General features: G+C 69.9%; 53 protein-coding genes (2 of these 53 cut by a window edge). 27 read left to right on the top strand and 26 right to left on the bottom strand.

Annotated elements, in window-relative coordinates; genetic code table 11:
* Positions 1-488, bottom strand: the 5' portion of a protein-coding gene (locus AB5J53_RS22970) for a CU044_5270 family protein (protein ID WP_369247550.1). Its footprint begins 616 nt before the window's first position; the window shows 488 of its 1,104 coding nt (coding positions 1-488); its start codon is at positions 486-488; its stop codon lies beyond the left edge, outside the window.
* Positions 485-1,141, bottom strand: a complete 657-nt coding sequence (locus AB5J53_RS22975; RefSeq protein WP_369247551.1) for an RNA polymerase sigma factor — start codon at positions 1,139-1,141, stop codon at positions 485-487. Before AB5J53_RS22975 ends, AB5J53_RS22970 begins: the two co-directional genes overlap by 4 nt.
* Positions 1,142-1,307: 166 nt before the next feature.
* Here AB5J53_RS22975 and AB5J53_RS22980 point away from each other — a divergent pair, with 166 nt between their 5' ends.
* Both AB5J53_RS22980 and AB5J53_RS22985 read left to right on the top strand, forming a co-directional pair.
* Positions 1,308-3,362, top strand: coding sequence for a pectinesterase family protein (locus AB5J53_RS22980; RefSeq protein WP_369247552.1), 2,055 nt, complete (start codon positions 1,308-1,310; stop codon positions 3,360-3,362).
* Between the two features lie 135 nt (positions 3,363-3,497).
* On the top strand, positions 3,498-4,208 hold the full coding sequence (locus AB5J53_RS22985; RefSeq protein ID WP_369247553.1) for a response regulator transcription factor: 711 nt from the start codon (positions 3,498-3,500) through the stop codon (positions 4,206-4,208).
* Between the two features lie 4 nt (positions 4,209-4,212).
* Here AB5J53_RS22985 and AB5J53_RS22990 read toward each other — a convergent pair whose 3' ends face one another.
* The 9 genes from AB5J53_RS22990 to AB5J53_RS23030 form a co-directional block, all read right to left on the bottom strand.
* Complete coding sequence (locus tag AB5J53_RS22990) at positions 4,213-5,304, bottom strand: hypothetical protein (protein ID WP_369247554.1); 1,092 nt, start codon at positions 5,302-5,304, stop codon at positions 4,213-4,215.
* An 8-nt stretch (positions 5,305-5,312) separates the two neighbouring features.
* On the bottom strand, positions 5,313-6,530 hold the full coding sequence (locus AB5J53_RS22995) for an ABC transporter permease (protein WP_369247555.1): 1,218 nt from the start codon (positions 6,528-6,530) through the stop codon (positions 5,313-5,315).
* Entirely contained in the window at positions 6,527-7,270 is a 744-nt protein-coding gene (locus AB5J53_RS23000; RefSeq protein ID WP_369252403.1) for an ABC transporter ATP-binding protein, read from the bottom strand. Before AB5J53_RS23000 ends, AB5J53_RS22995 begins: the two co-directional genes overlap by 4 nt.
* A gap of 11 nt (positions 7,271-7,281) precedes the next feature.
* Positions 7,282-8,886: a hypothetical protein gene (locus AB5J53_RS23005; protein ID WP_369247556.1), complete on the bottom strand. Its 1,605-nt coding sequence runs from the start codon at positions 8,884-8,886 to the stop codon at positions 7,282-7,284.
* Between the two features lie 216 nt (positions 8,887-9,102).
* The gene (locus AB5J53_RS23010; RefSeq protein ID WP_369247557.1) at positions 9,103-9,600 is read right to left on the bottom strand and encodes a hypothetical protein; all 498 of its coding nucleotides are present in this window, start codon (positions 9,598-9,600) and stop codon (positions 9,103-9,105) included.
* 234 nt (positions 9,601-9,834) lie between these two features.
* The gene (locus AB5J53_RS23015; protein WP_369247558.1) at positions 9,835-11,634 is read right to left on the bottom strand and encodes an ABC transporter ATP-binding protein; all 1,800 of its coding nucleotides are present in this window, start codon (positions 11,632-11,634) and stop codon (positions 9,835-9,837) included.
* 81 nt (positions 11,635-11,715) lie between these two features.
* A complete protein-coding gene (locus AB5J53_RS23020) occupies positions 11,716-11,838 on the bottom strand; it encodes a hypothetical protein (protein WP_369247559.1) in 123 nt (40 codons plus the stop codon).
* Positions 11,839-12,087: 249 nt separating this feature from the next.
* A complete protein-coding gene (locus AB5J53_RS23025) occupies positions 12,088-13,287 on the bottom strand; it encodes a DUF2993 domain-containing protein (RefSeq protein WP_369247560.1) in 1,200 nt (399 codons plus the stop codon).
* A 104-nt stretch (positions 13,288-13,391) separates the two neighbouring features.
* On the bottom strand, positions 13,392-15,191 hold the full coding sequence (locus AB5J53_RS23030) for a bifunctional UDP-sugar hydrolase/5'-nucleotidase (protein ID WP_369247561.1): 1,800 nt from the start codon (positions 15,189-15,191) through the stop codon (positions 13,392-13,394).
* 248 nt (positions 15,192-15,439) lie between these two features.
* Between AB5J53_RS23030 and mshD the strand changes: the two genes are divergently transcribed.
* Positions 15,440-16,366 carry a mycothiol synthase gene (gene mshD / locus AB5J53_RS23035; RefSeq protein ID WP_369247562.1) on the top strand — a complete coding sequence of 309 codons (927 nt, stop codon included), beginning with the start codon at positions 15,440-15,442 and terminating at the stop codon, positions 16,364-16,366.
* Positions 16,367-16,403: 37 nt separating this feature from the next.
* Here the strand turns inward: mshD and AB5J53_RS23040 are convergent, their stop codons facing one another.
* From AB5J53_RS23040 to AB5J53_RS23060, 5 genes are all read right to left on the bottom strand, one after another.
* Entirely contained in the window at positions 16,404-17,051 is a 648-nt protein-coding gene (locus AB5J53_RS23040) for an ABC transporter (RefSeq protein WP_369247563.1), read from the bottom strand.
* Positions 17,048-18,613 (bottom strand): ABC transporter permease, encoded by a 1,566-nt coding sequence (locus AB5J53_RS23045; protein ID WP_369247564.1) that lies wholly within the window; start codon positions 18,611-18,613, stop codon positions 17,048-17,050. Before AB5J53_RS23045 ends, AB5J53_RS23040 begins: the two co-directional genes overlap by 4 nt.
* Positions 18,610-19,470, bottom strand: a complete 861-nt coding sequence (locus tag AB5J53_RS23050) for an ABC transporter ATP-binding protein (RefSeq protein WP_369247565.1) — start codon at positions 19,468-19,470, stop codon at positions 18,610-18,612. The genes AB5J53_RS23045 and AB5J53_RS23050 overlap by 4 nt, the downstream gene beginning before the upstream one ends.
* Before the next feature lie 142 nt (positions 19,471-19,612).
* Positions 19,613-20,458, bottom strand: a complete 846-nt coding sequence (locus AB5J53_RS23055; protein WP_369247566.1) for a zf-HC2 domain-containing protein — start codon at positions 20,456-20,458, stop codon at positions 19,613-19,615.
* A 131-nt stretch (positions 20,459-20,589) separates the two neighbouring features.
* On the bottom strand, positions 20,590-21,132 hold the full coding sequence (locus tag AB5J53_RS23060; RefSeq protein WP_369247567.1) for an RNA polymerase sigma factor: 543 nt from the start codon (positions 21,130-21,132) through the stop codon (positions 20,590-20,592).
* 125 nt (positions 21,133-21,257) lie between these two features.
* Between AB5J53_RS23060 and AB5J53_RS23065 the strand changes: the two genes are divergently transcribed.
* The 11 genes from AB5J53_RS23065 (at position 21,258) to pstB (ending at position 33,093) form a co-directional block, all read left to right on the top strand.
* Positions 21,258-21,647: a GntR family transcriptional regulator gene (locus tag AB5J53_RS23065; RefSeq protein ID WP_369252405.1), complete on the top strand. Its 390-nt coding sequence runs from the start codon at positions 21,258-21,260 to the stop codon at positions 21,645-21,647.
* Entirely contained in the window at positions 21,644-22,540 is an 897-nt protein-coding gene (locus AB5J53_RS23070; RefSeq protein ID WP_369247568.1) for an ABC transporter ATP-binding protein, read from the top strand. Before AB5J53_RS23065 ends, AB5J53_RS23070 begins: the two co-directional genes overlap by 4 nt.
* On the top strand, positions 22,537-23,541 hold the full coding sequence (locus tag AB5J53_RS23075) for an ABC transporter permease (protein WP_369247569.1): 1,005 nt from the start codon (positions 22,537-22,539) through the stop codon (positions 23,539-23,541). Before AB5J53_RS23070 ends, AB5J53_RS23075 begins: the two co-directional genes overlap by 4 nt.
* Positions 23,538-24,545: a hypothetical protein gene (locus tag AB5J53_RS23080; RefSeq protein WP_369247570.1), complete on the top strand. Its 1,008-nt coding sequence runs from the start codon at positions 23,538-23,540 to the stop codon at positions 24,543-24,545. The genes AB5J53_RS23075 and AB5J53_RS23080 overlap by 4 nt, the downstream gene beginning before the upstream one ends.
* A 319-nt stretch (positions 24,546-24,864) precedes the next feature.
* Positions 24,865-27,096, top strand: coding sequence for an RNA degradosome polyphosphate kinase (locus tag AB5J53_RS23085; protein ID WP_369247571.1), 2,232 nt, complete (start codon positions 24,865-24,867; stop codon positions 27,094-27,096).
* A complete protein-coding gene (locus AB5J53_RS23090; protein WP_369247572.1) occupies positions 27,077-28,150 on the top strand; it encodes a CHAD domain-containing protein in 1,074 nt (357 codons plus the stop codon). Before AB5J53_RS23085 ends, AB5J53_RS23090 begins: the two co-directional genes overlap by 20 nt.
* Positions 28,151-28,184: 34 nt before the next feature.
* Positions 28,185-28,598, top strand: a complete 414-nt coding sequence (locus AB5J53_RS23095; RefSeq protein ID WP_369247573.1) for an NUDIX hydrolase — start codon at positions 28,185-28,187, stop codon at positions 28,596-28,598.
* 367 nt (positions 28,599-28,965) lie between these two features.
* A complete protein-coding gene (pstS, locus tag AB5J53_RS23100; protein ID WP_369252407.1) occupies positions 28,966-30,099 on the top strand; it encodes a phosphate ABC transporter substrate-binding protein PstS in 1,134 nt (377 codons plus the stop codon).
* Between the two features lie 100 nt (positions 30,100-30,199).
* A complete protein-coding gene (gene pstC / locus AB5J53_RS23105) occupies positions 30,200-31,207 on the top strand; it encodes a phosphate ABC transporter permease subunit PstC (RefSeq protein WP_369247574.1) in 1,008 nt (335 codons plus the stop codon).
* Positions 31,204-32,268 (top strand): phosphate ABC transporter permease PstA, encoded by a 1,065-nt coding sequence (pstA, locus tag AB5J53_RS23110; protein ID WP_369247575.1) that lies wholly within the window; start codon positions 31,204-31,206, stop codon positions 32,266-32,268. Before pstC ends, pstA begins: the two co-directional genes overlap by 4 nt.
* Before the next feature lie 48 nt (positions 32,269-32,316).
* Positions 32,317-33,093, top strand: a complete 777-nt coding sequence (gene pstB / locus AB5J53_RS23115) for a phosphate ABC transporter ATP-binding protein PstB (protein ID WP_369247576.1) — start codon at positions 32,317-32,319, stop codon at positions 33,091-33,093.
* Positions 33,094-33,341: 248 nt separating this feature from the next.
* Here the strand turns inward: pstB and AB5J53_RS23120 are convergent, their stop codons facing one another.
* On the bottom strand, positions 33,342-34,340 hold the full coding sequence (locus AB5J53_RS23120; RefSeq protein ID WP_369247577.1) for an anion permease: 999 nt from the start codon (positions 34,338-34,340) through the stop codon (positions 33,342-33,344).
* Between the two features lie 7 nt (positions 34,341-34,347).
* On the bottom strand, positions 34,348-34,968 hold the full coding sequence (locus AB5J53_RS23125; RefSeq protein ID WP_189186047.1) for a DUF47 domain-containing protein: 621 nt from the start codon (positions 34,966-34,968) through the stop codon (positions 34,348-34,350).
* Between the two features lie 254 nt (positions 34,969-35,222).
* Between AB5J53_RS23125 and AB5J53_RS23130 the strand changes: the two genes are divergently transcribed.
* Positions 35,223-35,597, top strand: coding sequence for a metal-sensitive transcriptional regulator (locus AB5J53_RS23130; RefSeq protein ID WP_369247578.1), 375 nt, complete (start codon positions 35,223-35,225; stop codon positions 35,595-35,597).
* 235 nt (positions 35,598-35,832) lie between these two features.
* Here the strand turns inward: AB5J53_RS23130 and AB5J53_RS23135 are convergent, their stop codons facing one another.
* The 5 genes from AB5J53_RS23135 to AB5J53_RS23155 form a co-directional block, all read right to left on the bottom strand.
* Complete coding sequence (locus AB5J53_RS23135) at positions 35,833-36,027, bottom strand: hypothetical protein (protein ID WP_369247579.1); 195 nt, start codon at positions 36,025-36,027, stop codon at positions 35,833-35,835.
* A gap of 116 nt (positions 36,028-36,143) precedes the next feature.
* The gene (locus AB5J53_RS23140; protein WP_369247580.1) at positions 36,144-36,983 is read right to left on the bottom strand and encodes a hypothetical protein; all 840 of its coding nucleotides are present in this window, start codon (positions 36,981-36,983) and stop codon (positions 36,144-36,146) included.
* 435 nt (positions 36,984-37,418) lie between these two features.
* On the bottom strand, positions 37,419-38,981 hold the full coding sequence (locus AB5J53_RS23145) for an FAD-binding oxidoreductase (RefSeq protein WP_369247581.1): 1,563 nt from the start codon (positions 38,979-38,981) through the stop codon (positions 37,419-37,421).
* Between the two features lie 344 nt (positions 38,982-39,325).
* Complete coding sequence (locus tag AB5J53_RS23150) at positions 39,326-40,027, bottom strand: phosphatase PAP2 family protein (protein WP_369247582.1); 702 nt, start codon at positions 40,025-40,027, stop codon at positions 39,326-39,328.
* A 224-nt stretch (positions 40,028-40,251) separates the two neighbouring features.
* A complete protein-coding gene (locus AB5J53_RS23155; protein WP_369247583.1) occupies positions 40,252-41,259 on the bottom strand; it encodes an NlpC/P60 family protein in 1,008 nt (335 codons plus the stop codon).
* A gap of 89 nt (positions 41,260-41,348) precedes the next feature.
* Here AB5J53_RS23155 and AB5J53_RS23160 point away from each other — a divergent pair, with 89 nt between their 5' ends.
* Entirely contained in the window at positions 41,349-41,990 is a 642-nt protein-coding gene (locus AB5J53_RS23160) for a hypothetical protein (protein ID WP_369247584.1), read from the top strand.
* Here the strand turns inward: AB5J53_RS23160 and AB5J53_RS23165 are convergent.
* Positions 41,974-42,732 (bottom strand): serine protease, encoded by a 759-nt coding sequence (locus AB5J53_RS23165; RefSeq protein ID WP_369247585.1) that lies wholly within the window; start codon positions 42,730-42,732, stop codon positions 41,974-41,976. The two genes, AB5J53_RS23160 and AB5J53_RS23165, sit on opposite strands and share 17 nt — an antisense overlap.
* Before the next feature lie 224 nt (positions 42,733-42,956).
* Positions 42,957-43,397, bottom strand: a complete 441-nt coding sequence (locus tag AB5J53_RS23170; protein ID WP_369247586.1) for an ATP-binding protein — start codon at positions 43,395-43,397, stop codon at positions 42,957-42,959.
* A 221-nt stretch (positions 43,398-43,618) separates the two neighbouring features.
* Between AB5J53_RS23170 and AB5J53_RS23175 the strand changes: the two genes are divergently transcribed.
* The 11 genes from AB5J53_RS23175 (at position 43,619) to AB5J53_RS23225 (ending at position 56,656) form a co-directional block, all read left to right on the top strand.
* Positions 43,619-44,464, top strand: coding sequence for a helix-turn-helix domain-containing protein (locus AB5J53_RS23175; RefSeq protein WP_369247587.1), 846 nt, complete (start codon positions 43,619-43,621; stop codon positions 44,462-44,464).
* A gap of 11 nt (positions 44,465-44,475) precedes the next feature.
* Positions 44,476-44,670, top strand: a complete 195-nt coding sequence (locus tag AB5J53_RS23180) for a DUF397 domain-containing protein (protein WP_369247588.1) — start codon at positions 44,476-44,478, stop codon at positions 44,668-44,670.
* Positions 44,663-44,914: a DUF397 domain-containing protein gene (locus AB5J53_RS23185; RefSeq protein WP_369247589.1), complete on the top strand. Its 252-nt coding sequence runs from the start codon at positions 44,663-44,665 to the stop codon at positions 44,912-44,914. Before AB5J53_RS23180 ends, AB5J53_RS23185 begins: the two co-directional genes overlap by 8 nt.
* A 745-nt stretch (positions 44,915-45,659) precedes the next feature.
* Positions 45,660-47,000 (top strand): peptidase S8, encoded by a 1,341-nt coding sequence (locus AB5J53_RS23190; protein ID WP_369247590.1) that lies wholly within the window; start codon positions 45,660-45,662, stop codon positions 46,998-47,000.
* Positions 47,001-47,399: 399 nt separating this feature from the next.
* Positions 47,400-48,719, top strand: coding sequence for a peptidase S8 (locus AB5J53_RS23195; RefSeq protein WP_369247591.1), 1,320 nt, complete (start codon positions 47,400-47,402; stop codon positions 48,717-48,719).
* Positions 48,720-49,247: 528 nt separating this feature from the next.
* Complete coding sequence (locus AB5J53_RS23200) at positions 49,248-49,556, top strand: hypothetical protein (protein ID WP_028804304.1); 309 nt, start codon at positions 49,248-49,250, stop codon at positions 49,554-49,556.
* Positions 49,557-49,756: 200 nt separating this feature from the next.
* Positions 49,757-50,605: a hypothetical protein gene (locus AB5J53_RS23205; RefSeq protein ID WP_369247592.1), complete on the top strand. Its 849-nt coding sequence runs from the start codon at positions 49,757-49,759 to the stop codon at positions 50,603-50,605.
* Positions 50,595-51,923 carry a hypothetical protein gene (locus AB5J53_RS23210; protein WP_369247593.1) on the top strand — a complete coding sequence of 443 codons (1,329 nt, stop codon included), beginning with the start codon at positions 50,595-50,597 and terminating at the stop codon, positions 51,921-51,923. The genes AB5J53_RS23205 and AB5J53_RS23210 overlap by 11 nt, the downstream gene beginning before the upstream one ends.
* Positions 51,920-53,479, top strand: coding sequence for an SCO6880 family protein (locus tag AB5J53_RS23215; protein ID WP_369247594.1), 1,560 nt, complete (start codon positions 51,920-51,922; stop codon positions 53,477-53,479). The genes AB5J53_RS23210 and AB5J53_RS23215 overlap by 4 nt, the downstream gene beginning before the upstream one ends.
* Positions 53,480-53,493: 14 nt before the next feature.
* Complete coding sequence (locus AB5J53_RS23220; RefSeq protein ID WP_369247595.1) at positions 53,494-54,918, top strand: ATP-binding protein; 1,425 nt, start codon at positions 53,494-53,496, stop codon at positions 54,916-54,918.
* A 13-nt stretch (positions 54,919-54,931) separates the two neighbouring features.
* A complete protein-coding gene (locus AB5J53_RS23225) occupies positions 54,932-56,656 on the top strand; it encodes a TraM recognition domain-containing protein (RefSeq protein ID WP_369247596.1) in 1,725 nt (574 codons plus the stop codon).
* A gap of 77 nt (positions 56,657-56,733) precedes the next feature.
* Here AB5J53_RS23225 and AB5J53_RS23230 read toward each other — a convergent pair whose 3' ends face one another.
* Positions 56,734-57,255, bottom strand: the 3' portion of a protein-coding gene (locus AB5J53_RS23230; protein ID WP_369247597.1) for a GNAT family N-acetyltransferase. Its footprint extends 30 nt past the window's final position; only the last 522 of its 552 coding nucleotides appear in the window; its start codon lies beyond the right edge, outside the window; its stop codon occupies positions 56,734-56,736.

The following is a 57,255-nucleotide window of genomic DNA, read 5'->3' on the forward strand; positions in this document are numbered from 1 at the left end:
GGGCTGGTCCTGCCGTCGACTGTCCTCAGGAAAGTGTCGGCCGTCTTGGACTCGATGTAGATGTACTGACCGGGCTTGACAGCCGGGTGGGACCCGTCGGCCGCCGCCAGCGAGATCTGGTCGAGGAGCTGCGGTACACCCTTGGTGGTCGCGACACCTACCTGGGTGGTCAGGGCGGGTCCGGTGGCGAGACCGCCGTCCCTGACTCCGCCACCACCGGACATCGCGCTCCCGGCGACAACCGCCCCCGCCACGGCCGCCGCCATGGCGGGCAGCACGATCGCCGGACGCGGCAGCCTGAGCCGTCGTGCCTTCGCGGGGGCGGCCGTCGTGGTGCGCTCATCCTGCTGCAGCTCGTGAATCTGGGCCATCATGCGCTCCTTGTGGAACTGGTGACGGCCCGTCGGCAGGTCACGCGTCGTCCGGTCGAAGAGCTGTGCGCCTTCTTCCCACTCGGCAGGGCTCTGCCGGGACGTGTTCGCGTTCATCGGTTTCCTTCCTGTGCGGGCCGGATCGCGTGTGCGTGATCGCCTCTTATCTGTCGGCCGGGGTGGCCGCCTTCCCGATTTCCGCGAACTTTTCTGAGCGCCACCTCCCCTGTGGGTCGCGCCAGTTCGGCTTCCGCGAGCGCCCGCAGCTTCTTGCGGGCGCGGGAGAGCCGGGAGGCGACCGTGCCCACCGGAATCCCGAGCGCCTCCGCCGCAGCCTCGTAGTCCAGGCCCTCCCCCAGGCAGAGCGCGATGACCTCGCGCTCCGGTCTGCGCAGCGCGGCGAGCGCGGTGAGCGCCGTCGCGAGGCGCCGCCGGTCGTCGACCCGGTCGGCCACCTCCTCGGCATGGTCGGGCACCGACAGCTCGGCCGCCGCGGCGACGCCGGCCGCCGCCCGGTACCGCCGGTTGCTCCGGTACTGGTTGCGCGCGGTGTTGGTGGCGATGCCCAGCAGCCAGGGCCGCAGCGAGCCGCCCTCCGGGTCGACCTTGTCGCGCAGCCGCCACGCCTCCATGAACGTCGTGGCCATCACGTCCTCGGCCGTCGACCAGTCAGCGGTCAGCCGGAAGGCATGGTTGTAGACCGCGCGGGCGTAGCTGTCGTAGAGCTCCGCGAACGCGCTCGATTCCCCGGCCCGTACCCGGGTTCGCATATGAGTGCTCACCTTCATGAGCTGTCCGGCACCCCACACGGCCTTCCCGTGACCTGTGTCACACGTCATCCCCGCCGCGTCCACACGCCCCATGGCAACCAATCAGCCACCGGCGGCGACCACGCAGCGACCCTCCCCTCCACAGACCTTGAACGGACCCGCCAAGATGAGTGACATCCGCAAGGCGCGCCACCGCAGACGGAAGACCGCACTGTACGTCGGCGTCCCCCTGGCCCTGACCGCCGCCGGAGCCATGGCGTACGGCGCCGTCTTCGGCATCTTCGGCGAGGACGCACAGCCCAAGGCGTCGGCGGCGACCTCCGCCCCCACGTGGGCCACCGCCACCGCCGACGGGTTCGCGTCGGTCGACGCGCTGGGCCAGAACGGCACCTACGGCGGCCGGGACGGCAAGACCGTCACCGTGAAGACGCTCGCCGACCTGGAGAAGTATGCGACGGCGTCCGACCCGTACGTCATCGTCGTGGCCGCCACCATCGACATGGACCCGGTGGGCAAGGAGATCAAGGTCGCCGACAACAAGACGATCATCGGCTCCGGAACATCCGGGCAGATCGTCGGCGGCGGCTTCTTCCTCGGCCAGGGCGTGCACAACGTCATCATCCGCAACCTGACGATCCGGGACGCCTACCAGGGCGTCTGGAACGACAAGGAGCACGACTACGACGGCATCCAGATGGACGGCGCGCACCACGTCTGGATCGACCACAACGACATCCGGCACATGGCCGACGGGCTCATCGACAGCCGCAAGGACACCACGTACCTGACGGTGTCGTACAACAAGCTGAGCAACGAGAACAAGGCGCTCGGCATCGGCTGGACCGACAACACCACCGCCGACATCACGATCCACCACAACTGGATACGCGAGACCGAGCAGCGCAACCCGTCCACCGACAACGTCGCCCACGCGCACCTCTACAACAACTACCTTCAGGACGAGCCGGGCACCGCCATCACGTCCTCGTACGGCAACTACGCGCGCGGCAACACCAGGATGGTCCTGCAGAACAGCTACTTCTCGGGCATGAACAACCCCGTCATCCGCGACAGCACGGCCACCCTCGTCCAGAGCGGCAACGTCTTCTCCGGCACCAGCGGCCGCAACGAGAGCGGCGGCGGTACGGCGTTCGACCCGAAGACGTACTACGGCTACACGCTCGACAAGGCGGCCGACCTGCCCGCGCTGCTCAAGATCGCCGCCGGGCCGCAGAGTTCACTCGGTACGGCCACCACCACCGCGGCCACCACCCTCACCGTGGCCAAGGACGGCACCGGCCAGTACAAGACCGTCCAGGCCGCCGTCGACGCCGTACCGGCGAACAACACCGCGCGCGTCGTGATCTCCGTCAAGCCGGGCACGTACCGCGAGACGGTCAAGGTCCCCTCGAACAAGCCGCACGTCACCCTCCAGGGCACGGGCAGCAGCCGTAAGGACACGGTGATCGTCTACGACAACGCGGCGGGGACGACCAAGCCCGACGGCTCGGGCACCTACGGCACGCCGGGCAGCGCCACCCTCTCCGTCCAGTCCGACGACTCCCAGGTCCGCAACCTCACCGTCAGCAACGACTTCGACGAGGCCAAGCACCAGGACATCGCCAACCAGGCGGTGGCGCTGTTGACCTCCGCCGACAAGATCGTCCTCGACGGGGTCATCGTCAACGGCGACCAGGACACCCTGGAGCTGGAGACCGCCGCCAAGGACAAGCTCGGCCGCGTCTACATCGCGAACTCCTACATCACGGGCAACGTCGACTTCGTCTTCGGCCGGGCGACGGTCGTGGTCGACAAGTCGGTCATCACGCTGAAGAAGCGCTGGAACGGCACCTCGGCCGGGTACGTCACCGCACCCAGCACGCCCGCGAACCGCAAGGGCATCCTCATCAACCGGTCGGCGATCAGCGGAGACGTGACGGCGGCCTCCTTCTACCTCGGCCGCAACTGGCACCCCAGCGGTGACACGACCGTCGACCCGCAGAGCACCGTCCGCAACACCACCCTGAGCGCCGCGATCAAGTCCACGCCGTGGTCGGACATGGGCGGCTTCTCCTGGAAGGACGACCGGTTCGCCGAGTACAGGAACACCGGCGCGGGCGCTGGCGGCGCGAGCGGCGACCGCCCGCAGCTCACCGACGCCCAGGCCGCGGACCAGGAGGTCGCGGACTGGCTGGGCAACTGGACGCCCACCGCCTCCTGACGCCCCGGGAGGCTGGGGGGCCTCCCGGGGAAGCCGGGGTTCTCCCCGGCCGGGGAGGCTGGGCGCCGGACACCGCCCAGCCTCCCCACACCCCGCTCCGAGCCCCGCCACAGCCCCCCGTTACACGTTGGAGCGATGGCGCGGAAGATCCTGCTGGCCGACGACGACGTGGCCGTACGTGAGGGGCTCGGCCGGCTGCTCAGGTTCGAGGGGTACGAGACCGTCCTCGCCGGAGATGGGCGCGAGGCCCTCGACCTGGTGGCCGGGGCCGACGGGCGCCCCGACCTGGTGCTGATGGACGTCACCATGCCCGGACTCGACGGGCTGGCCGCCACCCGGCGGATACGGGCGTCCGGGTTCACCGTCCCCATCCTGATGATCACCGGCCGGGACGCCGTCGGCGACCGTATCGTCGCGCTCGACAACGGCGCCGACGACTACCTGATGAAACCGTTCGCGAGCGAGGAACTCCTCGCGCGGGTCAGGGCGCTGCTGCGCCGCAGCCCGCAGCAAAGGCCCACGGAGCCGGGTCCGGCCCCCGACGCCCTGCTCTCCTTCGAGGACGTCGCCATGGACCCGCGCACCCGCACGGTCACCCGCGCCGGCCATTCCCTCGACCTCACCAGGACCGAGTACGCCCTGCTGGAGTACCTGCTGCGGCACCCGGCCAGGGTCCTCGGCCGGCCCCGGATCCTCAAGGAGGTCTGGGGCTTCGACTTCGAGCCGGCGTCCAACACGCTGGACGTGTACGTGATGTATCTGCGCCGGAAGCTGGAGAGCCACGGCGGACCGCGGCTCATCCACACCACCGTGCGGGGGCTCGGTTACACGCTGCGGGCGAAATAGCCGGTCAGGAGTCCAGCAGGGTCCCCGGCAGGTCGAACCGCTTGGCCTTGCCCGTCGTGAGGTCCACGCGGGTCACCGTGTTCTCGGCGTAGACGAGCCAGCCGGCCGAGGTGTGGGTGAGGTCCAAGGAGCCGGTGAGGCCCTTGACGCGGGCGCGGTGCAGTTCCTTGCCGGTGGTGGCGTCGACCTCCACCAGTTCGGTGTCGCCGCCCGCGGCCACCGCGACCACGATCGACGAGCCCGTCGCCGCCACGGCATCGGCCCGCCCGCCGTCCACCGAGACCGCGGTCGCGTCGGCATCGCGCCTGAGGGCGACCTTGACGGCACCCGACTTGCCCGGGGCTCCCGAGGCCGGCGACCCGACGACGACCGGGTGTCCGGACGGACACGCGAGGTCCTGGACGTCCAGACCGCTCGGGACGCGTACGGAAGTGATCCTGCCGTCGGTCAGCCGCGCCGCGGAGATCTTCGTGCCAGTGCCCGAACCACTGCCCAGGCAGACCGTGTCCGAGGCCGCGTCGGAAGCCGCGAGGGTGACAGTGCCGGGGACCTTCAGCTCACGCTCGGTGGTCCAGTCGGCCGGGTCGCGGACCAGCACACTGGAGTCGGCCGTGCCGCTCGCCGCCTTGGTGTCGGGCAGCCCCGCGACCTCGGCGACCAGCGTCTTGCCGGGCAGGATCCTGCGCAGCCGCTCGTCGCCCGTCATGCCGTCGAGGGTGTGGTCCTTGCGGTCGATCTCGTAGCGCCGGTCCGGCTTGCCACCCTTACGGGGAACCGTCAACAGCCAACGCCCGTCGGCGAGTCGGACAATGTGCGGGCTGATCGAATCGTCGTCGTCCGCCTGCTGGGGCACGACAGCCAGGCTCTGCGCCCTGGACTTGTCCGGGTTGATCCCGACCACCGTCACCAAGCCGTTGACCTTGGCGAGCGCGAAGGTCGAGGAGCCCTTCCAGTCCGTGCCCAGGTCCACCCCGCCCGGCCCGGAACAGGCCGTGGTCAGGGCGGCCGTCGTGCCGAGCGCGACCGACAGGAGGACCGCTCGCGCCGGACCGGTCAGCCGTCCAGGGCGCTCAGGTGTCGTGGGGGGGTACGGCATGGGGTGGCTCACCAGTCCTTCATCGCATCTGTGGGGGACATCCTCGCGGCCCTGCGTGCCGGGGCCAGCGAACCCATCGCCACCACCAGCACCGTCAGCCCGAGGAGCAGGAGCAGAGTGCCCGCCGGCGGCAGCAGCACCCAGCCCTTGACGTACGGCGCCAGGTCCGCGCTGCCGCGCAGCAGGGCCGCTGCGCCGCCGCCGAGCACCGCGCCGAGCACGGTGCCGATCAGCGCGGCCACGGCTCCGGCCAGCGCCATCTCCGTGACCAGCATCGTCAGCACGTATCTCGTGCGGAATCCGACCGCCTTGAGAATGCCGATCTCCTGCGCCCGCTGGCGTGACAGCGCCCCGGTCACGGTGACCGCGCCGACGAAGGCCAGCACACCGAGCACACCGAGCAGCACCTGGCCGACCACCTTGATCATCTCCAGGACACCGGGAAGCGCGCTGAGCTGCTGCTGGAGGGTGACCGCCGGATAGCCCAGCTTCTGCACGGACTTCGTCACGGCAGGCACGTCGGCGGCCGTCCTGGCGACCACGGTCAGCTGGTCGTAGCCGATGGTGGAGAGGTAACTCTTCGCCGGTTCACCGGACCGCTGCGCCGCCCAATCGACCACGGTGGAGTCGGCGGCGTACGCGGCATCCGGGTTGTCCAGCTGCCAGGTCGGGTCGTACACCCCGACGAGCCGGGCGTGGCCCGAGACTCCGGTGCCCTCGCCCTGGCGTACGAAGCGGGTGGTCTCGATCTCGATGTCCTTGCCCACCAGCTTGCTCAGGTCCACGCCCTGGGACGCGGCCGGGGCCACGATCTCGCCCGGGCGCAGCGGAAAGAGCTGTTTGCGTACGGACTTGGTGACCGGTGGGGGCAGCGCGGGGCGGTAGGTCGTGGCGTACAGCAGGACGGTGTCGCCCGCCTTGGTCAGGACCCCGAAGGAGACCTGGGCCCGGTGCTGCACCGACTCGACGTGCGGCAGCTTCGCGAGCCTGGCGGCCGTACGGTCTGTCAGCTGCGGGGTGTCGGGCCGGGAGTCGGGGCGGTCGACGGTGATGCTGCGGTTGGCGCTGCTCTCCTTGACGCCCGTGTCGGTGACGCCCTGGGCCCGGTCGGCGATGCCCAGTGCGCCGAGACAGACGGCGGCGGCGACCGAGACCAGGGCCACGAGGCCGATCAGGCGGCGGCGCAGGGCGCGGACATTGGCCAGCGCCAGGCTGAAGACGTTCATTCGGCGCTCTCCGTCTGCGTGTTGGCCCTGGCCCGCTCGGCCATGGGCTTCTCCACCGTCGCGGGCTTGTCCACCGCGACCTGGGTGAACGTGCCCTTCTCCAGGCGGTGCACCACATCCGCGAACTCCGACACCGCCGGGTTGTGGGTGACCAGGAGCACCGCCCAGCCCTCGTCCGCCAGTTCGCGGAACAGCCCAAGCAGCACGTCCTCGCTCTCGGTATCGAGGTTTCCGGTCGGCTCGTCGGCCAGCACCGCGGGCGGATCGTTGATCAGCGCCCGCGCCAGCGCCACCCGCTGCTGCTCGCCTCCCGACAGCTCGCCGGGCAGATGGTCGGCCCGCTCCGCGAGCCCGACCCGCTCCAGCAGCGCACGGGCGCGCATCTCGCCCTCGGCGCGGCTGCCGGCGTACGGCAGGACGACGTTGCGCAGCGCCGAATGTTGCGGCAGCAGGTTGTACGACTGGAACACGAACCCGAGCCGGCCGCGGCGCAGATCCGCCCGCGCACCGTCGCCCAGCCCCGTGATGTCCGTGCCCTCGACGAACACACGGCCGCTGTCCGGCGGGGTCAGCAGCCCGAGGATGTGCAGGAGGGTCGTCTTCCCTGAGCCGGAGTGGCCGACCAGGGCCGTGACCTCGCCGCCTCTCACGGCGAGGTCGACGCCGCGCAGGACGTCGACCCTCCTTCCGCGCAGGGTGTAGGACTTGCCCACACCCTCGGCCCGCAGCAGTGCGTTCACCGAACTCTCGCTCACTTTCCGTTCTTCGGGGCCGGCAGCCAGCCCATGGCGCCGTGCAGTTGCCGGTCCAGCGTCCACACGGCCCAGGTCGTCTTGAGATCGCAGGCGGAATCCCCGCCGCCGACCTGATAGAGGCCGGGCAGCCCGGGGCAGGCCCTGTACGGCGTGATGCCGCGTCCGAGGGCTTCGCGCAGCGACGCGTCCAGCTCACCACCGAGCAGCGAATAGGCCCGTACGACCAGGGCGTAGGTGTAGACGGAGGTGAACCGGCCCGGGTTCAGCGCCCAGTGTTCCAGGGCGTCGGGGGTGATCCACGACGGGATCCCGTCGCGCTGTCCGCTGTCGGCGAGCCCGACGGCGACCGTAGCCGCCGCGACCACCCGCTCCGGGGTGTCCGGGCTCCAGCTGTCGATCTTCGGGACGGGGACCCAAGCCCCCGCGTCGGCACAGTTGAGGGCGGTGCGCTGCCACTGGGTGGCGTTCCGCACGGTCACGGTGGCGGGCAGCACCTGCGCGTCGGCGCACAACTGCCGTGCCACATCGCTCGCGTCGCCGCCCGCGGTGACCTTGCGCAGGGCGGCCCGGCTCAGCCGCTCGGCGCCTTCCTGGCCGGCGTCGTCGGACTTCTCCTCGCGCTCCAGCGCGGCCAGCAGCCCGGGGTCCTTTCGCGACCATCCGGCCAGCGCCCGCAGGCGCTGCACGAAGAGGGAGGCGTCCGGGTTGCCGATGTAGGCATCGGGGTCGCGGACCGTCCCGTCGTCGAGCCGGTCGCCGTCCAGCCGCTTCAGCACCGGTGCGAACACGGCCTTCGGCGAGCCGGCCGCCTTCAGCGCGTGGACCAGTTCGTAGAGCTGCTCATACGGGAGCGTTGCGGCGCCGTCCCGGAGCACCGGCTCCCACACCTGGCGGTTCACGGCGGGCCGCTTCCCCGCGGCCTCCTGGATCAGCGCATAACTGTAGGTGTCGTCGAGCCGGGTCGCCCGGGCGTCGGGCGTGAGGTTCTCGAAGTCGTCCGTACGCGGAGCGGCGATCCGGGTGAGGGTGGCGGGGACGGGCTCGTTCAGCAGATGCAGCGAACGGGCCAGGGCGCTGCCCTCGTCGAGTGCCCGGGCCTTCTTCGCCAGCGAGCGCAGCCAGGAGACGGTGGCGGTCCGATCCGCCGCCGGGAGGTCGTCCAGGCGCCCGAGTGCGTCGAGCACTTCGAGGGCCGCCCAGGTGGCGCCGAGGCGAGCCCCGTCGCTGTCGTCGCCGAGCGCGGAGTCGACGTACCAGCCGCCCTTGGTCCGGAGCTTGTTCACCGCCGCCGCGTCGCTCGCGCCCAGCGCGGTACCGGCACCGGCCCGCCGCAACGGGATCATCCAGTCACGGCCCCAGAGCGAGGAAGTCTCCAGCGCTTCCCGGCGCAACGACTCGACCTGTGCCGAAGCGATGCTCGTCCTCGGATCACGGCCCAGCTCGGACAGCGTCCGCAGCGCATAGGACTCGGCCTGCGGGCCCGCGGGCTGCTCACGCAGGAACGGGTGGTAGTAGTAGCCGTTCTGCCTACTGACCAGAAGCTCGAATTGCCGGGCAGCGGCGGATTCACGCTGCGCGGACTCACCGTCTGAATCAGACATGGATGTACATGAAGTGACGAGAGCGGCGCATATGACCGCCCCGGTCAACCGGGACGCCAGCGTTCCGCCGCGCGTCACCCAACCGAATTTCACCGAACGCCCCCGTGCGTCGTCCTGCATATTCACCGCAGCGAAAAGTGCCACACCGCCGGGCCCTGACGGTGTGACACCCTTGCTCACTCAGTTCACGCGTCGCGCCGACTCAGCGGAAGCGGATCAGGCGGCGCCCGCGTAGGCGCACTTCTCGCTGACCTTGATCGAGCTGGTCACCTGGGCCGAGCCGCAGCTCTTCGTCGAGACGTACGTGGTGGTGCCGCCCGGCTTCATCTGACCGTAGGTGTCGGAGATGTTGGCGTTGGTGTTCTTCCAGCGCACCTCACCCAGGGACCGGCTCTTCATCGTGAGCGTGGCCTCGGGGTTCTTGGAGATGGTGATGGAGACGCTGATGCCGTGGGCTGCCAGCTCCGTGCGGTTCTGGATCCACTTCGCCTTGCGGGGGTTGGTCCCCGACATCTTCGTGGACGCTTTCCAGTCACAGGCGGTGACGTAGAAGCCGCAGTGCCAGGCGTTGATCGAGATCTTGTTCCCGCCCGGGATGCCCACCGAAGTGGAGGACGAGGTGGCGTGGGCCGGTGCCGCCGTCAGCACAAGGGCGCCGGCCGCGAAAGCGGTGGCAGCCCCGGACATCAGGCGCATGCGTATGGCCTTGTTCATTCGATTGTCTCCCCGTGAGATACCGAAAGCGGTTCCTGGGTCAAGGAACCGCAAGCGCAACGGACTTGAATCTCAAGATCCGCTTTGCGACCCCAATTGATACATGGGATCGATCCCACAGCACAATCCAGCCAGCCGGCACCGGGCATGTCCTGTGTCACACCGGGGAATTGGAACCTGGCGCCGGGAAACGGCATCAGGGCTCACCCTCCGAGGGAGACTCGAGGAGAACCCTCAGGGAAACCTCAAGGGGAACCCGGAAAGACGTAATTCCCCCGCACTGCCTTCACACGCCCATGGCGATTCGTCGCCCGGGGATGACAGCCGCGCGTACACCCCGTCCCGCGCCAACAGCTCCATGTGCGTACCGACTTCCACCAGACGCCCCCCGTCCACGACCAGGATCCGGTCCGCGTCGGGCGCCAGGCCCAGGTCGTGGGTGATCATGATCGTCGTACGTCCCGCCATCAGACGGCGCAGGGGCTCGACCACCCGGTGCGCGGCGAGGGCGTCGAGGCCGGCCGTCGGTTCGTCGAGTACGAGGACGGGGGCGGCGCGGAGCATGGCGCGGGCGATGGCCACCCGCTGGAGCTGGCCACCGGAGAGGGCCGCGGTGCCGGGCGCGATCGGGGTCTGGTACCCCCGCGGCAGCGCGCTGATGAACTCGTGCGCGTCCGCCTCCAGTGCGGCCCGCTCGATCTCGGCGTCCGTCGCTCCCGGCCGTCCGCACGCGATGTTCTCGCGGATCGTGCCGTGCAGGATGAGGGTCTCCTGGGGCAGCAGCGCGACGTTCTCGCGCAGGAACTCCAGGGGTACGCCGGTCAGCGGGACGCCGTCGAGGCAGATCACGCCCGCCGTCGGGTCGTAGAAGCGGGTGAGGAGTTTGGAGAGGGTGGACTTTCCGGCGCCGCTGGGTCCGGTGACGACGACGAGTTCGCCGGGTCCGGCCGTGAAGGTCACGTCGTGCAGGGAGTCGCGCTCGGCACCCGGGTAGCGGAACGACGTGCCGTGGAAGCTGACCCAGCCGTGTACGGGCCATTCCCGCACCGGGACGGCCGGGTCGCTGACGGCGGGCTCGGCGTCCAGGATCTCCTGGAGCCGCTCGGCGCCGGCGGTGGCGGCGGTGAGGGTGAGCCCGAGCTGCCCGAGATTGCGGATCGGTGGGTAGAGATAGCCGAGGAAGGCGGCGAAGGCGAGCAACTGGCCCAAGGACATCCGCCCTTGAGAGATCTCCCAGGCGCCGAGGCCGATCACCGCGAGCACGCAGACCGTCTCGACGACCTCGACGAACTGCTCGTACATCTCGCTCGCCCGCGCCCCGCGCACGGACGCCCGCATCCAGGCGCGCGCCTCCCGGTCGAGCCGCTTCTCCTCGGCACGGCGCCGGTTGTACGCCTGCGTCAGCACCACATTGCCGAGCGACTCCTCGACGACGGAGGTGATCGCGCCGTCGGCGGCCCGCTCCTCCCGGGAGGCGGTCTTGATCCGCCCGGAGAAACGGCGGGCGGCGACGAGGAAGAGGGGAGCGAGGACGAAGGTGGCGAGAGCGAGGTCCCAGCGCAGCCAGAGGGCCGCGGCGGCATAGAAGACCGCGGAGAAGGCGGCGGAGACCGTCCCGACCACGCCCGACACGACCATCTGCTCGATGGCCTCGACGTCTCCGGTGAGACGTTCGACCAGATCACCCTGGCGGTGCTTCTGGAAGAAGTGCGGAGGCAGATCCTGGACGTGCCGGAACACGCCCGCGCGAAGTCGCAGTACGAATCTCTCGGCGGTCCACACGGCGAGCGAGTTGCCGAGATACCCGACGAGCGCGCCGAGCACGGCGACGCCGAGCCAGGCCCCGGCGGGTCCCCAGAACGCCGCGAGCGAACCGGCCTTCAGGGCATGGTCGGTGAGCTGCGCGAAAAGCAGGATCGAGGCGGTCTCGGCGAGCGCGGCCACCACCACACAGCCGGTGATCACCACGAGCCACTTACGGTCCCCGCGAGTCAGCGGCCAGAAGCGAGCAAATGCTTCCCGGACTTCCCGCATGTCAACTCCCCTTTTACTGTCCACAACATGGCCGAGGCGGGGCCACCGGAGTAATTCCGGGGCCCCGCCTCGTAGCGGCTGCTAGCGGCCCTGACCGCCGACCGGGCGCTTCTTCGGCGCCGGCTTGGCGGGCTTGTGCGCCTTCTTCGGGGCCGGAGCGGGCTTGTGGTGCTTCTTGACCGGGGCGATCTTGTGGAAGCTCATGGGGGTTCTCCTTCTTCCCAGTGGGTGAATTCCCTTTGCCGTTTGCGTCGTTCGCTTTCGACAAGGAAAACACTACGGGACTCCGAACCCGGAAACTGCCAATTCGGCTTAGACCTCGATGAATTGCAGCTGAAAGAAATTCTCAGCGAGCCGGCGGAACCGACCGGCCACTCACACAGAATTTATGACGGACCTCACCTGGAACTTACCGAGGTAATTCAGAGGCTAATTCATCTGGTCGGTGCTCTGTCAATGCCCGATCGTCAGCGCCGACCCCGTCATCCGCACCCGGATCCCGTCCTTCTCCACGCGTACGTCCCGCAGCCGCAGGTCGCCGTCCTTCGGATGCGGCAGGCGGAATCCCAAGGACAGCTGGTCCACGAGGACGGGACGGGTGAGCCGGGAGAGGCCGTCGAGGAGGGCCGGGTCCAGGCCGAAGCGCTTCAGGAGCGCCGGGTGGGCGATCGCCACGTCGAGGAGGTTCACGCGCATCGCCCGGCGGGCGAACTTCGCCGACCCCGTCAGCGAGGCAAGCCTGGTGTCGTCGCGCAGCGCCTGACGCACCGCCGCGTCCGGCACCCCGAGGCGGTGCACGATCGCCGGGACGGAGAGCAGGGCCCGCGCCTTGGCGGTCTCCTTGCCGAGGCGCGCCACCGAGCGCGGGGTGAGGTGCAGGCCCTCCGAGGCACGGGCGCCCGGCCGGTACGTCGCCAGGTCGCCGATGTCCAGGCGCATTCCGTCGATCCGCGTCGAGATGCCGCGCTCGCCGTCGCGGCCGATACGGGCGTCGGCCCGGAGTTTCAGGTCGTGTCCGGCGACGGGCAGCGTGCCGCGCGCCCGCACCCGGTCGTGGCCGTGCCCGGTGAACGTCACCTGGGACGCGCCGAGTTCTCGGTTCAGGTCGTCGAAGGAGAGCAGCACCTCGCCGTGCAGCGCGGGGACTCGGGCACCGTGTACGGCGGTGGGGTCGTCGCCGCCGTCGAGCCGTACATGCGTCGCCGTCGCCGACACCTCAGCCAGCGAGACCCGGTCGGCGGCCACGTCCGGCACGGTCACCTTCACGGAGTCCAGTCGGTGGTCGGCGAGTTGGGTGAGGAAGGGGAAGCCCCCGATCTCGACCTCGGGGGCGGCGGTCAGGTGCAGCTGGTCCTTGAGCTTGTCGGCCGCCTCGTGCTCGGCGTACAGCAGGGCCCAGCGGTCGGCGAGCGTGAGGAACGCGGCGAGGGACAGGACGAGGACGGCAGCCTTCGCCGCGAACGGCAGTCCGGCGAAGCGTTTCCGGCGGCGCCGGCTGCCCCGGCGGTGGTTGGGCGGGGCCCAGTCCTCCTCCGGCACCTCCTCCGGCTCGTCCTCGTGGAGGAACTCCTCCAGTGGACCGTCGTCGAGAGCGGCGAGCTCTTCGTAGGGGTTTGTATAGGGATGCGTTGTCATGCGGTGGGGGGTACGCATCGTCTCAGTCGACCATGCGTACCGCCCCTGTCCGCAACCGCTACCGTCCGTATGCGATCTACCTCACGGCATTCCCGATCTCTGCTTCACGGCATTCCCGATCTCTACTTCACGATCGTGATCCGGGCCGCCGCGGGCACCGGATACGGCGTCGCCGCCGACGAGTTGGCCGTCAGATAGGACTCGAAGGCCGCCAGGTCGTCGCCGCCGACGACCACGTTCGTGCCCTTGCCGAGTTCGGCGAAGCCGTCGCCGCCGCCCGCGAGGAAGGAGTTCATCGCGACGCGGTAGGTGGCGGTGGGGTCGATCGCGGTGTTGTTGAGCTTGACGGAGTCGGCGACCACTCGGGCGGCGCCCGTCTTCGTCAGGTCCAGGGTGTAGGTGAGGCCCGAGGAGATCTGGAGGATCTTCGGCGCGGCCTCGTTCGCGCCGCTGACCTGCTGCTGGAGAGCGGTGATCAGCTGGGCGCCGGTGAGGTTCACCAGGTTGACCGTGTTGGAGAAGGGCTGGACCGTGTACGCCTCCCCGTACGTCACCACGCCGTCGCCCTCACTGCCGCTCGCGGTGTAGGTGAGCCCGGCGCGGATGCCGCCCGGGTTCATCACCGCGAGGTCGGCCTCCGGGTCGACGGACTTGGCGTACGCGAGCTGCGCGTCGGCGATCAGGTCGCCGAGCGGGGACTCGGTGCCGGTGTTGCCGATCTCGCCCGCGATGTAGCCGATGGGTCGCGAGGCGATCGGGGCGGAGAGCGTCTTCCACTTGCTGATCAGGGCCGTCATGTCAGCGGCCTTCGCCACGTCACGGGTGACCACGTGGTTCGCGGACTTCACCGCCGTACGCGCGATGTCGCCGGTCCAGCGGTCGTACGTCAGCGTCGTGTCCGTGTAGAGGCGGCCGAAGGACGAGGCCGACGTCACCATGCGAGGGTTGCCCGCCGGGTCCGGGACGGTGCACGCGTACGCCTGGTGGGTGTGGCCGGTGACCAGCGCGTCCACGGCCGGCGTGACGTTCTTGGCGATGTCGACGATCGGCCCGGAGATGCCGTCACCGGCGCCGGGGCTGTCGCAGTCGTAGTTGTACGCCGTCGAGGCGGGCGCACCGCCCTCGTGGATCAGCGCGACGATCGACTTCACGCCCTGGCGCTGGAGCACCTTGGCGTACTTGTTGATCGTCTCGACCTCGTCGCCGAACTTGAGGCCCTTGACGCCCTCGGCGGAGACGATGTTCGGGGTGCCCTCCAGGGTCACGCCGATGAAGCCGACCTTGACGCCGTTCTTCTTCCACACCCAGTAGGGCTTGAGGATCGGCTTGCCGGTCTTCTCGTCGGTGACGTTCGCGGCGAGGTAGGGGAAGTCGGCGCCCGTGAATTCCTCGCTGTCGTCGTAACAGCCGTCCTTCGGGTGGCAGCCGCCGTTCTGCAGACGGGCCAGCTCCTTGGCGCCCTCGTCGAACTCGTGGTTGCCGACGCTCGTCACGTCCAGGTCGAGCTTGTTCAGCGCGTCGATCGTCGGCTCGTCGTGGAAGAGGCCGGAGATCAGCGGGGAGGCGCCGACCATGTCACCGGCTGCGGCCGTGATCGAGTACTTGTTGTTCTTGCGGGCCTGGCGCAGATGCGTGGCGAGGTATTCGACACCGCCCGCGTCGATGGTCTTCGTCGTGCCGTCCGCCTGCAGCTCCGTGACACGGCCCGAGGAGCCGGACGGCGGCTCCAGGTTGCCGTGCAGGTCGTTGAAAGACAGCAGCTGTACGTCCTGGTAGCGGCCGCTGCCCTGGTGGTGCAGCGGCGTGGCCTTGTCCTGGCCCGCGCTCGCGGGCATCGCCGCGGCCAGCGCGCCGACGGTGGCAAGGCCGGCGGCGGCCGCGAGGATGCGATGGGTACGTCTGTGCCGGGGCGTCGATGGCATGGGTTCCCCCCTGGGATCCGTGGAAGCTGGACGAGCTGAAGAACTGAAGAACGGGAGAGCTCGAGAGCTGGAGAGCGGACGAGCTGGAGAGCTGGACGGGCTGTGAAGCCGTAGCAGCCGTGGGACGACTGCGGCTTTGCGCGCACTTTAGATTCAACGCGCGTAGCGCAACAGGGGGTTGAGGGTTACCAACAGGTTGCGGTCGAGCGCACTTCGCCATGAAACGGGCAGGCCTTACCCTCGTAGCCATGACCAGCGACGACAGCGCACTGCCCGCCCTCTCCCGCTCCATCGAGACCTGCTCCGCGCTCTCCCCGGGCCAGGCCGAGGACGTGCTCCAGCTGCTCGCCGAGGCCGCCCGGGCCGATGGGCAGCAGGCGGTGTCCGAGCAGGGGCGGCTGCAGCTCAAGGGCGGAGCCCGTGAGGGCGTACGGCATCTGCTGCTGACCGTCGGTGACCAGCTCATCGGGTACGCGCAGCTGGAGGACACCGACCCGGTGGAGGCCCCTGCCGCCGAGCTGGTCGTGCACCCGGCGCACCGCGGGCACGGGCACGGGCGGGCGCTGGGCTCCGCGCTGCTCGCCGAGTCCGGGAAGCGGCTGCGGGTGTGGGCGCACGGCGGGCACTCGGCCGCCCGGCACCTCGCGCAGGTCCTCGGGCTCACCCTCTTCCGCGAACTGCGCCAGATGCGGCGGCCGTTGGCGGACCTCGACCTGCCCGAGCCGAAGCTCCCGGACGGGGTGCACGTCCGCTCCTTCGTGCCGGGCCGGGACGACGCCGCCTGGCTCGCGGTGAACGCCGCGGCCTTCGCCCACCACCCCGAGCAGGGCTCCCTCACCCAGCGCGACCTGGACGACCGGATGGCCGAGCCATGGTTCGACCCGTCCGGGTTCTTCCTCGCCTTCCGCGCCGGCCAACTGGTCGGCTTCCACTGGACCAAGGTCCACGCCGAGGAGCGGCTGGGCGAGGTGTACGTCCTCGGGGTGCACCCCGGCGCCCAGGGCGGCGGCCTGGGCAAGGCGCTCACCACGATCGGGCTGCGCCACCTCGCCGCGCAGGGCCTGCCCACCGCGATGCTCTACGTCGACGCCGACAACAAGTCGGCGGTGACCGTGTACGAGCGGCTCGGCTTCGTCACCCACGAGACGGACCTGATGTACCGGACGGAGTCGTAACCGCTCCGCCGGTACCGGTTCAGTGCCTCACGCCGGGTCAGCGGTGAGCAAGAGAGGCGATCCGCCGCCTGGGTTCCGCGACGGAGCACGCACCCAGCAAGGCCGCCACGACCAGGAGCCCCGCCCAGCGTTCGTGGGCGCCGTCCCAGCGCGGGTCGCCCACCGCCACGAACAGCTCCCACGGTTCCGGGAGCAGCAGGGCGGAGGCGACGACGGTGACCGGCAGTCCGGCCGACACCGCGACCCCCGGCTCGGCCACGTCCGTGCACCGCACGGCCACGGCCGCGGCGGCCAGGGCGAGCACGGCGATGGTCGCCGCCTCCAGGGTGACCGCGCCCACCGGGGGCCGGGTCTGCTCCGGTACGAGGAGCAGCGCGGCCGTCCACCACACCACCGCGAACGGAGCGACGAGCGCCACCCGCAGACCGACCCGCACCGGGCGCCGGGTCGGCACCGCGGCGGTGGTGTGCCGGGCCGGGTCGTCCAGCAGGAAGGCCAGGCCCAGGCCGAAGGCGAGCGCGGCGGCCCGCAGGAGACTGAGACAGAGCCACGCGTCGGGCGGGGACGACAGCAGTCGCGGGGTCCCGGCGAGCAGCAGCCCCAGGGCACTGCCCGCCGCGAGGGCCCGCCGGGGCAGGGTCCGGGACACCGGGCGCAGCAGGGCCCGGATCACGCGAGCGGTCACTGCTGGCACCTCTTCGCGTCCTCGGCGCCCGCGCCCGCCGCCGGCACTCCCAGCAGCTGGGCCACCCGAGCCGTCGACGTCTTCGCGGAGGTGAGTTCCGCCCAGTGGGCCCGCACCTTGGGGATGACGCTGTAGCGGGGCTTGTGCAGCAACTCCCGTACGATCCTGGTCTGTTCGGCGCTCAGATAGACCGGGTTCGTGGGCGCGAGCGAGACCCCGGAGCCCTTGACGCTGTCGTCGAGGCGGATGTGCCGGAACACGGTCATCGGGTCGGACTCCGAGGCCAGCGCCAGCCACATGATGGTCACCGCGCGGGCGTCGCATCCTTCGCCACTGGACTCCTCGTCGCCGGCCACCAGGACCGAGGCCACGCCGACCGCGAACTCCGGGATCCGGTTGCCGCCCCACCGCGTGCCGACGGTCACCACGCCCGGCGTGCCGGCCGGGTCGAGCGCGGCGGCGCCCTCCAGTCCGTAGCGGGAGTCGACCCGCTGCCGTACGGTCAGCCGCTCGCCCCGGGCGGCGCCGCCCGCGAGGGACTGGACGCGGGCGACGACCTCGGCCCAGTCGGCGGTGCGGCCGGTCCACTCGGGGTAGGCGCAGTACGTCGACGTGCCGTGCGCGACGCACGACTGCACCTTCTCCGGCGTGGCGGAGGCCTTCGCGCGGGCCGCGATCAGACCGGCCGAGTCGCCCGGGGACTGCCCGGCTACGCCGGCGGCCGTGGCGGCGAGGGCGAGGGCGGTCACCGCCTTGATGACGCGCGTACGACCGCCGCCGACCAGGACCGCGACGCAGAGCAGGAACACCACGAGCCCCGCCAGATACAGCGCGTGCCAGGCGGCCGGGCGGCCCAGCAGGTCGGAGGGGAACGGGTCGGCCCCCTCCTCCGAGACGGCCGGGGACAGCCAGCGCACCCAGTGCGCGTCGCCCGAGGCATTGGCCGCGAGGATCGTGACGACATAGGCGCCGATCACGAAGAGCGGTGCGCCGAAGGCGGAGCGGATCAGCCGTGCGAGCAGGACGCCGAGGGTGCCGGACAGAAGGATCGCCAGCGGGCCCACGGCCAGTTCGGCGGGCGAGCCGTGGCCGACCGCGCCCGGCTTCAGCGCCGCCCAGGTGAACTGGAGGGCGACGACGAGGGCCGTGCCGGCGGCGAAGGGCACGACGGACAGCGCGTGCGCCACCGTACGCCGCCACGGCTCCATGACCAGCACGTCGAAGTGCCGGTCGGTGCCCTGCCTGCGGGAACGCAGCACGGCGCGGTTGACGCAGACGAACAGCGCGATGCCGAGGAGTAGCGGGCCGGTCTGGGTGGACCGGTCGACGTCCTGGAGGACCGGGTAGTCGTCCATGCCTTCGCGGCCGTTGAACGTCGTCCAGCCGGTGTAGCCGACGTACAGCACGAGGAAGACGAACACCGGTATCTGCAGCAGCAGTTCGCGTGCCTCGAAGCGGGCGAGGGCGAGGACGGCGGCCGTCCTCGATCCCTGTCCTCGAGCAGGCGGCTCCACCCCCGTGGGAGCCGCCTGCTCGACCGTGCCGGTGGTGGTGCCGCTCATGCCGCCACCTCCGCGGGCTCGCCGTCGAGGGTGAGCAAGTAGCCGTCCTCCAGGGTCGGTTCGAGAAGGTCGGCACCCTCGGGCGGGTCGCCGACGTTGCGGAAGGAGCCCGTGCCCGTACGCCATCCGGCTCGCGCGCCCGGGTCGCGTTCCGTGCTGCTCCACACCCGGCCCGCCGCCCGCGCGGTCAGCTCGGCGGGCGTGCCCTCGAAGCGGACGCTTCCGCGGGCCATGACGATCACGCGGTGGCAGAGCATCGCGACGTCCTCGGTCTGGTGGGTGGAGAGCAGAACCGTCCGCCCTTCACCGGCCTGGGCGATCAGCTCCCGAAAGCGCATGCGCTGTTCGGGGTCGAGGCCGACGGTCGGCTCGTCGAGGACGAGGAAACCGGGGTCGCCGACGAGCGCGGCGGCCAGCGCGACCCGCTGGCGCATACCGCCGGACAGCCTCTTGATGCGCTTGCTCCGTACGTCGGACAGGTCGACGGCGTCGAGCACGCGCCGCACCTCCCGGTGCCGGGCGCCGCGGTCCGTCAGCTCCTTCAGGATCGCCACGTAGTCGACGAACTCGAAGGCCGAGAAGTCCTGGTGGAACCCCGGCGTCTGCGGCAGATAACCCAGAGCGCGCCGCACGTCGAGGCGGCCGGCCGTCGTGCTCGGGTCGTGCCCGAGCACCGTGAAGGCCCCCCGGTCGGCGGGCACGGCGGTGGCGAGCACCCGCAACAGGGTGGTCTTTCCGGCCCCGTTGGGCCCGAGCAGCCCGGTGACGCCCTCGGTCAGCCGCAGCGAGACGTCGTCGAGGGCGACGGTCCCGCCGTAGCGGAGGGTCAGGCCGGATGCGGAGACGGTGGGGGTCATACGTACGGCACTCCTGTCGGAGAAGATCGAAGACGTGGGCAGAGGCGCGGCGCCGCTGTCATGGAGGTGGGCAGAGTCGGCGGTCACGCGGCACCCCTGTGGGAGGTGGGGGCGGTCACGCGGCTCCTCTGTCGGAGGGCGGTCACGCGGCACCCCTGCCCGAGAAGTGGGCGAAAGACATCCGCGACGCGTCGAAGCGGTCCCGTACGAGATAGAGCAGCCCGGTGGCGAGCGCCGCGACCGCCCCGGCGACGCCCTGTCCGGCCGCCGTGAACGGCGCGAGCGTGCCGCCCGTCTCGGTCGTCGACTGCGCCGCCACCAGCAGGCCGATCCACGCGCCGCCGACCAGCGAGGGCGCGAGCACCGGACCCAGCCGGGCGCTCAGCGCGAGCCCGGTGCCGGTGAGGGCGAGCGCGGGCAGCAGCCAGGCCAGTGCGCGCAGCCCGTACGACGGCAGTGCGAGGGTCGCGAGGCCGTTCAGACCCAGGCCGATAGCCAGTACGGCGACCGTGCGGATCATCAGCAGCCGGAACCCGTGCATCGGTGACACGACGGCCATCTCGTACGTCGGGTCGAGCGTGGGCCCGTACGACAGCGCGACCCCGGCGAGCGGGAGCAGCGGAGCGAGGGCCAGGAACAGCGAGGGCGAGGTCGCGGACTGCACCGCGTTGGCCACCAGCACGGTCATCACCAGCACGGCGGCGACCGCGCCCAGCCAGGAGCGGCGCAGCACGGGCGTGGCCGCGAGCAGCCGCGCGGTGTGGTCGGCGACGCCGACCCGCACCAGCAGCGACTCGAGCCTCCCCGGCCGCGGCGCGTCCAGCTCGGCGTCGAGCCGCTCCCACCCGGCGTCCAGCGCGGCAGGGTCGCTCACCGCGGCGAGCGCCTCCCGGCACTGGGCACACGAGGCGAGGTGGGTGTCGGCGGACCAGAGCCGGGGGGGCGTCAACTCGCCCAGCGCGTAGGCCCGGAGATCGGCTTCGTCCACATGCCACCGGCCATCGGGGGCGGTCGGCGGACCAGCGGTCTTCGCCCCCTCCGTCGCTGCCCGTCCCGTCCTCGGGGGCTCAGCCCCCGAACCCCCGCTCCTCAAACGCCGGAGGGGCTGAAATTTGCCGCTCATGCCAGTGCCTCCCGCAACTGCTTGCGTGCACGCAGTGCGCGCGTCTTGACCGTGCCCGGGGGTATGCCGAGCAGGACGGCCGCTTCCCGGGTGCTGAGCCCGTCGATCACCGTGGCCTGGAGGACCGCGCGCAGTTCGGGCGAGAGCCGGGTCAGCGCGCCCGCCAGGTCTCCGTGCTCGACCCCGGCCAGCACGCGCTCCTCGGCGGAGTCCTCGTCCCGGTGCCGGAGGCGGGCCAGTGCCTGCCGGAGCCGGCCGCGCGCGCCGTCACCGCGCAGGGTGTCGATCAGTCGTCGCGAGCCGATGCGCCACAGCCAGCCGGCCGCGTCGCCCTCCTCGCGGTAGCGGGCCGTGCCGCGCCACACGGCGAGGAAGGTCTCCTGCACGACATCGTCGACGACTCCGGCGTCGGCGCACCGGCCGCGCAGCCGTGCGGTCAGCCACGGCGCGTACCGCCGGTACAGCTCCTCGAAGGCGCGACGGTCCCCGTCCGCCGCGATGGCCCGCAGCAGCTCCCCGTCGCTTCTCGTTTCCCTCACAACCCCTCATCGGACGAGCCCCGCCGATCGGTTCACGCATCGGCCCACAAAATCTCGGTCTTGACTGCGGCCACCATCTTGCACCACCCTTTCACTACTCAATTAGTGAAAGGGTGGTTGTCCGAGTGGTCGAGTACCGCATCGACCGGCGCAGCGGCGTCGCCACCTACGTCCAGATCGTCCAGCAGACGAAGCAAGCTCTTCGCCTGGGCCTCCTTGAACCGGGCGACAAGCTCCCCACGGCCCGCGAGGTCGTGGAAGCCACCGCCATCAATCCGAACACCGTCCTGAAGGCCTACCGCGAGCTGGAGCGGGAGGGCCTGGTCGAGGCCAGACGCGGCCTCGGCACCTTCGTACGGAAGTCGCTGGGCACCGCCCCGGCCGACTCGCCGCTGCGCGCCGAACTGGACGCGTGGGCGGTCAGGGCCCGCGAGACCGGGCTCCAGCGCGACGACGTGGCGGCGCTCTTCACCGCCGTACTCGATGAACAGTTCAGCAAGGGAGACCACGAATGACCGAGACCGCCATGGCGGCGGACGCGCTGGGCAAGCGGTTCGGGCGGCGCGGAGGATGGGCCCTGCGCGAGTGCACCTTCCGGCTCCCGGTGGGGCGCGTCTGCGCCGTCGTCGGACCCAACGGCGCGGGCAAGTCGACTCTGCTGGCCCACGCGGCCGCACTGCTCGCGCCCACCGAGGGCTCCCTGACGGTGCTCGGCACCCACCCGGCCGGCGCCCGCGAACGCATCGCGTACGTCGCGCAGAGCAAGCCGCTGTACCCGCAGCTCAGCGTCGCCGACACGCTGCTCCTGGGCCGGGAGCTCAACCCCGCCCGCTGGGACGCCTCCGTCGCCGAGCGGATCGTGGCGGCCGGCGACCTCGACCCGAAGGCCAGGGTCCGCTCCCTCTCCGGCGGCCAGCGCACCCGTGTCGCGCTCGCCCTCGCACTCGGCAAGCGGCCCGAACTCCTGCTCCTGGACGAGCCGATGGCCGACCTCGACCCGCTCGCCCGCCACGAACTGATGGGCCTGCTGATGGCCGAGGCGGCGCAGTACGGCACCACGGTCGTGATGTCCTCGCACGTGGTCGCCGAGCTGGAGGGCTCCTGCGACCACCTCCTGCTGATCGGCGGCGGCCGGGTGCGCCTCGCGGGCGACCTGGACGACCTGCTGGCCGCGCACACCCTGACCACCGGCCCGGTCCGCGACCTGGACCCGCACACCGTCGTCGAATCCCGCACCACGGGGCGGCAGTTGACCGCGCTGATACGCCCCCGGGGGCCGCTCCCCACCGACGGCAGCGCCACCGCGCCCTCGCTCGAGGAACTGCTCCTCGCGCACCTGCGCAACCCCGACGCCCCCGCGCTGATCCTCGACCCCGCCCGCACCCCCGCCCAGGAGCCCACCGCATGACCGCCCTCACCGTCTCCGGCACCCCGGCGGCGCCCACCCCTTTCGCCACGGCACGCGCGATGCTGCGGCTGCACCGCCCCGCACTGTTCCTGTGGACGGGCATGGTCCTCGCCGCCCTGGCCTTGATGGTGTGGGGCTATGGATGGCTCGCGGAGCCGGCGGCCGCCGCGTACCAGCGCCTCAAGGCGTGCGACTACGCCTGCTCGTACGACCAGGACGCGTACGTCACTTACAAGGACGTCCTGCACTACGCCTCGTACGTCGTGACCTTCCTGCCCCTCCTGGTCGCCGCATGGGCCGGCGCCACGCTGACCAGCCGCGAGCTGGAGAACGGCACGGCGCAGCTCGTCTGGACCCAGTCGCTCACGCCCGCCCGCTGGCTCGCCGCCAAGCTGCTCGCCCCGGCCGCCCTGCTCACGGCGGGCACCTCACTCCTGGTGCTGCTGCACCACCTCCTTTGGGCCGAGGGCCGCCGCGCCGACGTCCTGGGCTGGAACGACATCCTGGTCTTCCAGGCCAACGGGCCGACCACCGCCGCCCTGACCCTGTTCGGGCTGGCCGCGGGCGCCCTCATCGGCCTGCTGCTGCGCCGTTCGCTGCCCGCGCTGGCCGTCACCGTCGCGGTCACAGCGGCCGTGGGCTTCGGCCTCAACTGGTTCCGCGGCTACTTCTGGCCCACCGTCACGGTGACCACCTCGCTCGAGGACGGCCCCTGGTTCGGAGGCCCGGTGGTCTCCTACGGCGCGGTCACGTCCACCGGCGCCCACGTACCGGTCCCCGACTGCGCCCAGTACTGGAGCGGCGCCCTGGACTGCCGCGCCCAGCTCGACAAGCAGCACATCGTGCGCTTCTACAGCGACATGCACCCCTACTCCCACTACTGGCCCCTCCAGCTCACGGCGACCGCCGTCACCCTCGCCCTCACCGGCCTCGTGGTCCTCGTCGCCTTCCGTGTACTCGAGCGGCACACCGGCACCGTCGCGAAGGGAACCGCCGTATGAGCGCCCTCACCGCGAGAGGCACGGTCGCCGACGAGAACGACGGCGGCGCGTTCGGCGGCCTCCCCTGGACCGTCCTGCGCCTGCACCGCACGGCCCTGCTGCTCTGGGGTGCCGCACTGCTCGCCGCCGTGGGGGTCCTGATCTGGATGCACGCCATCGGTGACGACGCCTCAGCGGGCCTCAGCGCCTGCGCCGAGCCGGCCACCGACAGCTTGCCGAGCTGCTCGGACGTCGGGGCGATCCACACCGACGACACGTACGCGATCGGCATCGGCGTCGTCGGCACCGCCCTGTCGTACCTGATGTTCCCGGTCGCCGCGTGGGCAGGCGCCGCGCTGATCGGGCGGGAGCTGGAGAGCAGGACCGCGGAACTGGCCTGGACCCAGTCCGTCACTCCGGTGCGCTGGCTCACCGCCAAGCTCGCCGTCCCGGCGGCCCTGCTCGCCACCGGCACCAGCCTGATCGTCCTCCTCAACGTCTGGGCCCGCCGGGACGACAACCCGGACCTCGTCGGCGACTGGTACCACCCCGACGTCTTGGTCTCCACCGGCCCGGCCGCCGTCGCCTACGTCCTTGCCGGGCTCACCCTCGGCGCGCTCGCGGGCCTGGTCACCAGGAAGGCCCTGCCCGCGACGGGCGTGGCCTTCGCCGCCACGCTGGTCCTCTACAACGTGCTGGACCGGTACCGGACGAGCCTGTGGCCCGCCGACACGGTCACCGGACGGGCCGCGCTGCACCTCCCCCGCAGCTCCCAGGTGCTCGAACACGGCGCCGTCACCACCACCGGCAAGCACATCGGCAACAACCTGGCCTGCGTCGGCTTCGAGAACGCCACCGACATCAAGGACTGCATGGCCCGCTCCGGCCTGGCCGACTTCTGGGCCACGCGCCACCCGGCATCGCATTTCTGGCCCCTCCAGCTCATGGAGACCGGCGTGCTCCTCGCCGTCGCGGCCCTCGCCACCGCCGCGGCGTTCCGGCTGCTGCGCCGCCGTACCCCTTAGAGCGGCTGTACGGCTGAGCAACGTACGCACCTCACGGGGGTGGGCGCGTACGCGGCTCCCGGGCATGTAGACGTCCGGGAGCCGCCCCCCGCTATCCCGCACGTCATGTCGCCGTAACCATCGATTCAGGTGACCTTGCGACGCTCGACCAATGAAGCCCGCCGTGCCCGAGCCGTCGCCCCCACCGGAGAACGGGACCTCGCCGACGACGGGGAGTGAGCGTACGCCGGTGATGCGGAACGGGAACATCCGCCTCGCTCCGCTGCCTCTCGCCCTCTCCGACGCGCCGGTCTCGCCCCTGGCGCGGAAGAATGGGTCCATGAACCAGCCAAGCGCCCAGGCACCGGTACAGCACCCCCAGCCGTCCGTCGGCTCCATAGCCGCTCACCGCCCGCACACCGTGTCGGCGGCGGTCTCCGATCTCGAGCCCGACCTCGACGCCGACCTCGACGCGTACGAGGACTCGGTGCAGGACGGCATCACCCTGCCCCAGGGCCGCTTCCTGGACCGGGAGCGCAGCTGGCTGGCGTTCAACGAGAGGGTGCTGGAGCTCGCGGAAGACCCGAACACGCCCCTCCTGGAGCGCGCCAACTTCCTGGCGATCTTCGCCAGCAACCTGGACGAGTTCTTCATGGTCCGGGTGGCGGGTCTGAAGCGCCGTATCGCGACCGGCGTGGCCACGAAGTCCGCCTCCGGGCTGCAGCCCCGCGAGGTCCTGGAGATGATCTGGGCCCGTTCGCGCGAGCTCATGGCCCGGCACGCGGCCTGCTACCAGGAGGACGTCGCCCCCGCGCTCGCGGAGGAGGGCATCCACCTGGTCCGCTGGAGCGAGCTGACCGAGAAGGAGCAGGCCCGCCTCTTCACGCTCTTCCGGCACCAGATCTTCCCGGTCCTGACCCCGCTGGCGGTCGACCCCGCGCACCCCTTCCCGTACATCTCCGGCCTGTCCCTGAACCTGGCCGTCGTCGTACGGAACCCGGTCAGCGGCCACCGCCACTTCGCGCGCGTCAAGGTCCCGCCGCTGCTCTCCCGCTTCCTGGAGGCCTCCCCGAACCGCTACGTCCCCATCGAGGACGTCATCGCGGCCCACCTGGAGGAGCTCTTCCCGGGCATGGAGGTGCTGGAGCACCACACCTTCCGCCTCACCCGGAACGAGGACCTGGAGGTCGAGGAGGACGACGCCGAGAACCTGCTCCAGGCGCTGGAGAAGGAGCTCATGCGGCGCCGCTTCGGGCCGCCGGTGCGCCTGGAGGTCGAGGAGTCCATCGACCGGTACGTCCTCGATCTCCTCGTACGGGAGCTGAAGATCTCCGAGGCCGAGGTGTACCCGCTGCCGGGTCCCCTGGACCTCACCGGCCTCTTCGGCATCGGCGCCCTCGACCGGCCCGAGCTGAAGTACCCGAAGTTCATCGCGGGCACCCACCGCGACCTCGCGGAGGTCGAGTCGGCGTCGGCGCCGGACATCTTCGCCGCCCTGCGCGAGCGCGATGTCCTGCTGCACCACCCGTACGACTCCTTCTCCACCTCCGTGCAGGCCTTCCTGGAGCAGGCGGCGCTGGACCCCGACGTCCTGGCCATCAAGCAGACCCTGTACCGGACGTCCGGCGACTCGCCCATAGTCGACGCGCTCATCGACGCCGCCGAGTCCGGCAAGCAGGTCCTCGTCCTCGTCGAGATCAAGGCCCGCTTCGACGAGCAGGCCAACATCAAGTGGGCCCGCAAGCTGGAGGAGGCGGGCTGCCATGTCGTGTACGGCCTGGTCGGCCTGAAGACCCACTGCAAGCTGTCGCTCGTCGTACGGCAGGAGGGCGACACCCTGCGCCGCTACTCCCACGTCGGCACGGGCAACTACCACCCGAAGACCGCCCGGCTGTACGAGGACCTCGGACTGCTCACCGCCGACCCGCAGGTCGGCGCGGACCTCTCCGACCTCTTCAACCGGCTCTCCGGCTACTCGCGCCGCGAGACCTACCGCCGTCTGCTCGTCGCCCCCAAGTCCCTGCGCGACGGGCTGATTTCGCGGATCAACAAGGAAGTCCAGCACCACCTCGCCGGCCGCCCCGCGTTCGTCCGCATCAAGGTCAACTCGATGGTGGACGAGGCGATCATCGACGCGCTGTACCGCGCGTCGCAGGCCGGAGTGCCGGTCGACGTATGGGTGCGCGGCATCTGCGCGGTCCGGCCGGGCGTCACCGGCCTGTCCGAAAACATCCGGGTCCGCTCCGTCCTCGGCCGCTTCCTCGAACACTCCCGGGTCTTCGGCTTCGGCAACGGAGGCGAGCCCGAGGTGTGGATCGGCAGCGCCGACATGATGCACCGCAACCTCGACCGGCGGATCGAGGCCCTGGTCAGAGTCACCGACCCGGCCCACCGGGCAGCCCTCAACCGGCTGTTGGAAACCGGCATGTCCGACACCACCTCCTCCTGGCACCTGGGCCCCGACGGCGAGTGGACGCGGCACGCGACCGACGCGGATGGCCAGCCCCTGCGGAACGTCCAGGAGATGCTTATAGACGCCCGGAGGCGCCGGCGTGGCACAGCAGCACCTTGATCCCCCCACCGACCCCACGGCTGGGCTCGTGTCCGGGGACGCCCTGGCAGACTATCTGCGGGCCCAGGCCACGGAGTTCCTCCGTTCGCTGCGCCAGCACCGGGAGACCGGCGGCGCGTCGAACGGCTCGGAGGAGTCCGTCGACGCGGCGCGGGCGCTGCGCCGCTCGGCCCGCCGCATCAGCGGCAGCCTCCACACCTTCCGGCCCCTGCTCGAACCCGACTGGTCGGAGGGCATGCGCCCCGAACTGGCCTGGCTGTCCGGCACGTTGGCCCGGGAACACGCGTACGCGGCACGCCTGGAACGGCTGTTGGGCGCGCTGAACCGCCTGTCGGGTTCGTCGTCGCTCCCGGCGCAGACCCCTTCCGCTGTGGGCAATCGTTCCGCTGGAGCGGAGCCCGGCACCCCCGGCCCACGCACCCAACCCGCGGGCAACCTGACCGTCGGCGCCGCGAAAGCAGGCGCCCTCCTGGACCGCCAGCTCACCCTGGCCCGCACCAGGGCCCACTCAGCGGCCCTGCAAGCGCTGGGCTCAAGCCGCTTCCACGCGGTCGCGGACAGCGTGGCGGTCCTGGCCAGCGAGGTCCCGCTGACCCCCGCGGCCACCACCACCGACCTGCGCCCGCTGGCCGCCGCCGCACAGGACCGCCTGACCGACGCGATCGCCGCGCTGCCCCTGGTCACCGCGGGCCACCCCTACAACGCGGAGGCCCTCGTCCACGGCCTCTCCGCCGACACCGCGCCCCAGCCGCAGGACGCACCCTGGCACCAGGTCCGCCTGCTGCTGCGGCTGCATCGCTACGCCCGCGAGGTCCTGTACGGCGAGGAGTGCCCCACCGACGTACGCCTCCTCGCCGCGGGCCAGGCCCTCAACCGCCACCGGGACGCGGCGGAGGCGGCCTCCGCCGCGGCGTCGGCGGCCCGCACCCCGCGCATCGCCCCGGCGACGGCCTACGCGCTCGGTGTGCTCCACGCCGACCAGCGGCACGAGGTGGAGGCGGCACGGTTCGCGTTCCAGCAGGCATGGCAGATGGAAGCGGTACGCACCCCCTGAGGGAGGGCCCATGGCGGACGACGAGGGAGGCCCCATGGCAGACGACACCATCCAGGCGGCGGGCTGCGTCCTGTGGCGCCGCTCCCCGATCGACGGCGAGCTGCAGATCTGCCTCGTCCATCGACCGAAGTACGACGACTGGTCGCACCCGAAGGGCAAGTTGAAACGGGGCGAGGACCCGCTCTCGGGCGCGCTGCGCGAGGTCGAGGAGGAGACGGGGTACACCGCCGTCCTGGGCGCTCCCCTGGCCACGCTCCGCTACCTCGTCGCCGGCCGCCCCAAGGAGGTCCGGTACTGGGCGGCCGAGGCGACGGACGGACACTTCACCCCGAACCGCGAGGTCGACCGCGTCCTGTGGCTCTCCCCCACCGAGGCCCGCGACCGCCTGACGATGCCCAGGGATCGCGATCTGGTCCAGGCTCTGCTCGCCGCGCTGCACCTGACGTAGTGACGCGATGTAACCGCCGTACGAGTGCGCCGCCGCGTCCGGCGACCCTGTGCGTATACGACGTCGACGCACAGGCTCCGAAACCTGTGCGATTACGTCTGGTTGCCTAGAGTTATCAATGGGACCCGAGTTGCCGGAAACCACCCTGTGTCCTCGACGTAAGCGTTCCGTGACCTCACCGCACCGACCGCAGGGGTTCACCCCCCGTTCACTTACGGCCATCGGCGCCTTCACCTGTTCTGCCTAATTTCGGCCTTACCGATGCGGAGCGCGCCATGGATGTGGCCTCCGCATCACACCGAACGTCATGACACCGAACCTCGCACGCCGCCACCTCGACGGCGGCTCCTGGAAGGAACTCCCGAAAGTGAAGCTTCAGCGCAAGAACCGGCTTCGCGCCCTCTCGCTCGGTGCCGTCGCCGTCTCCGGCGCCCTGGCCCTCACGGCGTGCGGCTCGGACGACACCGGCAAGAGCAACGGTGGCGACAGCTCGGCCCCGGCCAGCAACAACAGCGCCATCAAGTGTGACGACGCCAAGGGCCAGCTGCAGGCCTCCGGCTCTTCCGCGCAGAAGAACGCGATCGACGCCTGGGTGAAGGCTTACACGGCGTCCTGCAAGAACGTGCAGATCAACTACAACCCGACGGGTTCGGGCGCCGGTATCACCGCGTTCACCCAGGGCCAGACCGCGTTCGCCGGTTCGGACTCGCCGCTGAAGCCCGAAGAGGCCACGGCCGCCAAGAAGACCTGCGGCGGCAACGCCGCCATCGACCTTCCGATGGTCGGCGGCCCGATCGCGATCGGCTACAACCTGGACGGCGTGGACAACCTCACGCTGGACGCCTCCACTCTCGCCAAGATCTTCGATGGCAAGATCACGAAGTGGAACGACACCGCGATCGCGAAGCTGAACCCCGACGCGAAGCTCCCCAGCACCAAGATCCAGGCCTTCCACCGCTCGGACGAGTCCGGCACCACGGACAACTTCACCAAGTACCTGAAGGCCGTCGCCCCGTCCGACTGGAAGTACTCCGGCGGCAAGGCCTGGCAGGCCAAGGGCGGCCAGTCCGCGCAGGGCTCCTCCGGCCTCGCCCAGCAGGTCAAGCAGACCCCGGGTGCGATCTCGTACTTCGAGCTCTCCTACGCCGCTGACGGCATCAACACCGTCGACCTGAAGACGGACGCCGCGACCCCGGTCAAGGCCACCGTCGAGAACGCCACCAAGGCCATCTCCACCGCCAAGGTCGCCGGCACGGGCAACGACCTGTCGCTGTCGCTGAACTACAAGCCGACCGAGGAAGGCGCCTACCCGCTTACCCTGGTCACCTACGAGATCGTCTGCGAGAAGGGCAACAAGGCCGACACCCTGGCCGCCACCAAGTCCTTCCTCACCTACATCGCGAGCGAGGACGGTCAGAAGCTGCTGACCGACGCCAAGTACGCCCCGATCCCCGACGAGATCATCTCCAAGGTCCGTACCACCATCTCGAGCCTGAGCTGACCTGAGTGTGCGGCCCGCCTCGCCGAGGCGGGCCGCACCGTCCGGTGCACCGCCGCCTGGAGCCGCCATCCACTACGGCTCCGCAGACCGGAGAATCCTGATGGACATATCAACACAGAACACTGAAGCCCCTCCCCCCACCCCACAGCCTTCCGTGGCCGAGCTGAAGCGCGCGGCCCGCGGCGCCACCCGCCCCGGAGACCGGATCTTCCTCGGTCTCTCGCGCGGGTCCGGCATTTTCCTCCTGGTGATCATGGCCGCCATCGCGGCCTTCCTCACCTACCGCGCCGCCAACGCGATCAGCAAGGACCACACCAACTTCCTGACCACGTTCGAGTGGAACACCAACCTCGAACCGGCGTCCTTCGGCATCGCGGTCCTGGCCTTCGGCACGGTGGTCTCCGCGATCATCGCCATGGCCCTCGCGGTCCCGGTCGCGGTCGGCATCGCCCTGTTCATCACGCACTACGCGCCGCGCAAGCTCGGCGGCACCATCGCGTACGTGATCGACCTGCTCGCCGCTGTCCCGTCCATCGTGTACGGCCTCTGGGGCGCCCTCGTCCTCGTACCGCACATGGACGGCCTCTTCGGCTGGCTCGACCACTACTTCGGCTGGACCGGCATCTTCGAGTGGCAGGGCGGCGCGCCCCGCTCGATGCTCACCGTCGGCATCCTGCTCGCGATCATGATCCTGCCGATCATCACCAACGTGAGCCGTGAGGTCTTCCGCCAGGTCCCGCAGATGCACGAGGAGGCCGCGCTGGCCCTCGGCGCCACGCGCTGGGAGGTCATCCGCATGTCGGTGCTGCCCTTCGGCCGTTCCGGCGTGATCTCCGCCTCGATGCTCGGCCTCGGCCGCGCGCTCGGCGAGACGATGGCCGTCGCCACGGTCCTCTCCCCGACCTTCGAGATCAACGCCAGCCTGCTCGACCCGGGCGGCGGCACCTTCGCCCAGAACATCGCGAGCAAGTTCAGCGAGGCCACCCCGCTCGGCCAGGACGCGCTGATCGCCTCCGGTCTCGTCCTGTTCGTCATCACCCTGCTGGTCAACGGCGCGGCGCGCATGATCATCAACCGCCGCAAGGAGTACTCGGGGGCCAACGCATGACCACCGCACCCGTCAGCCACAAGCGCCCCAGCACGCTGCGCGGCGCCAGCCTCCCGAAGTGGTCCCAGTGGGCGATCGCCGTGGGCTCCGTCGTCGTCGCCGTGGGCATCGGCCTGGGCGCCGGCCTCGACAGCAAGGTCCAGTGGGGCCTGATCGCCGCGATCCTCTTCGTCCTCGGCACGTACGTCATCGCCGCGCGCGTCGAGGGCCACCGCCAGGCCAAGGACCGGGTCGCGACCAGCCTCGTCTGGGTCTGCTTCATCGTCGCCGTCGTCCCGCTGGCCTCCCTGATCTGGGAGACCGTCAAGCGCGGTGTGAAGGTCTTCGACGTCTACTTCCTGACCCACTCCATGGGTGTGGTCGCCGACACCGAGACCGGTGGCGGCATCTACCACGCGATCATCGGCACCCTGGAGCAGGTCGGCATCGCCACCCTGATCGCCGTGCCGATCGGTGTGCTCACCGCGATCTACCTCGTCGAGTACGGGCGTGGCAAGCTCGCCAAGGCCGTCACCTTCTTCGTCGACGTCATGACGGGCATCCCGTCGATCGTCGCCGGCCTCTTCATTCTCAGCTTCTGGATCCTGATCCTGGACATGGGGTACTCCGGCTTCGCCGGTTCGCTCGCCCTGTCGATCCTGATGATGCCCGTGGTGGTCCGCTCCACGGAGGAGATGCTCAAGCTCGTACCGAACGAGCTGCGCGAGGCCTCCCTCGCGCTGGGCATCCCGAAGTGGCGCACCATCATCAAGGTGGTTCTGCCGACCTCCATCGGCGGTATCACCACGGGTGTGATGCTCGCGGTCGCGCGCATCACCGGTGAGACCGCTCCCGTGCTGCTGCTGGTGTGGGGTACCAACTTCATCAACACCAACCCGTTCTCGGACCCGCAGGCCTCGCTGCCGCTGTACATCTACCAGCAGTACGCGAACAGCGCCGGTTCCGGCGCGGCCTACGACCGGGCCTGGGCGGCGGCACTCGCGCTCATCGCCTTCGTCATGATCCTCAACCTGGCAGCGCGTGGCATCGCGCGCTGGAAGGCGCCCAAGACGGGCCGCTGACGCGGCCAATCAGCGACCCGAACCTTTGCGAAAGAAGCAGTGATTGAAATGGCCAAGCGAATCGACGTAAGCGGTCTCACCGCCTACTACAGCGCCCACAAGGCGATCGAAGACATCTCCATGACCGTCGAGCCCCGCTCGGTGACGGCCTTCATCGGCCCCTCCGGCTGCGGCAAGTCGACCTTCCTGCGCACCCTCAACCGCATGCACGAGGTCACCCCCGGCGGCCGCGTCGAGGGCAAGGTGCTCCTGGACGACGAGGACCTGTACGGGAGCGGGGTCGACCCCGTCGCCGTGCGCCGCACGATCGGCATGGTCTTCCAGCGCCCCAACCCCTTCCCCACCATGTCGATCTTCGACAACGTGGCGGCGGGCCTGAAGCTCAACGGCTCGTACAAGAAGTCGGAACTGAGCGACGTCGTCGAGAAGTCCCTCAAGGGCGCGAACCTCTGGAACGAGGTCAAGGACCGCCTCAACAAGCCCGGTTCGGGCCTGTCCGGCGGCCAGCAGCAGCGCCTCTGCATCGCCCGGGCGATCGCGGTGGAACCCCAGGTCCTCCTCATGGACGAGCCCTGCTCCGCCCTGGACCCGATCTCCACCCTGGCGATCGAGGACCTGATCGGTGAGCTCAAGGAGCGCTTCACGATCGTCATCGTGACGCACAACATGCAGCAGGCCGCTCGCGTCTCCGACCGCACCGCGTTCTTCAACCTGGCCGCGGTCGGTCAGCCCGGCCGTCTCATCGAGATCGACGACACGGAGCGCATCTTCTCCAACCCGTCGGTCCAGGCCACGGAGGACTACATCTCCGGCCGCTTCGGCTGAGCCGACACCCCCATACCCCTCGCGGTGCTGCATGGCGGTGCCACCGCGAGGACGAGAAGGGCCCGCCCCTGGCTCCCGGGGGCGGGCCCGCTCGTTTTTGTACGTTCCCCGCGCCCCGAAAGGGGCGCGGGGAACTGCGCGACAAGCCCCCACCGGCCCGCACCGAAGGAACAACCCAGGGGGGTCTGGGGCGCAGCCCCCAGACACGGGAACGGGCAGGGGCGGAGGGGGCGGAAACCCCACCCCGCCTACAGAAACGCCAGGTTCACAACCCAGAAGCTCAGCGCAGCCACCAACCCGGCCGCCGGCATCGTGATGAACCACCCCATGACGATGTTCTTGGCGACGCCCCACCGCACCGCGTTCACACGCTTCGTCGCCCCCACACCCATGATCGCGGAGGTGATGACATGCGTCGTGGAAATCGGCGCCTTGAAGAGATACGCCGTGGCGAACATGATCGACGCCCCCGTCGTCTCCGCGGCGAACCCCTGAGGCGGATCAAGCTCGATGATCTTCCGCCCGAGCGTCCGCATGATGCGCCACCCACCCGCGTACGTCCCCAGCGACAGCATCACCGCACAGACGATCTTCACCCACACCGGAATCGGATCGTCCGCCCCCTGAACGCCACCGATGACCAGCGCCATCACCACGACACCCATCGTCTTCTGGGCGTCCTGAAGACCATGCCCGAGCGCCATCCCGGCCGCCGACACGGTCTGCGCGATCCGGAACCCCCGCTTGGCCTTCGACGGATTGGACCTGCGGAAGATCCACATGATGGCGCACATGACCAGATAGCCGCCGATCAGACCGACGACCGGCGACAGGAACATCGGAATGATGATCTTGTCCACGACGCCGGACCACAGAACGGTCGTACCGCCCGCGAGCGCAGCCCCCACCAGTCCGCCGAACAACGCGTGCGACGACGACGACGGAAGCCCGAAGTACCAGGTGACGAGGTTCCAGACGATGGCACCGATGAGCGCCGCGAAGAGGATTCCCATCCCCTTGCTGCCCTCGGGCGTCTCGATCAGCCCGCTGCTGACCGTGTGCGCGACCCCGCTGCCGAGGAACGCACCGGCGAGGTTCATCACGGCGGCCATGGCGAGAGCCGCCCGCGGCGTCAGCGCCCGCGTGGACACCGACGTAGCGATGGCGTTCGCCGAGTCGTGGAAGCCGTTCGTATACGTGAATCCGAGCGCGACCCCAATGGTCACGATCAAAGCAAAGGTGTCCATGACCGGGTCAGGACTCCTTGACGGCGATGGTCTCCACCGTGTTCGCCACGTGCTCGAACGCGTCGGCCGCTTCCTCCAGCACATCCACGATCTGCTTGAGCTTCAGCACCTCGATGGCGTCGTACTTGCCGTTGAAGAGGTGGGCCAGCAGCTTGCGGTGGATCTGGTCGGCCTGGTTCTCCAGCCGGTTGACCTCGATCCAGTACTCGGTGAGGTTGTCCATCGTGCGGAGATTCGGCATCGCCTCCGCGGTCAGGTCGGCGGCTCGCGCCAGCACCTCGATCTGCTGCTCGACGCCCTTGGGCAGTTCCTCGACGTTGTAGAGGACGACCAGGTCGACGGCCTCCTCCATGAAGTCCATGATGTCGTCGAGGGACGAGGCCAGGTTGTAGATGTCCTCACGGTCGAACGGCGTGATGAACGAGGAGTTCAACTGGTGGAAGATCGCATGCGTGGCGTCGTCACCGGCGTGTTCCGCTGCCCGCATACGCTCTGCGATCTCGGCCCGGGCGGAGGCGTCCGCCCCAAGCAGTTCCATAAGGAGTTTCGAGCCCGTGACGATGTTGTCCGCGGACGCGGAAAACATGTCGTAGAAGCTCGTCTCCCTGGGGGTCAGACGAAAGCGCACGTGGGGTCCTCGGGGTGCTTCGGTTCGGTCAGGCTGATGCTAGGCGCATCATCCGGCCACGGCTAATGGGCCGTCCCCCAGTGTCGCCCATCGGGCACAGTGATCAGCACAGGGTCCGGTCCCGGCATCGGGCAAGGGCCCTATACCCAGCAAAGTTCGATACCATATACCTACCAGGGGTATATGTAAGTGGCGTTTCAGACAGGATCGCCCACCGCACCGGATCAACTCAGCGGATTCAGCAGGAGGACGCGATGACGACCACCGAGGCCGGCGCGACGGCACCCTCCGGCGAGGCCGAAAAGGTCCAGGAGCCCCAGGAGATCGTGACCGACCACGACCGCGGTATCCACGGGTACCACAAGCAGAAGGACGAGCACCTCAAGCGCCTGCGCCGCATCGAGGGCCAGATCCGTGGTCTGCAGCGGATGGTCGACGAGGACGTGTACTGCATCGACATACTCACCCAGGTCTCCGCCTCCACCAAGGCCCTGCAGTCCTTCGCCCTCCAGCTCCTGGAGGAGCACCTGCGCCACTGCGTCGCGGACGCGGCCCTCAAGGGCGGCGACGAGATCGACGCGAAGGTCGAAGAGGCGACGAAGGCGATCGGCCGGCTTCTCCGTACCTGAGGTATCGACCGGCTTCTCCGTACCTGAGATACGGCGTGACGCGAATCATGGTGCTCGAGTCATGGTGTGACGCGGGGTACGACGTGACCCGAGTCATGGTGTGCCGTGGAGTACGACGTGACCTGAGTCATGGTGTGCCGTGGAGTACGACATGACCCGAGTCATGGTGTGACATGGAGGGTACGACGTGGCGGGGACCGGGCCACGCCCGGGTACCGGAGGGAGGCCGGGACGCCTACTCCTCAGCACCCCGCTCACGGACATCATGGGCACGCTCTTCAGCCACTTTCAGCACCTCGTCGATGCTCTCAAGACTGAGCCGGTCCTCGTGGGCGGCCGAGGCCGCGATGATCAGGTCGCCGCACAGCTCGATCTCGGCGAGGGCCACGTGGTCCTGAACTGCCGTACCGCCGACCGGAGCCACGCGCATCACCTCTTCCTGCCGTCACCGACTTCCTAGAGTAGGGAGCGGCCTACACACCGCGCATGGCACGGAAGGGCCATTTCCGGCCCCTCCCGGGAAGCTACCGCTCCGCTCCCGCGAAGTTACTCCTCCGCGATCTTCCCGGCGAAGATGTCGCCGGATTCCGGCAGCCGTACGTCGGTGGGGACCCCGAAGTCGTACAGCAAGGTCGTCGAGGCGACCGCGACGGTGCCCTTCTGCTGCCCGTTGACGAAGCTGAAGCGGTGGCGGACCTTGCGCAGCCGCCCCTGATCGTCGAGGTAGGCGTCGAACGGCACCTCGGCGCTGGCGAACCCTTTCGCCGCCGCCCTCAGCGCCGACCGCTGCCCCTTCGACGCACTCTTCGCGGCGATGTCCAGGTCGGCGGTCCCGCGATAGTGCCGCACAGGGATCCCGGCCACCTCGGTCTTCCCCACATACGTCGCCTTCCGCGCCCCGCGCAGCAGTTCGGCCGCCGCGTACGGGTCGGTGGCGCCGCCCGTCACCAGGTTTCCGTCGGTGAGGCCGGCCGTGTCGACGCGGACCCACTTGTCGGCGGGCACACCGGCGCCGCGGTTCTTCATGAACAGGGCGCCCGGGGCGAGGAGTTCGGTGATCGGCCGGTGCTCGTCGGTGCCGGCCGGGTCCTGCGGCAGCAGCACCTTGAGCTGCCCCATCTGATTCCTGAAGTCGTACACGCCCTCGCCCCGGATGGTGACCCGGGTCCCGCCCGTGGCCATCTCCATGGACGTACGGGCCTTCGCGCTGCCGGCGCGCTCCAGCGTGGCGGCGGCCCGGTGCAGCACGTCGACGGAGTCGACACCGGCGCGGGCGTCCTCGGCAGCGGCCCCGCCGCCCGAGCACCCCGTGGCACACACCATCAACCCCGCCGCGACGGCTGCGACGGCCGCCCAGCCGGCCCGCCCTTCCTCCAGCGCCACCATCTCCTGCCGACCCCCAGCCGGTCCGTCCCGGGCCCTCCCTGTCGTTCCGGTTAACGACGAGTAGGGGCACCCGTCACGCGACGGCGTCCCGTTCACTTGCCTTGGGTAACGTTGTCGGGGTGGCGCAGCAGGACGAGACCAACTCCTCCCCGGAACACCGCACAACGACGGTCGAACAGGGCCGCTTCTGCGTAGCCCGCTGCACCTGCGGCTGGAGAGGCCCGGCCCGCAGAGCCCGCAGCCTGGCCCGCACGGACGCGGAAGGGCACACCGGGGGCCCGCTCACATAGCCCAGGGTCCGCGCCCCGCAAGGGGCGCGGGGAAATGCGCGACAAGCCCCCACAGGCGAGCACCAAAAGAACGACCCACGGGGGTCTGGGGGGCGGAGCCCCCCAGGTACGGGAATGGGTAGGGGCGGCGGGGGCGAAACCCGTCTTACAGCGCCTGCGGGTATGAGAAGAAACGATTCGGGTCGTACTGGTGCTTCAACGCCGTGAGGCGGGTGGCCGCGTCCCCGTAGTACGCCTTGCGCCAGTCGGTGAGGGTGGGGTCGGTGTAGTTCTGGTAGGCGGCGCCCGAGGCGTGCCGGGACATGGCGTTGTGGGCCGTGGTCAGCCAGGACTGGGCGGTGGTGCCGGAGGTGCCCGCCTGCCAGGCGCCGATGTACTGGGCGAGCATGCGGGAACGGCGGTGGACGAAGGCCGTCGCGGTGGGCGAGACGCGATTCACCGCGCCGCCCAGTGCCGTCAGGGCGATGCTCCCCGAGCCGCCTCGGACCGACGAGATCTGGTTGAGGAGCGTCTGGATGCCGGCCGTCGATATCGAGCGGTCGAAGAAGTCCGAGCGGGCCGCGTAGGTCTCGCGGCCGAGGGCGCCCTGGGTGCTGCGGCCCGGGGTCGATCCCGGGAGGTGGCACTGGGCGTCGGTCGGGAAGGAGGAGCAGCCCGCGTACACCTCCATCGAGTCCTCGTACGAGCGCTTCTTGAGGGAGACGCTGCGCGCGGGGGAGCCGATCTTGTCGGCAAGGCGGTCCACGGCGTTCTGGAGTTCGCTGTACGTGCCGAGGGAGAACGCCGCGATGGAGACCGTGGGCGTGCCCCCGGCCGCGTTCGCGAGGTGGCACGAGGACCAGATCTCGTCGGGCTGTGTCGGGCCCCACTCCTGCCAGGCCTTCACCACGGCGGCGGCCTTGGCCCAGGGCCAGGTCATGTACGCCGAGACGGCCTGCGGGGCGGGGTGGGTCTTGAAGCGCAGCTCGGTGACGACGCCGAAGTTGCCGTTGCCGGCGCCGCGCAGGGCCCAGAAGAGGTCCTTGTTCTCGGTGGCGTCCGCGACGAGCTGCTTGCCGTCGGCGGTGATCAGCGTCGCCTGGGTGAGGCTGTCGCAGGTCAGCCCGTACGCCCGTGACACGACCCCGTGGCCGCCCCCGAGGGTCAGGCCCGAGACGCCGACGGTCGGGCAGGAACCGGCAGGGATGGTCACACCCTTCGCGGCGAGGGCGCGGTAGACGTCGATCAGTTTCGATCCCGCTCCGACGACCGCCTCGTTCGCGGACGCCCGTATCTTGTTCAGCTTGGAGACGTCGATGACCAGGCGGCCGTTGCCGGAGGACCAACCGGCGTACGAGTGACCGCCGTTGCGGATCGACACCTTGATGCCGTGGGCGCGGGCGTAGTCCATGGTGGTGCGGATGTCGTCCGCGCTCGCGACGTACGCGACGGCGGCGGGCTTCAGGCTGTCGAAGCGGGTGTTGTAGAGCTGGCGTGCGGCCGGCCAGCTGCGGTCGCCGGGGCGGACCAGGGCGCCGTCCAGCTCCCTGGACAGGGCGGCCCAGTTCGCGGCGGCGCGGGTGCTGGTGGTGGCCGTGCGTATGGAGGTGCCGGTGGTCTCGGTGGCACCGGAGGCCTTCGGACCACCGCTGTCGCTGCCGTTGCACGCGGACGTCGCCGCCGCCGCGAGTGCGGCGGTGGCTCCGCCGATGAACGTACGCCGATGCATGTGCGCCTCCCGTGGGTTCCGTGGAACGAGACGGGCCCCCGGGCTGGGGGGTTCCACCAGCGAATGCCACAGAACCGCTACAGCATCGCGCATCCCAGGATGCGCGCTTCCGGTGCGGGGGGATTCTATTCGGCCGGGATCTGGAGATCTCCAGCCCGTCATTCCGGCCGAGGTCTGGAGAGCTTCAGCCAGTCATTTCCGACCGGGGCCGGAGATCTTCAGCCCGTCCGGCGTTTGAGGACGAGGCCGTCAAGGCCGAAGCGGGGGTCTGGGGGCGGCAGCCCCCAGATACGGGACGGGTAGGGGCGGAGGGGGCGAAAACCCCCAAGCCCAGCCCCAGCCGACTACGCCGCCAGATCCCGCTCCTCGGGCTGCTCGACCCGAGCCCCCGGAATCAGCGCATCCTGCCCCGCGGGAGCCACCCCCCGTGCCCGGATCAGCCACCCGGCACGCGGGGCCCGCTCCACCGCCTTCATGACAGGTGTCAGCAACGCCATCGCAAGCGGCGACAGCAGCAGCGCGACCGCCGTGCCGAGCGCGAACCCGCCGATCACGTCCGTCGGGTAGTGCACGCCCATGTAGACCCGGCAGAAGCCTTCGAGCAGCGCGAGCCCTATCCCCGCCAGCCCGAACTTCCGGTTCGCCACGAACAGCCCGACCCCCATCGCCATGGTGAGCGTCGCGTGATCGCTGACGAAGGAGAAGTCGGTCTTGCCGGAGACCAGGACGTCCAGCCCCTGGTGGTCGACGAAGGGGCGGGGTCTCTCCACGAAGCCCCGTATCGGCACGTTCACCAGCACCGCGATGCCGGCGGCCAGCGGCGCCCACACCAACGCGGCCACGGACGACGCGGCATCGCCGCCGCCCCGCCGCCGCACGGTCCACCAGCACCACAGCACCAGCAGGACCATGGCGAGCAGCAGCCCGTACTCGCCCACGAACTCCATGGCCCGGTCGAACCAGTGCGGCGCGTCCTTGGCCAGGCCATTGATGTCGTAGAGCAGGTCGACGTCGGGGTTCGAACCGGATTCGGCGAGTCCAGCCATGGTGCTGCGGCCCCTTCGTCGTCTTTCCTGCGCGCGCACCCTTTCGTGCGCGGCTCGATCCACCCCCGTGGTCGTAGAACCGCTAGAACCGCGTCATAGATCAGCGCTACGTCAAAAGGAACGCACAGTCCCCTGTAATACGTTCCACCCTCCACGGAATGATCACGCAGACGTTATCGAAGAGAGACACATCGCCGCAGCTCAGGGGGCGCGTTCACACAGGTTCACACGGAGGTGGGCAATGCTTTCGCGCCATCTTCCGTCACCCGGGTGGCCCCGAAGTAGTCGGGGGTGTCGACGGGGTCGAAGCGAATCACGGCGCCCGGCCTCGGAGCGTCGATCATGTACCCGCCACCCACATAGATCCCCACGTGCCGGATGGCCCGGGAGTTGGTGAGGTCGTCCGAGAAGAAGACCAGATCCCCGGGCAGCAGCTCTTCCCTCTTCGGGTGCGGCCCGGCGTTGTACTGATCATTGGCGACCCGTGGCAGCCCGACCCCCACACTCTCGTACGCGGCCTTCGTCAGCCCCGAGCAGTCGAAGCGTCCGCCCTGGTCAGAGGTACCGTTGCCACCCCACAGATAGGGTGTGCCGAGCTTCTTCTGCGCGTACGTGATCGCCGCCGCGGCCTGCTTCGAGGGATCCACCCGGGTCACCGGCGCGGCGAAGCTCTTCGACAGCGTCGTGATCGTCTTCACATAGTTCTGGGTCTCCTTGTACGGCGGCACGCCCCCGTACTTGATGACCGCGTAGGCCCCCGCGTTGTAGGCGGCGAGCATGTTCTCGGTGACGTTCCCCGGCGCGTTCTTCACATACGAAGCGAGCTGGCAGTCGTACGAAGCGGCCGACGGAATCGCGTCATTCGGATCCCATACGTCGCGGTCGCCGTCCCCGTCGCCGTCGACTCCATGGGTGGCCCAGGTCCCCGGGATGAATTGCGCTATCCCCTCCGCTTTCGCCGGACTCTTGGCATTCGGGTTGAATCCGCTCTCCTGATACAGCTGGGCGGCCAGCAGCGCGGGGTTGATGGCGCTGCACAGATTTCCCCACTTCTGTACGAGCGTCTGGTACGCGGCGGGTACGGCCCCTTTGGCGAGCGCGACCGCGCCTCCGCCCATGCCGCCTGCGAGGTTCCCGGCGACCATGTAGACGCCCACGACGAGCAGCATCACGAAGCTGATCCCCGCCCCGACGGCAGCGGTCGCTACGATCCATGCCTTACGCACCGTCAACCGCCCCTCGCCGCCCAGGAGTCCGCCGACCGCCAGTCTAGAGGCGGGCCCCGCGCCGCGGGACGATCACGCACAAGGAGAAACCGCACGTGGCGACCCCGTCCCCGCACTCGAATCCGCCCCAGGGCAACCCCTTTGCCCCGCAAGGCGGTTACGCGCCAAACGGGGCGCCGGCGTATGGCCAGAACCCCTACGCGCAGAACACCGCGGCACCGGCCCAGAACCCGCCGTACGCCCAGACAGCCCCCGCGTACGGCCAGAACCCGTACGCCCCGGCAGACGGACACGCCCCCGCGGGCGGCTACGCCTACTCTGCCGCCCCACCACCCCTCACGCCCGCCTGCCGCATATGCGCCGCGCAGCCGGCGGGGGACATGACCATCCGTCAGCACACGGGTCTGCTGGTCGCGATGCGGTTCTCCAAGATGGAGGGCCCGTTCTGCCGCTCCTGCGCGACGGCGATCCACCGGGAGATGACGACGAAGACCCTGGCGGGCGGCTGGTGGAGCCCGGTGTCGCTGCTCCTGTTCACCCCCCTCACGCTCCTGTGGAACCTCTACGTACGCACGAAGATCAGCAAGCTCCCGCGCCCGACGATGCCGTCCCCGACCGGGGTGGTCATGGACCAGGGCAAGCCGGTCCTCCAGCGCCCGCTGGCCTACGTGGTCCTGCTTCTGCCGCTGCTCTGGCTCGCCGTGTACATCTCCAACGAGGTCACGAGCCGGTCATGACGGCCTGGCGATAGAGCGCCGCGACCTCGTTCCCGAAGACGACGCTGTACGAGACGTCGTCGGTGTCGCCGCCCTGTTGGTGGCCGCCGATGACACCGACGACCTCCCCGTCGCCGTTCACCCAGGGACTGCCGCTCGTCCCTCCGGCGAAATCGGGGCACACGATGCGCTGCTGCGTACGGCTGTGGGTGGTGGGCTTGTTGGTGCAGGTGATGGGCGTGTCGAGGCTGCTGGGGTACCCGGTGACGGTGACAGCGGTCGACCCGGTGGCGCGCCCGGCCGCGAACACGTTCCCACCCCCGACAGCGTCTTCGACGTTCTTCCCGTCCTTCTCGGCGAGAACGGCGAAGGCGACGTCGGTGTCCTCGTCCTGCTCGCTCGTCCACCCCTCGGGGACGACGGTCCCCGCGACCTCCCAGTACCCGTACGGCGCCTGGCCGTCCCGGTACCCGGGCGCGAAGCGCATGGTCCCTCCCCCGTCCACGCAGTGCGCGGCGGTCACGATCAGATCCCGGCCGGCACTGTGCACGACGGACGCGGTACAGAAGTGCCCGCCGCTCCCGTGGAACAGCGCGCCCACGCGCACGCTCTGCGCGGTCACGGCGGCATGCACGGTCACCCCGAGCGGCCCGGGACCGGCGTCCGCGGCCGCCACGGAGGAGGACGTCACGGCCGCCACCAGCACGACCGCACCTAGCAAGGCGTGCCGGCGGGTGCCGGGGGGACGGGTGGTGCGCTTCATCGCCCCTCACCTTGCCGCAGGCACGTGAGAAAAACACCGAGAGCACACTAAAAGTCTCCTGTGAACCGCCCCCGCCGCGTCAGCGCCCGTACACCGGGAATCCGTCCGTCGCGACGCCGAACCCGAGCGGATCCGGGAGCGGCACGGGCTCTCCGTACTTGCCGGGCAGCACGTCACTTGCCGGGCAGCACGTCCTGATAGGCGCCGTTGTCGATCAACGGGCTTCACTCCAAGTCACCCCACTGACACTCCGCCCAAAGCAGCTTCCCGCCCTTCGACGCCCCCAGCTCCCGCAGCACGGACACACCCCAGGCATCCGCACAGGCACGCACGAGATGCAGGCCGCGGCCGTGCTCGGCGTCTTCGGGCGGTACGCCGACGGGGGCGCCCTTCTCGAAACCGGGCGGGACCCTCGGGTCGGCGTCCCACACCCCGACCATGAGCCGATCGGGGTCCGAGGAGCGGATACGGAGGGCGTACGGGCCGTTGGTGTGGAGATGCGCGTTGGCGAGCAGCTCGGACGCCAACAGTTCGGCGGTGGAAGCGAGTTCGGTAAGGCCGTGGGCGGCCAGGACGGTGCGGAGGGTGGCCCGGGCGATGCCCGGGGCGCGGGGATCGTGCGGGAGTTGGAGGGTGTAGGACCAGGGCGGGGATACGGTTGCCATGAGAAGTCTCCGATCACGGAGGGGAGTTGGGTGGTGTCGTGTCGTTGCCTTGCACTGCGTTGCCCAGTGACCGCGGCCGCTCCGTCGAGCGGGGTGCTTCTGGGCGGGGCGCCTGCGCATTAAGGTAGCGGCGCCCGGTAAACCCATTCACCGGTTTCTGGGGATCTCGTTCACTACCACCCGTGTGGGTGACGAGTCATAGCAAGGAGGCAGGGGAACCCGTGAGGAGCAACCCGACGGGTCGGCAACTCCGGTTCGGCTCAGAGCTGCGCAAACTCCGGGAGCGCGCGGGCCTGAACGCAACCGAGGCCGGTCAACTCATGGGCATCAAGCAGACTCAGGTCAGCAACATGGAGGCCGGGCGCGTAGGCGTAAGCGCAGAGCGGGTGCGCACTCTGGCCTGCCACTACGACTGCTCCGACAAGGACCTCATCAAAGCTCTCAGCGACATGACCACCGAACGGTCGCGCGGCTGGTGGGAGGAGTACCGCGAGATCCTGCCCGGAGGTCTGATCGACCTGGCCGAGATGGAGCAGCACGCGACGCGGCTGAGCGCCGGGATCACGGCTCACATTCCCGGCCTTCTCCAGATCCACGATCACGCTCGCGAAGTCTTCCGCCAGGTCGTGCCGGAGCTCTCACCCCCCGACATCGAGCATCGGCTCTCGTTCCGGATCAAGCGCCAGGCCGTCCTCTTCAAGGACTCCCCCACCCCGTATCGCGCCGTCATCCACGAAGCCGCCCTGCGCATGCAGTTCGGCGGGCCTGCCGTCACCAGGAAGCAGCTGCAGCACATCCTCGACATGAGCGAGCGCGCACACGTCACCGTTCAGGTCATCCCGTTCGCCGTCGGCGCCTATCCCGGCTCGGGGCAGTCGATCCTGTACGCCCACGGACGCGTCCCGCAGCTCGACACGGTCCACCTCGACCAGTCCCACGGCTCCGCGCTCATCGACGCCGAAGCCCAGCTCGACAAGTACCGCGTCCTCCTCGAGCGCATGGAGGGCATCGCCCTCGGCCCCAGAGAGTCACGAGAGTTCATCCACACCATCGCCCAGGACCTGTGAAAGGACTCGAGATGCCCACCGCCACCTGGCAGAAGTCCTCGTACTGCGGCGAGGGCGAGGCCTGCGTACACGTCGCCGCCACTGCCTCCGCCCGAATACACCTCACCGAAAGCAGTGATCCCACCGAAGCGATACTCACGGCCACCCCCACCGCCTTCCGTTCCCTCCTCCGTACCCTCAAGAACAAGGAAGCGCACCGTGGCTGAAGTCCCCCCGAACCTCACCTGGGAACGCGCCGCCCCGCCCGAAGCCACCGGCCCCGGCCCCTGGATCGAACTCGCCTTCGGCGACAACGACCTCGTCTACATCCGCGAGACCAGCGACCCCGAGAACGTCGTCACCACCACCCAGAAGAAGTGGGACGCGTTCGTACTGGGCGTACAGGCGGGAGAGTTCGACCACTTCGTGGAGGGGCTGGAGAACGGGGGGTCCGCTGAACCTCGCCCATGAGGTGGCCGTCGGGACCGCCCGCTTCTTTGTCAGTGTCGTGCTTCCGCGACCCGAGTAAAGGGCGCTCCCTCCGGTCGCGTCGGCTGCGCCGTTTCCGCTGCGCTCCACCCTTGACTCGGCCCGCTCCAGCACGGGGGAGAAGCGAGCGGGCGGCCCAGGGGTAAGGGGTCCCCGGGTAGGCCTACGGCACCCGGGGGCGCGCGGTCACCCTCGGCCGGTGGAGCGCGGTCGCGCCTCGCCGGCACGCCGGGTGGGCTCAGCGACTGCGGATGCGGAGTAGTTGCGGTGCGCGGCGGCCCCGGCGGGGGCACGCCGGGGCCGGCTCAGCGACTGACGGTCCGATCGGTGGCTGGTAGCGGGCAGCTGATGGCCGGGGGCGGGATGCGGGCGAGCGGCGGCGTACGGGGTGGCCTTTTGGCAGATTTGGGCCAGGCGTGGGCCCGTTGAGCAGAAGGTGTCGCCGCCCCGCGGCCCAAATCTGCCAATCGTGCCCCCCGACAGGCGTGCGTTCCCTGTGAGTCGAGTCAAGTCACCGTCAGCTTCCGGCCATCGATGGGCCATTGAGCGGTAAGTCGATCACCCCGGTTCGGTAAGGCGGAAGTCAGGATTCCTGATCTCCCTTGTTGTCACGTACTCAACAAGGAGATGGTCTACGCGGGTCACACGGCCCCGCCGCCGGGGACACCGCACCGACGGCGCGCAGCACCCGCACTGCCCCTGTCAACCACTCTCAGGAGGCTGTACGTTGCGTACCGCACCCCCCACACCCAGCAGTAACAGATCTTCCACGCGGGCAAGTTGGCGGCGAATAGGCGCTTCGGCCTTCGCCACCGCCACCCTCGTGTTCGCCGGTCTCGGCACCGCCGTCCACGCGAGCGCCGCGCCTGCCGCCGCGACAAAGACGGCCAAGTCGGCCTCCTCCAAGGTCACTTGGGCCCGCTCCTGCGCCACCCCCAAGAAGAAGGGGGAGATGGCTTGCAACGCGCTGCGCGTCACCGGCGGCATCACCGCCTTCCAGAAGGCCAACGCCCACGCCGACGCGGTCACCCCCAAGGCCGCCGACGCCGGCAGCCCCTCCGGGTACGGGCCGAGCGACCTGCAGAGCGCCTACGGCCTGGCCGACGCCGCCTCCTCCAACGGCTCGGGCGAGACCATCGCGATCGTCGACGCGTACGACGACCCGAACGCCGAGTCCGACCTCGCGGCCTACCGCTCGTACTACGGCCTCTCGGACTGCACCACCGACAACGGCTGCTTCACCAAGGTCAGCCAGACCGGCTCGACGACCTCCCTCCCCACCGCCGACAGCGGCTGGGCCGGTGAGATCTCGCTCGACCTCGACATGGCCAGCGCCATCTGCCCGAACTGCAACATCACGCTGGTGGAGGCCAAGTCCTCCTCCATGGCCAACCTCGGCACGGCCGTGAACGAGGCGGTCAAGCTCGGCGCGAAGTACGTCTCCAACAGCTATGGCGGCTCGGAGTCCTCCTCCGACACGACGTACGACTCCTCCTACTTCAAGCACGCCGGCGTCGCCATCACCGTCAGCGCGGGCGACGAGGGCTACGGCGCCGAGTACCCGGCGGCCTCCCGCTACGTCACCTCTGTCGGCGGCACCGCCCTCTCCACCAGCTCCAACAGCCGCGGCTGGGCCGAGAAGGTGTGGAACACCAGCAGCACCGAAGGCACCGGCTCGGGCTGCTCCTCGTACGACGTGAAGCCCTCCTGGCAGACCGACACGGGCTGCTCGAAGCGCATGATCGCGGACGTCTCGGCCGTCGCCGACCCGGCGACCGGCGTCTCGGTCTACGACACGTACGGCGACGGCACCGGCTGGGCCACCTATGGCGGCACCAGCGCCTCGGCACCCATCATCGCGGGCGTCTACGCCCTCGCGGGCACCCCGGGCAGCAGCGACTACCCCGCGCAGTACCCGTACAACGCGGCCGGCACCTCCGCCCTCAACGACGTCACCAGCGGCAGCAACGGCTCCTGCACCACGAGCTACTTCTGCACCGCGAAGTCGGGCTACGACGGCCCGACCGGCTGGGGCACCCCGGCGGGGATCGACGCCTTCACCGGCTGACATCGGCCCGCGGGCGCATGACGGAAACCGCCGGTAAGTGAAGTAAGTGGGGATCCACCGGCGGTACCCGAAAAACGGGCCGCGGCAACCAGCCGCGGCCCGTTCCGCTGTCCAAGGCCGCGCTGACCTCCGGTGTCGCCGTCCCGACCTGCTGTTCAAATCCCTTGAGGCGACTGTGTGTTGAGTCAAGCCATCGTCAGCTTCCAGCCATCCTGCGGTCATGGAGCGGTCACGCGCACGCCTCGTTGAGTAAGGCGGAGGTCAGGATTCCAGCCATCTCTTGTTGTCACGTACTCAACAAGGGATGGTCATCCGCGGGCCGATCGGCCCACCGCCGGGGACTGCGTACCGGCGGCGCACCCGCACTGCCCCTGTCAAACACTCTCAGGAGGCTGTACGTTGCGTACCTCATCCCCCCAAAGACCTTCCATACGCGGCAGATGGCGCCGCGTGGGCGCGGCCGCCTTCGGCACCGCCGCCCTCGTCCTCGCGGCCTTCGGCAACGCCGGAGCGGCCGACGCCAAGGACAGCGGCGTCGCGAAGGTCACCCCCCACGTCAGCTGGACCCGGGCATGCGCCACGCCCACCAAGGCGGACGTCGCCGCCTGTGACGCCAAGCGCGTCACCAGCGGCGTCACCGAGTACATGGCCGAGAGGGCGTACGCCAAGGGCGTCACCCCCAAGGCCGCCGACGCGTCGACGCCCTCCGGCTTCGGACCGACCGACCTCCAGGCCGCCTACGGTCTGACCTCGGCCGCCGCCTCCAACGGCTCGGGCGAGACCATCGCCATCGTCGACGCGTACAACGACCCCAACGCCGAGGCGGACCTGGCGACCTACCGCTCGTACTACGGCCTGTCGGCCTGCACCACCGCCAACGGCTGCTTCAAGAAGGTCAGCCAGACCGGCTCGACGACCTCCCTGCCGCGCAGTGACACCGGCTGGTCCGAGGAGATCTCCCTCGACCTGGACATGGCCAGCGCCATCTGCCCGAACTGCAACATCCTGCTGGTCGAGGCCAAGTCCGCCACCATGGCCAACCTCGGCACCGCGGTGAACGAGGCCGTCACCCTGGGCGCGAAGTACGTCTCCAACAGCTACGGCGGCTCCGAGTCGTCCTCCGACACCTCCTACGACACCTCGTACTTCAAGCACGCCGGCGTCGCCATCACCGTCAGCGCGGGCGACTCGGGCTACGGCGCCGAGTACCCGGCGGCCTCGCAGTACGTCACCTCCGTCGGCGGCACCGCGCTGACCAAGGCCACCTCGACCACCCGCGGCTGGACCGAGACGGTCTGGAAGACCAGCAGCACCGAAGGCACCGGCTCCGGCTGCTCCGCGTACGACACCAAGCCGAGCTGGCAGACCGACGCGGGCTGCGCCAAGCGCACCATCTCCGATGTCTCGGCGGTCGCCGACCCGGCCACCGGCGTCGCGGTCTACGACTCGTACGGCATCACGGCGGGTTGGTACACCTTCGGCGGCACGAGCGCCTCGTCTCCGATCATCGCGGGCGTCTACGCCCTCGCCGGCACCCCGTCCGCCGGCTCCTACCCGGCGAAGTTCCCGTACACGGCGGCCGGCACCGCGGCCCTCAACGACGTGACCTCGGGCAACAACGGCACCTGCACCACCAGCTACCTCTGCACCGCCACGTCCGGCTACGACGGCCCGACCGGCTGGGGCACCCCGGAGGGGGTCGCGGCCTTCACCGGCTGACCTCCGGGAAGTGGGGGCCGCCGGGGGAGCGTGGGGATCCCCGGCAGCACCTGATGAACGGGCCGCGGCAACAGCCGCGGCCCGTTTTCGCTGCGCCGAGAGGCGGGGGATAGCCTTTGGACCACCGGGCCGGCGGTCGGCGTCCACATCCCGCAGACGCGGCGACCCGGAGAACATCGGCTCGACGGCCCGTCAGAAACGGGACGCGCGCCCGGCGTACGTACGAGGCGGGCGGGGCGTGCGCTTCGTAGAAGGGGTTAACGACGGAACCACACGACAGGTTCCGCTCCGACTTCATTGCCCGGCGTAACCTGCCGTGATACACAGAGTGACCATACGACCCCTCGCATACCGTCGCACGCCTCCCGCAAGGGTTCCGCGTACACCGGTGACAAGGGTTTCGTACGAAACCCGCCAATCAATGACGCCAAGTCGACATACGACAGCGTCATTGTCGGCGAGAATGGGCCCGACCTCTGCGCGCAGTGGCAGGGGGTGCAGAACTACCCACTAGGGGCGGTGACTTACATGCTATTCGCAGCCGATAAGGGCGACATCACCACGATCATCGGCGGGATCGCTCCGGACTGGGGTCCCTTCGGCAGCCTGGGCAACGAAGCGAAGGTGATGATCGAGGTCGTGATGGCGGTCGCCATCCTGCTCTGCCTCGGCATCGCGATCTGGGGTGCGGCCAAGCAGCGCATCGGCGCGACCGCCCTCCGCGACACCTTCAGTGCCGAACAGGGCAAGGGCCTCATCATCGCGGGCCTCACCGGAGTCTTCATCATCGGATCGCTCGGCACACTCTTCACCATCGTGTACGGCATGGCTGTCTAGGCCCGGCCACGCCTGGCGCACTGTCAGTCCCCGGCCGGGCGCGCCCGGATCCTCTCCCCTCCGACCCACCCGTCCGTCGTGCCCACCGGCTGAGGTTGCGTTTCCCTGATGTCGAGTCACCACACCGCGCCCGCGCGGGAACCAGCACGGCTACCGTCGTACTACTTGGTTCAGCGAGAGGTTGAGGGGGCGTACGCGACATGAGTCTCGGTGACGAACCCGGCTACGGCGACGCCCCGCGCGGCCAGGACGGGGGGTACGGCGGCTCCGGCCAGACCCGGACCCGCCTCCCCGACCGCCCCGGCGACGTCTACGGCGGCGCCCGCCGCGGGCGGTCCTCCTCCCGAAGCCTGGTCACGGTCGTCGGCGTCGTCGTCCTCCTGATCGCCGCGATCGCCTTCGCGAACCGTGGAGGGGATGATTCCTCTTCGGGGAACGGAGACAGCGACAAGGCGAAGACCTCACCTACGGCAGCGTCGGGGACCCGTCCGGTGGAGTCGAAGGCGGCGGGGATCCCGTCCGGGTTCGCGCAGAGCGAGCAGGGGGCGCAGAGCGCGGCGGCGAACTATGCGGTGGCGTTGGGTTCGACGGGGATGTTCAAGGCCGCCAGTCGGCACGACATCGTCAACAGCATCTACACGTCCGCTGCCGCCGGCCAGCTCCAGGGCCCGATGGACCAGGCGTACTCGGCCGACTTCCTCAGCAAGTTGGGGCTCGACGCGGACGGCAATCCGCCGAAGGGCAGCACGTTCGTCTCGCGCACGATCCCGGTGGGCACCAAGGTCCAGCAGTACGGCGGCACCGGCGCCAAGGTCTCGGTCTGGTACATGGGACTCATCGGCATGTCCGGACAGACCTCGACGGACCCCGTCAGCTCGACGTGGAAGACGTGGACCTTCGAGCTCCAGTGGGACAACGGCGACTGGAAGATCGTGACCGACTCCCAAAAGGACGGCCCCGCCCCTGTCCCGGGCGACGACAAGGCCGCGACCTCTGACGAGATCAGCAAGGCCATCGAGGAGTACGGAGGGTTCACGTATGCCCGGTAGCCGAAGCCGCGTCCTCAAGCTCACGGCCGTCGTCGCCGTCGTACAGAGCACGGCTGTCCTGCTCGCCACCCGTGCCGCCGCGGCGCCGACCCCGTCGCCGTCGCCGTCAAAGGACCCGTGCGGCCTCCTGATCGGTCCCGCCAAGCAGTACTGCAAGAGCGACAAGGGAAGCGGTGGCTCCGGCAGCACCACCGATCCCAGCCTCACGTCCACCCTCGACCCCCTCTCCTCCCTGGCAAAGGGCTGCGCCGACGCCGCCTCCTGGACCGTCGACAAGCTCTCCGCCGCAGTCAACGACACGGCGAACGTCGACTTCACGAACCCCAAGTTCCTGCAGCAGTACGCCGTCGTCTTCGCGGCGTCGACGATCCTGACCCTGCTCCTATGGCTGCTGGCGGTGGCCAAGAGGGCGGTGCGGGGCGTCCCGCTCACCACCGCGCTGTCGGAGGCGGTCGGGTTCCTGTGGCTGACGGTGCTGGCGTCGGCCTTCACTCCGCTGATCCTCTACACCGTCGTCTCGGCGACGGACGGAGTCACCGAGGTCCTCGCCAAGACCACCGGCAACCAGACGGACACCTTCTTCGGGACGTTCTCCGGCGCGCTGAACAAGGGCGAGGACATCGGCGGCGGCCCGATCATGCTGATCGTCGTGTCGCTGGTCTCGATCCTCGCGGCCGGAGTGCTTTGGCTGGAGCTCGTCATCCGGGCCGCACTGCTCTACGTCGGTGCCCTGCTCGGCACTGTCGTCTACGCGGGTCTGGTCGACAAGAACCTGTGGGGCCACGTCCGCCGCTGGGCGGGCATCATGATCGCGGTGATCCTGGTGAAGCCGGTCATCGTGATCGTGCTGGGGCTGGCGGGGGCGCTGTCCACCGACAACGGCCCCGACGCCTTCTCCGCCGTCGTCTCGGGCCTCGCCATCATCCTGCTCGCCATCTTCGCGAGCGCGATGATCTACCGCTTCGTCCCGGGCTTCGGCGACGAGATCGCGGGCTCCCGCAACAACCGCATCATGCAGGGCGCCGAGAGCAAGGCCGCGGCCGTGATCAGCTCCCCGGCCACCCTGGTCGCACAGGGCATCAAGACCCACAGCTCCCGCGCCGACAACAACGGCGGCGGAGGCGGCGGAGGCAACCAGCCCCGCCCCGCCAACCCGGCGTCCGGCGGTGTGGCCGCGCACAGCACTCGTACGCCGAACGGAGGCGGCGGATCTGTCCCCTCCGCCGCACCCCCACCGCGTACCAGCCCGGCCAACACCCCGCACGCGAGCAACACCCGCAACAGCAGTACCAACCGCACGGGAGGTGAAGGGCGTTGACGACCGAGTCCCACGTGTCCCATCCGGTCACGCCCCGCCGTACATATCTGATCGGCCGCGCCCGGCCGAACGCGATCGTCGGCCGGAATCGTGAATCCGGTGAGATCGCGCTGATCATCGCGGGCGCGTTCCTCGGCATGATGTGCGGCCTGCTCGTCCCCGTCCTGTCCCTGCGGATCGTGCTGCTGATGGGCTTCCCGCTCCTTGCGCTGGCCGCGGTGTACGTCCCGTACAAGCGCCGTACGTTCTACAAGTGGTTCGAGATCAACCGCAGTTACAAGCGGACCCTGCGCCAGGGGACGACGTACCGGTCGAACGTGATGGAGGCCGGTACGCGGCTCGACGGCCGTGAGATCGAGATCGGACCGCCACCCGGTATCGGCCGTATCTCGTGGCTCGCGGCGCCCTTCGGCCCGGACGAGATCGCCGTGCTCCTGCACGCCGACCGCCGTACGGTCACCGCGGCGATCGAGATCGAAGGCCCGGGCGTCGGACTGCGCGACAGCGAGGACCAGGAGGCCCTCGTCGACCGCTTCGGCACGCTCCTCAAGCATGTCGCGAACGGCGACGGCTTCGTGACCCGCCTGCAGATGCTCGCCCGCACGCTCCCCGCCGACCCGGATGCCCACGCCAAGGACGTCGCCGTACGAGGGGACGACCGGGCCCCCGGCTGGCTGCAGCAGTCGTACGACCAGCTCCAGTCCATGGTGTCCACGAGCAGCGAGCAGCACCGGGCGTACCTCGTCGCCTGCATGCACTACTCGCGCGAACTCGCCGCCGAGGCACAGGCGATGGCGCGGGCGGCGCGGCCCCAGGGCGGGAAGAAGCTGGACCGGGACGCCGGGCTCGCGGTCGTCATGGCGCGCGAGCTCACCGACATCTGCTCGCGGCTCCAGGAAGCCGACATCCGCGTACGGCAGCCGCTCGGTCAGGGGCGGCTCGCCTCCCTCGTGCACTCGATGTACGACCCCGACCACCCGATCGACCACATCCAGGCGATGACGAAACGGAACGCCTGGCCGGCGGAGCTGGACGCCATGGAGCCCACCTACCTCCAGGCGAAGACCCGCGAGTCCTCCACCCGCGCGCCCTGGTGCCACGCCACGGCCTGGGTGAAGGAATGGCCGATGACCCCGGTGGGCGTCAACTTCCTCGCCCCGCTGCTCGTCCACACCCCTGACGTGATCAGGACCGTGGCCGTCACGATGGACCTCGAACCCACCGAGGTCGCCATCGAGCGCATGCTGACCGAGAAGACGAACGACGAGGCCGAGGCCAGCCGCGCCGCCAAGATGAACCGCACCGTGGACCCGCGCGACGTCGCCTCGCACAACCGTCTGGACCAGCGGGGCGAGGACCTCGCCAGTGGAGCCGCCGGCGTGAACCTCGTCGGCTACATCACGGTCTCCGCCCGCTCGCCGGAAGCCCTCGCGCGCGACAAGCGGACGATCCGCGCCTCGGCCGGCAAGTCGTATCTGAAGCTGGAGTGGTGCGATCGCGAGCACCACCGGGCCTTCGTGAACACACTGCCGTTCGGCACCGGAATCCGCAGGTAGGGGCTGATGTTCTGATGCGGGATCCGCTGTCCGCCGCCACGGACACCTTCACGTCCTTCCTCTTCGGCAAGGTCGAGACGACCCGCCTCCCCGTGCGCACGTCCACGGGCCAGGCCCAGGCGGTCTACCTGCCGACCGCCGCGCCCGGCCTCGGCGACTCGGGCGTCATCATCGGACGCGAGGTGTACTCCGGGAAGGGCTACATCTACGACCCCTTCCAGCTGTACGGGCAGCAGCTCCCGGCCCCGCACTGGCTGGTCCTCGGGGAGTCCGGCAACGGCAAGTCGGCCCTTGAGAAGACGTACGTCCTACGTCAGTTGCGCTTCCGCGACCGCCAGGTCGTCGTCCTCGACGCACAGGGTGAGGACGGCGTTGGCGAATGGAACCTGATCGCGGAGGAGCTGGGGATCACTCCCATCCGGCTCGACCCGACCGCGGCGCTCGACATGGGCATCCGCCTCAACCCGCTCGACCCGGCGATCACGACGACGGGCCAGCTGGCGCTGCTCCGGACGATCATCGAGGTCGCGATGGGCCACGGCCTCGACGAGCGCTCGGGCTTCGCCCTGAAGGTCGCGCACGCCTACGTGAACGAGACGATCGTCGAGCGCCAGCCGGTGCTGATGGACATCGTCGAGCAGCTACGGCACCCCGAGCCGGAGTCGGCCGAGGCGATGAACGTCGCCATAGACGACGTACGGGCCTGGGGCCTGGACGTGGCGCTGGTCCTGGACCGCCTGGTCGACGGTGACTTGAGGGGCATGTTCGACGGCCCGACAACGGTGGGGATCGATTTGGACGCCCCCCTCATCGTCTTCGACCTGTCCCACATCGACCGCAACTCGATCGCCATGCCGATTCTGATGGCGATCGTGGGCGTGTGGCTGGAGCACACATGGATCCGCCCCGACCGGAAGAAGCGCATCTTCCTGGTCGAGGAGGCGTGGCACATCATCAACAGCCCCTTCGTGGCCCAACTCTTCCAGCGCCTGCTGAAGTTCGGCCGCCGCTTGGGCCTGTCGTTCGTAGCGGTGGTCCACCACCTGTCGGACGTCGTCGACGGAGCGGCGGCGAAGGAGGCCGCGGCGATCCTGAAGATGGCGTCGACAAGGACGATCTACGCCCAGAAGGCGGACGAGGCACGGTCGACGGGCCGGGTGCTGGGCCTGCCCAGGTGGGCCGTAGAGATCATCCCCACCCTCACGCCCGGCATCGCGGTCTGGGACGTCAACGGCAATGTCCAAGTGGTGAAACACCTCATCACCGAGACCGAACGCCCCCTCGTCTTCACCGACCGCGCCATGACCGAGTCCTCCGCGGACCTCCTCTCCGACGACGCGCTGCGCGCCGCGGAACTGGAGGCCGAGGAGCGGGCGGCGGCCTTCGTGGAACAACACCTCAGCGATCTCGACGACTCCTCCGAGTCCACGGTGGCGTGAGAGGTGGCGTGAGATGAGACAGGACCAGCGTGACGGGCGTCGCGAAGCCGAAGGCGGCATCCCTGACGGGCTGTTGGTCGGAATACTGGCCTTCCTCCTGGGCATGACGCTGATGGTGTGGACGGCCACAGGCCTCGCGGGTTGGTTCGCCCGGGGCGCCTGGCCCGACGCGGTCACCCTCTCCCACACCCCACTGGCCATGCGCCACCTGATCGGCCAGCCGCACGACATCAAGGGAGCCTGGCCAGACACCCCCGCGACCCAGCTGTCCGGCTACGGGCTCTTCTGGGGCGTGCTCATCGGCCAGTTGATGGTGCTGCTGGTGCTGACGGTGTTCGTGATGGGAACGGTGGCGAGGTGGAGAGCGGGAAGGGCGAGGCGGAGGGCGGAGGCTGCCAGCAGGGGGATGAGGGCCGGGACCGTGATGGGGACCGAGACGGCGCCCGGGGCCGGGACCGTGTCCGGGGCCGGGACCGTGACGGGGGTGCCGAGACAGGCGGGGGAGCCGGGTCTGGCGGGGCAGGCGTGGCAGATGGGGCCGGAGGGGCCCATGGGGCAGCACGGCCTGGCAGGACAGGCGGGCTCAGCACGACAACCGTGGCCGACGAAGGAGCCGCAGACGCCGACGACTCCTGAGCCGACGACGGCCCCTTCGAGGGTTCCCTTGGCGGCGGACGGTGAACGTGTGGGCGGGTGGGAAACCCCTCGCGCCGGAGGCGCGGCGCCGCAACTCACAACGGCGCCGCAGCCGACGTCGACGGCTCCTTCGGCAGCTGACGGTGAACGGGCGGTCGGGCGGGAAAACATCCGCGCCGCAGGCGCGGTCATACTCGCCCCCGCGGAAACCCGTCACACCACAGCGACCCAAGCCATCCGCGACGCGGAGGGCCCAGCCCTGGTCATCACCTCGAACCCCAAAACCTGGTCGGAGACCAAGGACGCCAGAGCCAAGCTGGGCCCAGTCCTCCTCTACGACCCCTCGCACCTGTGCGACACCCCGGCCCGCCTCCACTGGTCCCCGGCAACGGGCTGCGAGGAAAAGGCGACGGCGGCGGCGAGAGCGGCCGCGATCCTCGCCCCCGTACGCCCCACCGCCAAGGTCGACCAGCCGATGGCAGACGTAGCGGAAACGCTCCTGCGCAGCTATCTCCACGCCGCCGCCGTGGAGGGCAAACCCTTCCGCCACGTCCACCGCTGGGCCCAGGGCACCCAGGTGCAGGACGCCGTACGAGCCCTCCGTACAAACCCCAAGGCCGCATCCGGCGCCGCGGGCGAACTCGAGGCCGCCCTCACCTCGCACCCCGAACGCCGCGACATCGCACAGGAGTTGACGGCCCGCGCCCTCTCCTCACTCTTCACGGTCAATATCCGCGAAGCCTGCACTCCGAACCGAAATGACAGCCTCGCCTTGGATTCCTTCGTCAATGAAGGGGGCACGCTTTATGTGGTCGGTGAACCCATCGAGGACCCCAAGACGAACCCCGGCGCGATGCCTCTCCTGACGGCCCTCGCCTCAAGCGTGGTCGAGCGCGGCCGGCGCATGGCCGAACGGTCATCCTCCGGTCGCCTCGACCCACCACTCACGCTCGTCCTGGACGACGTAGCAGCCGTGGCTCCGCTCCCCCAGCTCCCGGACCTGCTGACCACGGGAGCGGACCGGGGCCTGCCGGCGCTGGCCCTACTCCGCTCCCGGGAACAGCTCCGCAGCCGCTGGCCGCAGTACGAAATCCCGGTCTGAGCCGGGGCGCCGAGCCCTCAGCCAGGTCGGTGTGGACCGGCATCAAGGTTGACGCCTTCGGGCCACACCCCTCACGGCTAGGGCCGAGTGATCACGAACTCCAGCTCGCGCTCGCCCGGCGCCCCCGGCACCTCCGCGGTGCCCCCGCTCGGCACGAACCCCGCCTTGCGGTAGAACGCCTCGGCGCGACCGTTCTTCTCGTGCACGAACAGCCGTACGCGATCGAGCCCGATCCCCCAGGACCACTCAAGGGCGGCCTCGAAGAGCGCCCCGGTCACTCCGGCCCCGCTCCCCCGGTGCTCGGGCCGTACGAAAACCCCGACCAGATGCCCCTGGCTCTGCTCGACCACGCTCCCGAAGGGGTCCTGCGACCCGGCCTCCTCGACCAGCACGGTCACGGACCCGACCCACTCCCCGCCCTCATCCACGGCGACGAACTGCTGCCGCTCGGTCGTCCCCTCCGCCGCCCCCGCGGCCCGCTCCCGCCAGAACGCGTCGGGCTTGGCGGCGGCATCCTCGTACGTCTCCAGGAATGCGAGATGCGCGACGGGGTCCCGCAAGGCGATGAGCCGGAGCTCCTTCACCTTGGCCCACTCGTC

This window comes from Streptomyces sp. R41, assembly GCF_041053055.1.
Taxonomy (GTDB): domain Bacteria; phylum Actinomycetota; class Actinomycetes; order Streptomycetales; family Streptomycetaceae; genus Streptomyces.

Excerpts from the sequence above, each read along its gene's own strand:
- AB5J53_RS23150 (WP_369247582.1), bottom strand. The coding sequence starts at position 40,027 with ATGGCTGGACTCGCCGAATCCGGTTCGAACCCCGACGTCGACCTGCTC.
- AB5J53_RS22990 (WP_369247554.1), bottom strand. The coding sequence starts at position 5,304 with ATGCCGTACCCCCCCACGACACCTGAGCGCCCTGGACGGCTGACCGGT.
- AB5J53_RS23165 (WP_369247585.1), bottom strand. The coding sequence starts at position 42,732 with ATGAAGCGCACCACCCGTCCCCCCGGCACCCGCCGGCACGCCTTGCTA.
- AB5J53_RS23205 (WP_369247592.1), top strand. The coding sequence starts at position 49,757 with ATGAGTCTCGGTGACGAACCCGGCTACGGCGACGCCCCGCGCGGCCAG.
- AB5J53_RS23020 (WP_369247559.1), bottom strand. The coding sequence starts at position 11,838 with ATGAGCTTCCACAAGATCGCCCCGGTCAAGAAGCACCACAAGCCCGCT.
- AB5J53_RS23085 (WP_369247571.1), top strand. The coding sequence starts at position 24,865 with ATGAACCAGCCAAGCGCCCAGGCACCGGTACAGCACCCCCAGCCGTCC.
- AB5J53_RS23075 (WP_369247569.1), top strand. The coding sequence starts at position 22,537 with ATGACCGCCCTCACCGTCTCCGGCACCCCGGCGGCGCCCACCCCTTTC.
- AB5J53_RS23070 (WP_369247568.1), top strand. The coding sequence starts at position 21,644 with ATGACCGAGACCGCCATGGCGGCGGACGCGCTGGGCAAGCGGTTCGGG.
- AB5J53_RS22975 (WP_369247551.1), bottom strand. The coding sequence starts at position 1,141 with ATGCGAACCCGGGTACGGGCCGGGGAATCGAGCGCGTTCGCGGAGCTC.
- AB5J53_RS23180 (WP_369247588.1), top strand. The coding sequence starts at position 44,476 with ATGCCCACCGCCACCTGGCAGAAGTCCTCGTACTGCGGCGAGGGCGAG.
- AB5J53_RS23010 (WP_369247557.1), bottom strand. The coding sequence starts at position 9,600 with ATGAACAAGGCCATACGCATGCGCCTGATGTCCGGGGCTGCCACCGCT.
- AB5J53_RS23170 (WP_369247586.1), bottom strand. The coding sequence starts at position 43,397 with ATGGCAACCGTATCCCCGCCCTGGTCCTACACCCTCCAACTCCCGCAC.
- AB5J53_RS23140 (WP_369247580.1), bottom strand. The coding sequence starts at position 36,983 with ATGGTGGCGCTGGAGGAAGGGCGGGCCGGCTGGGCGGCCGTCGCAGCC.
- AB5J53_RS23145 (WP_369247581.1), bottom strand. The coding sequence starts at position 38,981 with ATGCATCGGCGTACGTTCATCGGCGGAGCCACCGCCGCACTCGCGGCG.
- AB5J53_RS23025 (WP_369247560.1), bottom strand. The coding sequence starts at position 13,287 with ATGCGTACCCCCCACCGCATGACAACGCATCCCTATACAAACCCCTAC.
- AB5J53_RS23120 (WP_369247577.1), bottom strand. The coding sequence starts at position 34,340 with ATGGACACCTTTGCTTTGATCGTGACCATTGGGGTCGCGCTCGGATTC.
- AB5J53_RS23005 (WP_369247556.1), bottom strand. The coding sequence starts at position 8,886 with ATGTCTGATTCAGACGGTGAGTCCGCGCAGCGTGAATCCGCCGCTGCC.
- AB5J53_RS23045 (WP_369247564.1), bottom strand. The coding sequence starts at position 18,613 with ATGAGCGGCACCACCACCGGCACGGTCGAGCAGGCGGCTCCCACGGGG.
- AB5J53_RS23200 (WP_028804304.1), top strand. The coding sequence starts at position 49,248 with ATGCTATTCGCAGCCGATAAGGGCGACATCACCACGATCATCGGCGGG.
- pstA (WP_369247575.1), top strand. The coding sequence starts at position 31,204 with ATGACCACCGCACCCGTCAGCCACAAGCGCCCCAGCACGCTGCGCGGC.
- AB5J53_RS23210 (WP_369247593.1), top strand. The coding sequence starts at position 50,595 with ATGCCCGGTAGCCGAAGCCGCGTCCTCAAGCTCACGGCCGTCGTCGCC.
- AB5J53_RS22985 (WP_369247553.1), top strand. The coding sequence starts at position 3,498 with ATGGCGCGGAAGATCCTGCTGGCCGACGACGACGTGGCCGTACGTGAG.
- AB5J53_RS23220 (WP_369247595.1), top strand. The coding sequence starts at position 53,494 with ATGCGGGATCCGCTGTCCGCCGCCACGGACACCTTCACGTCCTTCCTC.
- AB5J53_RS23130 (WP_369247578.1), top strand. The coding sequence starts at position 35,223 with ATGACGACCACCGAGGCCGGCGCGACGGCACCCTCCGGCGAGGCCGAA.
- AB5J53_RS22995 (WP_369247555.1), bottom strand. The coding sequence starts at position 6,530 with ATGAACGTCTTCAGCCTGGCGCTGGCCAATGTCCGCGCCCTGCGCCGC.
- mshD (WP_369247562.1), top strand. The coding sequence starts at position 15,440 with ATGACCAGCGACGACAGCGCACTGCCCGCCCTCTCCCGCTCCATCGAG.
- AB5J53_RS22980 (WP_369247552.1), top strand. The coding sequence starts at position 1,308 with ATGAGTGACATCCGCAAGGCGCGCCACCGCAGACGGAAGACCGCACTG.
- AB5J53_RS23095 (WP_369247573.1), top strand. The coding sequence starts at position 28,185 with ATGGCAGACGACACCATCCAGGCGGCGGGCTGCGTCCTGTGGCGCCGC.
- AB5J53_RS23030 (WP_369247561.1), bottom strand. The coding sequence starts at position 15,191 with ATGCCATCGACGCCCCGGCACAGACGTACCCATCGCATCCTCGCGGCC.
- pstC (WP_369247574.1), top strand. The coding sequence starts at position 30,200 with ATGGACATATCAACACAGAACACTGAAGCCCCTCCCCCCACCCCACAG.
- AB5J53_RS23080 (WP_369247570.1), top strand. The coding sequence starts at position 23,538 with ATGAGCGCCCTCACCGCGAGAGGCACGGTCGCCGACGAGAACGACGGC.
- AB5J53_RS23225 (WP_369247596.1), top strand. The coding sequence starts at position 54,932 with ATGAGACAGGACCAGCGTGACGGGCGTCGCGAAGCCGAAGGCGGCATC.
- AB5J53_RS23050 (WP_369247565.1), bottom strand. The coding sequence starts at position 19,470 with ATGACCCCCACCGTCTCCGCATCCGGCCTGACCCTCCGCTACGGCGGG.
- pstB (WP_369247576.1), top strand. The coding sequence starts at position 32,317 with ATGGCCAAGCGAATCGACGTAAGCGGTCTCACCGCCTACTACAGCGCC.
- AB5J53_RS23135 (WP_369247579.1), bottom strand. The coding sequence starts at position 36,027 with ATGCGCGTGGCTCCGGTCGGCGGTACGGCAGTTCAGGACCACGTGGCC.
- AB5J53_RS23015 (WP_369247558.1), bottom strand. The coding sequence starts at position 11,634 with ATGCGGGAAGTCCGGGAAGCATTTGCTCGCTTCTGGCCGCTGACTCGC.